General features: G+C 68.6%; 61 protein-coding genes (2 of these 61 running past the window's edge). 24 read left to right on the forward strand and 37 right to left on the reverse strand.

Annotated features, from left to right (window positions below; translation table 11 throughout):
• A protein-coding gene (locus ASD72_RS14140) for a TonB-dependent receptor (protein ID WP_056880581.1) crosses the window boundary here: on the reverse strand, positions 1 to 400 show its 5' portion. The gene continues 1,802 nt to the left of window position 1, outside the view; 400 of the gene's 2,202 nt are visible here — the first part of the coding sequence; it begins with the start codon at positions 398 to 400; the stop codon falls past the left edge of the window.
• 180 nt (positions 401 to 580) lie between these two features.
• Here ASD72_RS14140 and ASD72_RS21530 point away from each other — a divergent pair, with 180 nt between their 5' ends.
• Positions 581 to 889: a hypothetical protein gene (locus tag ASD72_RS21530; protein ID WP_235578016.1), complete on the forward strand. Its 309-nt coding sequence runs from the start codon at positions 581 to 583 to the stop codon at positions 887 to 889.
• A 46-nt stretch (positions 890 to 935) separates the two neighbouring features.
• On the opposite strand, the gene ASD72_RS14150 is transcribed toward ASD72_RS21530, so the two are convergent.
• The gene (locus ASD72_RS14150) at positions 936 to 2,210 is read right to left on the reverse strand and encodes a sialidase family protein (protein WP_155944652.1); all 1,275 of its coding nucleotides are present in this window, start codon (positions 2,208 to 2,210) and stop codon (positions 936 to 938) included.
• A 118-nt stretch (positions 2,211 to 2,328) separates the two neighbouring features.
• Here ASD72_RS14150 and xseA point away from each other — a divergent pair, with 118 nt between their 5' ends.
• The 3 genes from xseA (at position 2,329) to ASD72_RS14165 (ending at position 5,996) form a co-directional block, all read left to right on the forward strand.
• Positions 2,329 to 3,690 (forward strand): exodeoxyribonuclease VII large subunit, encoded by a 1,362-nt coding sequence (gene xseA / locus ASD72_RS14155; protein WP_056880715.1) that lies wholly within the window; start codon positions 2,329 to 2,331, stop codon positions 3,688 to 3,690.
• Positions 3,691 to 3,777: 87 nt separating this feature from the next.
• Positions 3,778 to 5,559, forward strand: coding sequence for a VWA domain-containing protein (locus ASD72_RS14160; RefSeq protein WP_056880584.1), 1,782 nt, complete (start codon positions 3,778 to 3,780; stop codon positions 5,557 to 5,559).
• A gap of 20 nt (positions 5,560 to 5,579) precedes the next feature.
• Complete coding sequence (locus tag ASD72_RS14165) at positions 5,580 to 5,996, forward strand: hypothetical protein (protein WP_056880585.1); 417 nt, start codon at positions 5,580 to 5,582, stop codon at positions 5,994 to 5,996.
• A gap of 18 nt (positions 5,997 to 6,014) precedes the next feature.
• Here ASD72_RS14165 and ASD72_RS14170 read toward each other — a convergent pair whose 3' ends face one another.
• A complete protein-coding gene (locus ASD72_RS14170; protein ID WP_056880586.1) occupies positions 6,015 to 8,921 on the reverse strand; it encodes an EAL domain-containing protein in 2,907 nt (968 codons plus the stop codon).
• Between the two features lie 260 nt (positions 8,922 to 9,181).
• On the opposite strand from ASD72_RS14170, the gene ASD72_RS14175 reads away from it, so the two are divergent.
• The 5 genes from ASD72_RS14175 (at position 9,182) to ASD72_RS14195 (ending at position 13,747) form a co-directional block, all read left to right on the forward strand.
• Positions 9,182 to 9,736, forward strand: a complete 555-nt coding sequence (locus tag ASD72_RS14175; RefSeq protein ID WP_056880716.1) for an RNA polymerase sigma factor — start codon at positions 9,182 to 9,184, stop codon at positions 9,734 to 9,736.
• Positions 9,733 to 10,848: a hypothetical protein gene (locus ASD72_RS14180; RefSeq protein WP_056880587.1), complete on the forward strand. Its 1,116-nt coding sequence runs from the start codon at positions 9,733 to 9,735 to the stop codon at positions 10,846 to 10,848. Before ASD72_RS14175 ends, ASD72_RS14180 begins: the two co-directional genes overlap by 4 nt.
• Positions 10,845 to 11,435 (forward strand): YigZ family protein, encoded by a 591-nt coding sequence (locus ASD72_RS14185; RefSeq protein WP_056880588.1) that lies wholly within the window; start codon positions 10,845 to 10,847, stop codon positions 11,433 to 11,435. Before ASD72_RS14180 ends, ASD72_RS14185 begins: the two co-directional genes overlap by 4 nt.
• 87 nt (positions 11,436 to 11,522) lie before the next feature.
• Positions 11,523 to 13,298, forward strand: coding sequence for an ABC transporter transmembrane domain-containing protein (locus ASD72_RS14190; protein ID WP_056880589.1), 1,776 nt, complete (start codon positions 11,523 to 11,525; stop codon positions 13,296 to 13,298).
• A gap of 68 nt (positions 13,299 to 13,366) precedes the next feature.
• Complete coding sequence (locus ASD72_RS14195) at positions 13,367 to 13,747, forward strand: hypothetical protein (protein WP_056880590.1); 381 nt, start codon at positions 13,367 to 13,369, stop codon at positions 13,745 to 13,747.
• Positions 13,748 to 13,750: 3 nt separating this feature from the next.
• Here the strand turns inward: ASD72_RS14195 and ASD72_RS14200 are convergent, their stop codons facing one another.
• Positions 13,751 to 14,908: an acyl-CoA desaturase gene (locus tag ASD72_RS14200; RefSeq protein ID WP_056880591.1), complete on the reverse strand. Its 1,158-nt coding sequence runs from the start codon at positions 14,906 to 14,908 to the stop codon at positions 13,751 to 13,753.
• Positions 14,908 to 16,011 carry a ferredoxin reductase gene (locus ASD72_RS14205; RefSeq protein ID WP_056880592.1) on the reverse strand — a complete coding sequence of 368 codons (1,104 nt, stop codon included), beginning with the start codon at positions 16,009 to 16,011 and terminating at the stop codon, positions 14,908 to 14,910. Before ASD72_RS14205 ends, ASD72_RS14200 begins: the two co-directional genes overlap by 1 nt.
• Positions 16,012 to 16,117: 106 nt before the next feature.
• Here ASD72_RS14205 and fabR point away from each other — a divergent pair, with 106 nt between their 5' ends.
• The gene (fabR, locus tag ASD72_RS14210; protein WP_056880593.1) at positions 16,118 to 16,771 is read left to right on the forward strand and encodes an HTH-type transcriptional repressor FabR; all 654 of its coding nucleotides are present in this window, start codon (positions 16,118 to 16,120) and stop codon (positions 16,769 to 16,771) included.
• Positions 16,772 to 16,778: 7 nt separating this feature from the next.
• On the opposite strand, the gene ASD72_RS14215 is transcribed toward fabR, so the two are convergent.
• From ASD72_RS14215 to rlmD, 9 genes are all read right to left on the reverse strand, one after another.
• Positions 16,779 to 17,294 carry a L,D-transpeptidase family protein gene (locus tag ASD72_RS14215; protein ID WP_056880594.1) on the reverse strand — a complete coding sequence of 172 codons (516 nt, stop codon included), beginning with the start codon at positions 17,292 to 17,294 and terminating at the stop codon, positions 16,779 to 16,781.
• Positions 17,291 to 18,919 (reverse strand): acyl-CoA dehydrogenase family protein, encoded by a 1,629-nt coding sequence (locus ASD72_RS14220; RefSeq protein WP_155944653.1) that lies wholly within the window; start codon positions 18,917 to 18,919, stop codon positions 17,291 to 17,293. The genes ASD72_RS14215 and ASD72_RS14220 overlap by 4 nt, the downstream gene beginning before the upstream one ends.
• 55 nt (positions 18,920 to 18,974) lie before the next feature.
• Entirely contained in the window at positions 18,975 to 20,231 is a 1,257-nt protein-coding gene (locus tag ASD72_RS14225; RefSeq protein ID WP_081420351.1) for an NAD(P)/FAD-dependent oxidoreductase, read from the reverse strand.
• A 97-nt stretch (positions 20,232 to 20,328) separates the two neighbouring features.
• The gene (locus ASD72_RS14230) at positions 20,329 to 20,535 is read right to left on the reverse strand and encodes a cold-shock protein (RefSeq protein WP_055942196.1); all 207 of its coding nucleotides are present in this window, start codon (positions 20,533 to 20,535) and stop codon (positions 20,329 to 20,331) included.
• Between the two features lie 91 nt (positions 20,536 to 20,626).
• On the reverse strand, positions 20,627 to 21,373 hold the full coding sequence (locus tag ASD72_RS14235) for an S-methyl-5'-thioinosine phosphorylase (RefSeq protein ID WP_056880595.1): 747 nt from the start codon (positions 21,371 to 21,373) through the stop codon (positions 20,627 to 20,629).
• A 3-nt stretch (positions 21,374 to 21,376) separates the two neighbouring features.
• Complete coding sequence (locus ASD72_RS14240) at positions 21,377 to 21,946, reverse strand: hypoxanthine-guanine phosphoribosyltransferase (RefSeq protein WP_056880596.1); 570 nt, start codon at positions 21,944 to 21,946, stop codon at positions 21,377 to 21,379.
• Positions 21,946 to 22,953, reverse strand: coding sequence for a beta-N-acetylhexosaminidase (nagZ, locus tag ASD72_RS14245; protein ID WP_056880597.1), 1,008 nt, complete (start codon positions 22,951 to 22,953; stop codon positions 21,946 to 21,948). The genes ASD72_RS14240 and nagZ overlap by 1 nt, the downstream gene beginning before the upstream one ends.
• Before the next feature lie 12 nt (positions 22,954 to 22,965).
• Positions 22,966 to 23,484 (reverse strand): CYTH domain-containing protein, encoded by a 519-nt coding sequence (locus ASD72_RS14250; RefSeq protein WP_056880598.1) that lies wholly within the window; start codon positions 23,482 to 23,484, stop codon positions 22,966 to 22,968.
• Complete coding sequence (gene rlmD, locus ASD72_RS14255) at positions 23,484 to 24,827, reverse strand: 23S rRNA (uracil(1939)-C(5))-methyltransferase RlmD (protein WP_056880599.1); 1,344 nt, start codon at positions 24,825 to 24,827, stop codon at positions 23,484 to 23,486. Before rlmD ends, ASD72_RS14250 begins: the two co-directional genes overlap by 1 nt.
• 100 nt (positions 24,828 to 24,927) lie before the next feature.
• Here rlmD and ASD72_RS14260 point away from each other — a divergent pair, with 100 nt between their 5' ends.
• On the forward strand, positions 24,928 to 25,623 hold the full coding sequence (locus ASD72_RS14260) for a response regulator (protein WP_056880600.1): 696 nt from the start codon (positions 24,928 to 24,930) through the stop codon (positions 25,621 to 25,623).
• On the opposite strand, the gene recO is transcribed toward ASD72_RS14260, so the two are convergent.
• The 9 genes from recO to rpoE all read right to left on the reverse strand — a co-directional run bounded on the left by recO (position 25,620) and on the right by rpoE (position 34,472).
• Positions 25,620 to 26,366, reverse strand: a complete 747-nt coding sequence (gene recO / locus ASD72_RS14265) for a DNA repair protein RecO (RefSeq protein ID WP_056880601.1) — start codon at positions 26,364 to 26,366, stop codon at positions 25,620 to 25,622. The genes ASD72_RS14260 and recO overlap by 4 nt on opposite strands.
• A gap of 138 nt (positions 26,367 to 26,504) precedes the next feature.
• Positions 26,505 to 27,443 carry a GTPase Era gene (era, locus tag ASD72_RS14270; protein WP_056880602.1) on the reverse strand — a complete coding sequence of 313 codons (939 nt, stop codon included), beginning with the start codon at positions 27,441 to 27,443 and terminating at the stop codon, positions 26,505 to 26,507.
• A 10-nt stretch (positions 27,444 to 27,453) separates the two neighbouring features.
• Positions 27,454 to 28,116, reverse strand: coding sequence for a ribonuclease III (gene rnc / locus ASD72_RS14275; protein WP_056880603.1), 663 nt, complete (start codon positions 28,114 to 28,116; stop codon positions 27,454 to 27,456).
• 4 nt (positions 28,117 to 28,120) lie between these two features.
• Entirely contained in the window at positions 28,121 to 28,498 is a 378-nt protein-coding gene (locus ASD72_RS14280) for a DUF4845 domain-containing protein (protein WP_056880604.1), read from the reverse strand.
• Positions 28,499 to 28,532: 34 nt separating this feature from the next.
• Positions 28,533 to 29,333, reverse strand: a complete 801-nt coding sequence (gene lepB / locus ASD72_RS14285) for a signal peptidase I (RefSeq protein ID WP_056880605.1) — start codon at positions 29,331 to 29,333, stop codon at positions 28,533 to 28,535.
• Between the two features lie 96 nt (positions 29,334 to 29,429).
• Positions 29,430 to 31,238: a translation elongation factor 4 gene (gene lepA / locus ASD72_RS14290; RefSeq protein WP_155944654.1), complete on the reverse strand. Its 1,809-nt coding sequence runs from the start codon at positions 31,236 to 31,238 to the stop codon at positions 29,430 to 29,432.
• Positions 31,239 to 31,380: 142 nt separating this feature from the next.
• Positions 31,381 to 32,883, reverse strand: a complete 1,503-nt coding sequence (locus ASD72_RS14295; protein WP_056880607.1) for a Do family serine endopeptidase — start codon at positions 32,881 to 32,883, stop codon at positions 31,381 to 31,383.
• A gap of 69 nt (positions 32,884 to 32,952) precedes the next feature.
• Positions 32,953 to 33,855 (reverse strand): sigma-E factor negative regulatory protein, encoded by a 903-nt coding sequence (locus ASD72_RS14300; RefSeq protein ID WP_056880608.1) that lies wholly within the window; start codon positions 33,853 to 33,855, stop codon positions 32,953 to 32,955.
• A complete protein-coding gene (rpoE, locus tag ASD72_RS14305; RefSeq protein WP_056880609.1) occupies positions 33,852 to 34,472 on the reverse strand; it encodes an RNA polymerase sigma factor RpoE in 621 nt (206 codons plus the stop codon). Before rpoE ends, ASD72_RS14300 begins: the two co-directional genes overlap by 4 nt.
• A gap of 238 nt (positions 34,473 to 34,710) precedes the next feature.
• Here rpoE and ASD72_RS14310 point away from each other — a divergent pair, with 238 nt between their 5' ends.
• Together ASD72_RS14310 and ASD72_RS14315 are read left to right on the forward strand one after the other, a co-directional pair.
• Positions 34,711 to 36,774: a 3-hydroxyacyl-CoA dehydrogenase NAD-binding domain-containing protein gene (locus ASD72_RS14310; protein ID WP_056880610.1), complete on the forward strand. Its 2,064-nt coding sequence runs from the start codon at positions 34,711 to 34,713 to the stop codon at positions 36,772 to 36,774.
• A gap of 15 nt (positions 36,775 to 36,789) precedes the next feature.
• Positions 36,790 to 37,188, forward strand: a complete 399-nt coding sequence (locus ASD72_RS14315) for a hypothetical protein (RefSeq protein WP_155944655.1) — start codon at positions 36,790 to 36,792, stop codon at positions 37,186 to 37,188.
• A 22-nt stretch (positions 37,189 to 37,210) separates the two neighbouring features.
• Here ASD72_RS14315 and ASD72_RS14320 read toward each other — a convergent pair whose 3' ends face one another.
• The 3 genes from ASD72_RS14320 to ASD72_RS14330 all read right to left on the reverse strand — a co-directional run bounded on the left by ASD72_RS14320 (position 37,211) and on the right by ASD72_RS14330 (position 39,046).
• Complete coding sequence (locus ASD72_RS14320; protein ID WP_162250393.1) at positions 37,211 to 37,744, reverse strand: GNAT family N-acetyltransferase; 534 nt, start codon at positions 37,742 to 37,744, stop codon at positions 37,211 to 37,213.
• An 84-nt stretch (positions 37,745 to 37,828) separates the two neighbouring features.
• Positions 37,829 to 38,083 (reverse strand): hypothetical protein, encoded by a 255-nt coding sequence (locus ASD72_RS14325; RefSeq protein WP_056880613.1) that lies wholly within the window; start codon positions 38,081 to 38,083, stop codon positions 37,829 to 37,831.
• Positions 38,084 to 38,182: 99 nt separating this feature from the next.
• Positions 38,183 to 39,046, reverse strand: a complete 864-nt coding sequence (locus tag ASD72_RS14330; RefSeq protein WP_056880614.1) for an alpha/beta hydrolase-fold protein — start codon at positions 39,044 to 39,046, stop codon at positions 38,183 to 38,185.
• A 151-nt stretch (positions 39,047 to 39,197) separates the two neighbouring features.
• Between ASD72_RS14330 and ASD72_RS14335 the strand changes: the two genes are divergently transcribed.
• From ASD72_RS14335 to ASD72_RS20995, 3 genes are all read left to right on the forward strand, one after another.
• Entirely contained in the window at positions 39,198 to 39,386 is a 189-nt protein-coding gene (locus ASD72_RS14335) for a hypothetical protein (RefSeq protein ID WP_056880615.1), read from the forward strand.
• A 68-nt stretch (positions 39,387 to 39,454) separates the two neighbouring features.
• Complete coding sequence (locus tag ASD72_RS14340) at positions 39,455 to 39,679, forward strand: hypothetical protein (protein WP_056880616.1); 225 nt, start codon at positions 39,455 to 39,457, stop codon at positions 39,677 to 39,679.
• A 94-nt stretch (positions 39,680 to 39,773) separates the two neighbouring features.
• On the forward strand, positions 39,774 to 40,019 hold the full coding sequence (locus tag ASD72_RS20995) for a hypothetical protein (protein ID WP_155944656.1): 246 nt from the start codon (positions 39,774 to 39,776) through the stop codon (positions 40,017 to 40,019).
• 31 nt (positions 40,020 to 40,050) lie between these two features.
• Here ASD72_RS20995 and ASD72_RS21535 read toward each other — a convergent pair whose 3' ends face one another.
• Positions 40,051 to 40,758, reverse strand: a complete 708-nt coding sequence (locus ASD72_RS21535) for a response regulator transcription factor (protein ID WP_056880617.1) — start codon at positions 40,756 to 40,758, stop codon at positions 40,051 to 40,053.
• Between the two features lie 282 nt (positions 40,759 to 41,040).
• Here ASD72_RS21535 and ASD72_RS14350 point away from each other — a divergent pair, with 282 nt between their 5' ends.
• Positions 41,041 to 41,901, forward strand: a complete 861-nt coding sequence (locus ASD72_RS14350; protein ID WP_056880618.1) for a hypothetical protein — start codon at positions 41,041 to 41,043, stop codon at positions 41,899 to 41,901.
• An 86-nt stretch (positions 41,902 to 41,987) separates the two neighbouring features.
• The gene (locus ASD72_RS14355) at positions 41,988 to 43,361 is read left to right on the forward strand and encodes a PASTA domain-containing protein (protein ID WP_056880619.1); all 1,374 of its coding nucleotides are present in this window, start codon (positions 41,988 to 41,990) and stop codon (positions 43,359 to 43,361) included.
• A gap of 52 nt (positions 43,362 to 43,413) precedes the next feature.
• Here ASD72_RS14355 and ASD72_RS14360 read toward each other — a convergent pair whose 3' ends face one another.
• Positions 43,414 to 43,632: a hypothetical protein gene (locus tag ASD72_RS14360; protein ID WP_056880620.1), complete on the reverse strand. Its 219-nt coding sequence runs from the start codon at positions 43,630 to 43,632 to the stop codon at positions 43,414 to 43,416.
• Between the two features lie 149 nt (positions 43,633 to 43,781).
• Between ASD72_RS14360 and ASD72_RS14365 the strand changes: the two genes are divergently transcribed.
• The 6 genes from ASD72_RS14365 (at position 43,782) to ASD72_RS14390 (ending at position 46,914) form a co-directional block, all read left to right on the forward strand.
• Complete coding sequence (locus tag ASD72_RS14365; protein ID WP_056880621.1) at positions 43,782 to 44,123, forward strand: metalloregulator ArsR/SmtB family transcription factor; 342 nt, start codon at positions 43,782 to 43,784, stop codon at positions 44,121 to 44,123.
• Positions 44,120 to 44,608, forward strand: coding sequence for an ArsI/CadI family heavy metal resistance metalloenzyme (locus tag ASD72_RS14370; protein WP_056880622.1), 489 nt, complete (start codon positions 44,120 to 44,122; stop codon positions 44,606 to 44,608). The genes ASD72_RS14365 and ASD72_RS14370 overlap by 4 nt, the downstream gene beginning before the upstream one ends.
• A gap of 3 nt (positions 44,609 to 44,611) precedes the next feature.
• A complete protein-coding gene (gene arsN2, locus ASD72_RS14375; RefSeq protein WP_056880623.1) occupies positions 44,612 to 45,052 on the forward strand; it encodes an arsenic resistance N-acetyltransferase ArsN2 in 441 nt (146 codons plus the stop codon).
• A complete protein-coding gene (locus ASD72_RS14380; RefSeq protein ID WP_056880624.1) occupies positions 45,049 to 45,432 on the forward strand; it encodes an arsenate reductase ArsC in 384 nt (127 codons plus the stop codon). Before arsN2 ends, ASD72_RS14380 begins: the two co-directional genes overlap by 4 nt.
• Positions 45,432 to 46,115 (forward strand): MIP/aquaporin family protein, encoded by a 684-nt coding sequence (locus tag ASD72_RS14385; RefSeq protein WP_056880625.1) that lies wholly within the window; start codon positions 45,432 to 45,434, stop codon positions 46,113 to 46,115. Before ASD72_RS14380 ends, ASD72_RS14385 begins: the two co-directional genes overlap by 1 nt.
• Before the next feature lie 148 nt (positions 46,116 to 46,263).
• Positions 46,264 to 46,914, forward strand: coding sequence for a hypothetical protein (locus ASD72_RS14390; protein ID WP_155944657.1), 651 nt, complete (start codon positions 46,264 to 46,266; stop codon positions 46,912 to 46,914).
• A gap of 145 nt (positions 46,915 to 47,059) precedes the next feature.
• Here ASD72_RS14390 and ASD72_RS14395 read toward each other — a convergent pair whose 3' ends face one another.
• From ASD72_RS14395 to fabF, 9 genes are all read right to left on the reverse strand, one after another.
• Positions 47,060 to 47,836, reverse strand: a complete 777-nt coding sequence (locus tag ASD72_RS14395) for a hypothetical protein (protein WP_056880627.1) — start codon at positions 47,834 to 47,836, stop codon at positions 47,060 to 47,062.
• A gap of 81 nt (positions 47,837 to 47,917) precedes the next feature.
• Complete coding sequence (locus tag ASD72_RS14400) at positions 47,918 to 48,214, reverse strand: hypothetical protein (protein WP_155944658.1); 297 nt, start codon at positions 48,212 to 48,214, stop codon at positions 47,918 to 47,920.
• A 72-nt stretch (positions 48,215 to 48,286) separates the two neighbouring features.
• On the reverse strand, positions 48,287 to 48,910 hold the full coding sequence (locus ASD72_RS14405; RefSeq protein WP_056880629.1) for a hypothetical protein: 624 nt from the start codon (positions 48,908 to 48,910) through the stop codon (positions 48,287 to 48,289).
• A 227-nt stretch (positions 48,911 to 49,137) separates the two neighbouring features.
• Positions 49,138 to 49,491: a PilZ domain-containing protein gene (locus ASD72_RS14410; protein WP_056880630.1), complete on the reverse strand. Its 354-nt coding sequence runs from the start codon at positions 49,489 to 49,491 to the stop codon at positions 49,138 to 49,140.
• A 22-nt stretch (positions 49,492 to 49,513) separates the two neighbouring features.
• The gene (locus tag ASD72_RS14415) at positions 49,514 to 50,491 is read right to left on the reverse strand and encodes a DNA polymerase III subunit delta' (protein ID WP_056880631.1); all 978 of its coding nucleotides are present in this window, start codon (positions 50,489 to 50,491) and stop codon (positions 49,514 to 49,516) included.
• A complete protein-coding gene (gene tmk, locus ASD72_RS14420) occupies positions 50,488 to 51,150 on the reverse strand; it encodes a dTMP kinase (protein WP_056880632.1) in 663 nt (220 codons plus the stop codon). The genes ASD72_RS14415 and tmk overlap by 4 nt, the downstream gene beginning before the upstream one ends.
• Positions 51,147 to 52,178, reverse strand: coding sequence for an endolytic transglycosylase MltG (gene mltG / locus ASD72_RS14425; protein ID WP_255357657.1), 1,032 nt, complete (start codon positions 52,176 to 52,178; stop codon positions 51,147 to 51,149). The genes tmk and mltG overlap by 4 nt, the downstream gene beginning before the upstream one ends.
• A 101-nt stretch (positions 52,179 to 52,279) precedes the next feature.
• A complete protein-coding gene (locus ASD72_RS14430; RefSeq protein WP_056880634.1) occupies positions 52,280 to 53,641 on the reverse strand; it encodes an aminodeoxychorismate synthase component I in 1,362 nt (453 codons plus the stop codon).
• A 142-nt stretch (positions 53,642 to 53,783) separates the two neighbouring features.
• A protein-coding gene (gene fabF / locus ASD72_RS14435; protein WP_081420355.1) for a beta-ketoacyl-ACP synthase II crosses the window boundary here: on the reverse strand, positions 53,784 to 54,624 show its 3' portion. Its footprint extends 401 nt past the window's final position; only the last 841 of its 1,242 coding nucleotides appear in the window; its start codon lies beyond the right edge, outside the window; the stop codon is at positions 53,784 to 53,786.

The following is a 54,624-nucleotide window of genomic DNA, read 5'->3' on the forward strand; positions in this document are numbered from 1 at the left end:
CGATACCGTTGAACAGTTGGGTGATCTGGCTGCCGGAAAAGCCGCGATAGGTGACCGCGTTGCCGTTGCCGGGCGGCGATGCCACGGTCAGGCCAGGGATGCCGGCCAGCGCTTCCTGCGTGGTGCGCACGCCGCGCGCCTCCAGCGTGTCGCGGTCGATCACGGTGACCGAGGCGGGCGTCTCCATGACGCTGAGCGACAGTCGCGTGCCGGTACCGGCGGCCTGCTCGAGCCCGGCCTTCCGGCCTTTGACTTCGACGGTATCGAGTTGGGTGGCGCGCGATCCGTCGGGCAGCACGATGCTGTCAGCGGCATGGGCGAGGAAGGGAAACGACAGGGCCGCGGCAACCGCCACGGACAGGCGCGACGCACGCAGCGACGCGCAGGAAGACAGGGACATGGAAACTCCAAAGCACAAGGACGCGGCGCACGGGCCGCACGTTCAACGGAAAGTCTTGTGGTTCAGAGCGAAAGCGGTGGTCCCTGACCACCCAGGCCGCGCAGGCGCGTGGATCGGATGAAGGGAGGTGCGGAGGGAGGCACCCATCTGCCCGCGGGCAGTCGCGGAAGCCGCAGCGCGATGCAGAGCAACAGCAAAGGCAGGGCCGCCGCCAGCGTGCAGTACGCGCAGTCCGCGCCCATCGGCATGCCAGGGGGCGATGGCGCCTTCTCGATCGGCGAACTCCCGGTCGGCGATCCGGCGCGGGTATCGACCCATGTCATGCCGCCGGTGGTGCACAGCTCGGTCCAGCCCGCGAGCACCTGCGTGCCGGCGCTGGCCACCCAGCGCGTGACCGACGGCGCGAACGCCATCAGCAGCGCGGCCAGCATGGCCAACCGCAGCATCGGGCGGAGGAAGGAAGACGAGCGGATCACCGCCGCATGGTAGCCGGTGATCCGGATGGACCCGCTGCGACCCGATGTCGCAGCCATCCTCAGCGCGCGAACACCACGCGCGCACCGCGCACAAGCGGAGCTCCATCGGCCACATCGGTCCAGGCCAGCCAGGCGGCGCCATGAGCCCATTGCAGGCGTGGAATGCCACTCGCCCGCCCGCGCGCCACCAGCGTGGCCACGTCGCTGCGCCTTGGGTCGCCCCACGTCGCGTCGTAGCGCGTCAGCACAAGGCGCTGGCCGGCGTCATCGGCTTCTTCCAGCCAGCTGACCAGCAGATGCCCGTCGCCTCGCGCGAGCCCCAGCCTGCCCAGCACCTGCGGGCCCTTCGCGAGCGTGACGGGCGCGCTGAACGTGTCGCCGGCATCCGGCGAATGCGCGGCGCGTAGTTCGGGCATGCCACCGGCTTCGGTGTACCAGGCCACCCAGACCGACGCGCCGTCGGCCACGACCACGGGGCCGTTCACGGGACAGCCGGCGATCTCCCACCCGTCCGCGTGGACGTCGCGCGGCGATGTCCACGCGCGCCCATCGAAGCGCACGATGCGGGTATCACGGATCTCACCGGGAGTGCGGCCCCGATAGACCACCACCGTGCCGCGATCCGTCACGGCAGACGACGTGGTGCAGCAATCGCAGGTCGATGCGTCCAGCGACCACTCGGCCTGCTGCACCGCTGCGGCGTCGAACAGCGCCGCGCGCAGCATCATCGCGCCCCCTCCGTGGCCATCGTGGTGCGCATGGCTGTCGCCCGGCGTCTTTTGCCGGCTGTCCAGCCAGGCCATGCCCAAGCGATCGCCGCCCTGCGGCCAGAACGTCACGAAGCCGTTGTCGCCCAGCTTCGCGGTGGGCGGCACCAATGTCGGCGCGTTCCAGGTGGTGCCACCATCGGAGGAACGCACCAGGTCGATGCCGTAGTCCATGCGCGACGGCCCCGTGCTGCGCAACCAGTGCGCCCACAGCGATCCGTCCGCCAACGCGAAGACATGCGGCGTGTCGGCCCAGTTGACGAACCAGCCCGATCCTTCGGCGATGGTGCGCGGCGGCGCCCAGGTTCCTTCACGCCCGGCCAGACGACTGAAGCGCAGGCGATGGCCGGCCTCGCCCATCGGCTCCACCCAGCTCAGCAACAGCGAACCGTCGGGCATGGACGCCAGGTCCGGCTGCGCCGCACCGGCGGGCGACGGCATGGTGTGCATGTCCACCACCGGCGCCGGATCGGCGTTCGCCGCAGGCGGCGTGTCGGCGGATTCACACGCGGCGAGCGTGGCAAGGACGATCGCCAACACGGGCAACCACCAGCGCGGTACGGGCATGTGGACGACTCCGGCCATCGGGACCCCGGCATTCCACCACGGAACGTGTCCCGGCGACCGCGACCGCATGTCGCAGGCCTTCGCGGCGCCGGCCGGCGCCACCGTTTATCCTTCCAGCATGACCGACACCGCCCGCGACATCCTCACGCCCAGCCAGCTGAACGCGCTGGCGCGCAACCTGCTGGAGGACACCTTCCCGCTGATCTGGGTGGAAGGCGAGCTGGGCAACGTCACGCGGCCGGCATCGGGGCACCTGTACTTCACCCTCAAGGACGCGCGCGCGCAGGTGAAGTGCGCCATGTTCAAGCCCAAGAGCCAGTGGCTGAAGTTCGCGCCGCGCGAAGGCCTGCGCGTGCTCGCGCGCGGACGGCTGACGCTTTACGAAGCGCGCGGCGACTATCAGTTGGTCGTCGACCACATGGAAGAAGCCGGCGAAGGCGCGCTGCGGCGCGCGTTCGAGGAATTGAAGGCGAAGCTCACCGCCGAGGGCCTGTTCGACGCCGACCGGAAGCGCCCGCTACCCGCGCATGTGCGGCGCCTTGCCGTGCTCACGTCGCCGACCGGCGCCGCCGTGCGTGACGTCCTGAGCGTCCTGCAACGGCGCTACCCGTTGCTGGAGGTCGACGTGCTGCCCGTGCAGGTGCAGGGCGAAACGGCCGCGGCGCAGATCGTCGACATGCTGCAGCGCGCGGGGCGCAGCGGCCGCTATGACGTCCTGCTGGTCACCCGCGGCGGCGGTTCGCTGGAAGATCTCTGGGCGTTCAACGACGAACGCCTGGCGCGCGCGATCGCCGCTTCGCCGGTGCCGGTGGTATCCGCCGTCGGCCACGAAACCGACTTCAGCCTGGCCGACTTCGCCGCCGACCTGCGCGCGCCCACGCCATCGGTCGCCGCGGAACTGCTGGTGCCGGATCGCCGCGACCTGCTCGCACGCGTGGGCATGCTCAACAACCGGCTGGCGGGCACGCACGTCCACCGCCTGCGCAACGCCATGCAACGCGCCGATCGCGCGGCGCTGCGCTTGAACGCACAACGCCCGCAGGCACGCTTGGCCATGCTCGGCCAACGTCAGGACGCCGCCGTGCGACGCCTGCATGCACTGTGGCAGGCGCGCCGGGCCGGTCATCTGGCGAGCCTGCGGCACGCCGAAGCGATCCTGCGTGCGCATGCCCCGCAGCGCCGCCTCGAACAGTTGCGCGCGCGCCTGCTCGCCCTTGCGCCACGCCCGCAGGCGTTGGTGGCCCGCACGCTGCAACGCGACGCCCTGCGCCTGCACGCCCTCGCCCGCTCACTGGAAGCCGTCAGCCCACTGGCCACCGTGGCACGCGGCTACGCACTGGTGACGAAGGAGGATGGGACGCTGGTGCGGTCGGTGGCGCAGGTGCAGGCAGGTGACCGGGTATCGGCGCGCATCGCCGACGGCCATGTGTCGCTCCAGGTCACGTCCACGCACACGACGCCCGCATCGGAAGACACCTGATGAGCCGGGCGGCCGGCGCTCACCCCGCTTAACCCCACTCCCCAACCCCGCGCGTTCGACCTTCCGTCCCACACACGGAGTCACGCCATGTCGCACCGCCGCCTGACCTTCACCCTGCTCGCCGTCGCCATCCTGGCCGGCTGCAAGTCCAGTCCCACCGCCCAACACGGGCCCGCCGAAGAAGCCGCGCTGGCCGCCGCCACCGCAGCGGATGCCGCCGCCGCGAGCGCGGACGCCGAGCGCCGCGAGCGCAGCACACTCGACAGCGTCGTCGTCACCGGCGCGCGGCTTTCGCGGCAGGACAAGGCCGCAGCAGCGGCCCCGCCAGCGTATGCCTACGCACCGCCGCCGCCCGCGCCGGCGTCCGTGGGTTATCTCCGCAGCAATGCCATCGGTGACGCAATCGCCTATCCGCAGGCGCAGCCCGCCGACACCGAGAAATACGCCGAGCGCGACGACAATCCGGTGCGGCGTACGCTGGACGAGCCCGTCTCGACGTTCTCCGTCGACGTGGATACCGGCAGCTACAGCAACGTGCGCCGGATGCTGCGCGACGGCCAGCGGCCGCCGGCCGATGCGGTCCGCGCCGAAGAGTTCATCAACTACTTCCGCTACGGCCATGCCGCGCCCACGGATCGCAGCCGCCCGTTCCGCGTGACCACCGAACTGGCGCCCGCGCCGTGGAACGCCAAGCGCCAGGTGCTGATGGTCGGCATCAAGGGCTACGACGTGCCGAAGGCGACGCTGCCAGCGTCCAATCTGGTCTTCCTGCTCGACACGTCCGGCTCGATGGAATCGCCGGACAAACTGCCGCTGCTGAAGCAGTCCTTCGCCCAGCTGGTGCCGCAGCTGCGCGCGCAGGACCGCGTCAGCATCGTGGTCTATGCAGGCTCCGCCGGCCTGGTGCTGCCGCCCACGCCCGGCGACCGCCACGACGAGATCCTCGCCGCACTGGATCGCCTGCAGGCCGGCGGCAGCACCAACGGCGGCGACGGCATCCGCCTGGCGTATGCGATGGCCAAGCAGGCCTACGTCCCGAATGGCGTCAACCGCGTGATCCTGGCCACCGATGGCGACTTCAACGTGGGCACTGTCAGCCAGGACGCGCTGGAAACGATGGTGGCGGACCAGCGCAAGTCGGGCATCGCGCTGACCACGCTGGGTTTCGGCACCGGCAACTACAACGATGCCCTGGCCGAGAAGCTGGCCGACGTGGGCGATGGCAACCATGCCTACATCGATACGCTGCAGGAAGGCCGCAAGGTGCTGGTGGAGGAAATGCAGTCCACCCTGCTGACCATCGCGCGCGACGTGAAGATCCAGGTGGAGTTCAATCCGGCCGTAGTCGCGGAGTACCGGTTGATCGGGTACGAAAACCGCGTGCTGGCGAACGAGGACTTCGCCAACGACAAGGTGGACGCCGGCGACATCGGTGCCGGGCATGAGGTGACGGCCCTGTACGAAATCACGCCGGTCGGTTCCGGCGTGGATCGCCTGCCGGCGCTGCGTTACGGCGGCAAGACCGCGGTGGCCGACGCGGGCACCGGTGAGGTCGCCCACCTGCGCCTGCGCTACAAACTGCCCGGCCAGGACGCCAGCCGCCTGATCGAAGCACCGATCGCACGCGATTCGCTGACGACGCAACCTACCGACGCGTTCCGCTTCGCTACCGCCGTGGCCGCCTATGCGGACCTGCTGCGCGGTGGACAGCGCATCGACGGCTGGGCATGGAACGACGTAGCGCGCACCGCCCGTGCTTCAACGGGGCGCGATCCCTACGGACTGAAAGCTGAGTTCGTCGGCATGATCGACCAGGCGCATCGCCTGGTCGCCCAGCAGACGGATGCGCCGGCGATTGCGGTGGATTGAGTCTGGCGGGGCGGGGCCGCATGCTCGGCCCCGCCGGAGCGAGCGCCATGCGCGTAGGTCGGATCATGCTGGGGGTACTGCTTGCCCTTCCCGGCACAGCGTTTGCCGAAAGCTGTGGAACGGCCGTCACCCTCGTCAACAACCGGTCCTATTCGGTCACCGTGACGATGAAGACCTTCTACATGGATCGCGACCTCGCTGCTCCCGCGCCCGATGACTTCGCCACGCCTGTCCCGACCTGGGAGGTACCGCCTTATTTCTCCAGGCTCCTCGATGTCGAGGTCGCTGCAGGACAATCCAAATCCGTCTCGCTACGACGTCTGTGTACGGGCGATTTCTGGCTCAACTGGCGCGAGCAGCCGACCGGTGGAAAGCCAGGTTCGTCAGGACAGTTGAGGCGCCCTAGCTACAACACGCCCATCCACATCGGTGGATAAGTCTCCGCAAGCGTAGGCTTATGCGATGTCGGTGGTCGCCACGGCCATCTGTGCCGCCGGACGACCCAGCAGGTAGCCCTGCCCCAGATGGCAGCCCAGCTCCACGAGCGACTGGCGCTGCTCTTCGGTTTCCACGCCTTCGGCGATGGTTTCGATGCCCAGCGTGCCGGCCAGTGCGAGGATCGCGCGCACCAATGCCAGGCTTTCTGGCCGCGCTTCGTTGCCCAGCCCGGAGACGAAACTGCGGTCGATCTTGAGCACCGAGATCGGGAACCGGTGCAGGTAGGACAATGCCGAGAAGCCGGTGCCGAAGTCGTCCAGCTGCGCCAGGATGCCGTGCTGACGCAGCGTGCGCAGGATGCGCAACGTCCGGGGCGCGTCATCCAGCAGCGCGACCTCGGTGATCTCCAGCCGCAGCTGCGACGGGTCGGCCCCCTGGGTCTCGAACATGGCCAACAGGCGATCGGCGAAATCAGGCGAACGGAAGTGCCGCGGCGACACGTTGACCGAGATGTAGCCCTCCACGCCACGCGCGATCTGCCGCACGACCTGTTCGTAAAGCAACCAGTCGACCTGTTCGATCAGCCCGCTGTCCTCGCCCAGCCCGATGAACTCCGCCGGCAGCAGCAGGCCGCGACGCTCGTGCTGCCAGCGCAGCAGCGCTTCGTGTCCGATCACGCGACCGTCGTCCATCCGGCGAATGGGTTGGTAGAACGGCAGGAAGTCGCGGTTGATGATGGCGCGGCGCAGGTCGGCTTCCAGATCCAGGCTCTGCATCGCCGCCTCGCGCATCGCCTCGTCGAACAGCGCGGAGCGGTCGCGCCCCTGCTCCTTCGCCCGATACATCGCCGCGTCGGCGTCGCGCAACAGCTCCTCGCCGTTGCGGTAGCGCGGATGCCAGATGGCGATGCCGAGACTGGCGGACGGAAAAAGCTCGCGCCCCGCCACCCACATCGGCCGTCCCAGCACCGACAGCAGGCGCTGGGCGAAATCGCGCACGTTCTCCACGCCATCGGCGTACTCGACCAGCAGCGCGAACTCGTCGCCGCCAAGCCGCGCGACCACGTCGTCCCCGCGCACGCTCATGGTGATGCGGCGTGCGACTTCCACCAGCAGTTCGTCGCCGGCCGCGTGGCCCATGCTGTCGTTGACCAGCTTGAAGCGGTCCAGGTCGAGGAACAGCACCGCGAATGCCTGGCCGTCGCCGTGGCGCGCGCGTTCGATCGCCGCCGACAGCCGGTCGAGCAGGTGCGGCCGGTTGGGCAGGCCGGTCAACGCATCGTGCGTGGCCTGGTAGGTGAGCTGCTGTTCGGCGCGCAAGCGCTCGCTGATCTGCCCGCGCAGCTGGTGGTTGGCTTCGTTGAGCTCGCGGGTGCGTTCTTCTACCCGACGCTCGAGGTCGGCATGCGCGCTGCGCAGGCGATCCTGCGTGAGCTGGCGATCCAGGCCGTTGCCGATGTGGTGGGCGACGAACGTCAGCAGGTTCTGGTCGTGCGACGTGAACTTCACTTCATCGGAGTAACTCTGGACCACCACCGTGCCGACGACGTCCTCACCACGGAACAGCGGCACGCCCAGCCAACTGTGGGCGGGCGGGCCATGCTGCAGTACCTTGCCCGCCTCGGCGAGTTGCCCGATCACCTCGCGGTCGGCGAGCAGCGGACGCCCGGTGGCGACGACGTACTCCGTCAGGCCGTTGGTCATCCGCCGCGCCTTGCGCATCGGGTCGCGTTCGTCGATCGAGTACGGGAAGTTCAGCTCCTCGCCATCGTCCGAGATCAGCGCGATGTAGAAGTTGCGGGCGTTGATCAGCTCGTCCACCACCACGTGGACGTCGGCGTAGAAGCGCTCCAGGCTCTCGGAGGTGATCGCCAGCTCGGTGATGCGGAACAGCGCGCGCTGCAGCTTTTCGGCGCGCTTGCGCTCCATGATCTCCGCCTGCAACTCGCGGTTGGCGCGCTGCAGTTCGTGGGTGCGCACCGCCACGCGGTGCTCCAGCTCCACGTGGGCGTGCTTGCGGTCCAGCGCGGTCAGGATGTGCTGGGCCACGTAGCCGAGCAACGCGCGGTCTTCGTCGGCATAGCTGGCGGGCGTGTCGTAGCTCTGCACGACGATGGCGCCGCAGACGCGGTCGTCGCGCCGCATCGGCACGCCCAGCCAGTCCAGGCTGTCGGGGCCGTGCGATGGATCGCGGACGACGCCCAGCTTCTGCCGGATCACCGCCGAGGGACCGCGCAGCGGCTGGCCGTGGCGCAGCAGCGCGAAGGTCATGCTGTTGGCCATTTCCTCTTCGCCGAACTCGCGCTCCGGCTCGGCGATGTACGGGTCGCGCTGGTCCGCGAAGTACAGGAAGCGGACCGTGCGTCGCTGGTCGTCGTAGAGGACGATGTAGCAGTTCTCCGCATACATCAGCGAGTTCACCACCGCGTGGATGCGGCGGAGCATTTCCGGCATCTCGAGATCGGCACCCGCCAGGTCGGCGATCTCGTACAGCGCCTGCTGCAGCCGCTTGGATTTCTCCAGCGAGACGATGCGCGCCTGCGCGCGCGACGCATCCAGCGTGGTCACCAGCAGGGTGCGGGCCAGCAGCAGCCAGGATTCTTCTTCGACCGTCGACAGCGGACCGGGCAACGCCACCGCGAGGGCGACCCGCGCGTTGCCGTCGGCGTTGTCCCAGGCATGCACGCGCAGCTCCGGGCCGTCGTGCTCGACGACGGTCTCGGCCAGCGCATGCTCGGCACGGCGTCGCAGCATGGCGGAGGCCCCCGGCGTGGCGCCGGCCCCGTTGCCCAGCGCCCAGTCCCGCCAGCAGACCGCCAGCTCGGCACCCGCCGGCAGCAGCCCACGCAGGATCGACGCGATCCGCTCTGCGGGCGACGCGGGCGTGCTGGCCGGATTGTCTGCGCTGACCGATGGCGTAGGCATGACCGTGTCCCGACAGAGACGGTGCGTGTATCTGGATATCCCCCGGGCGAGCATACCGCCTGCCGACCCCTGAACGGAAACCGCCGGGCAACCCCATCCCGACCCGCTATGCGTTCACCCCTTGCGTGTGCCAGACCTTCGCCAGCGCCATCGCCGTCTTCGCCGACCCCGGAACATCCGCGACCGGATGGCTGAACGCGTCGGCCGTGTCGCCCCGCCCCGGCTTCACGACCGTGCATGGACCGCTTACGCTGGTGGCGGTGAACGACCTTGCCGAACCCGCCGACGAAACCCTGATGCTGGCCTACGCCGCCGGCGACGCGTCGGCCTTCGAACAGCTCTATGCCCGCCATCGCGGGCCGCTGTACCGGTTCCTGTTGCGCCATCTGCGCGATGCGGCGATGGCGGACGAGTTCTTCCAGGACACGTGGCAGCGCGTGATCGCCGCGCGCCAGGGCTGGAAACCGGAAGCGGCGTTCGGGACGTGGCTGTACCGGATCGCGCACAATCGGCTGAACGACCACTGGCGCGCACTGAAGCACCGGCCGGCGACCCCCGAGGATGCGGAAGCCCGCACCGAGCGCGTGCCGGACCCGGATACGCCCGAGCGGCAGCTGTCCGAGTTCGAACAACGCCGCCGGTTGCAGGTCGCGATGGACGAATTGCCGCCCGAGCAGCGCGAAGTGCTGCTGTTGCGGCTGGAGCAGGAACTGACCCTGGAGGAGATCGGCGAGATCACCGGCGTGGGCCGGGAAACCGTGAAATCGCGGTTGCGGTATGCGATGGACCGGTTGCGGTCGAGGTTGAACGAATGAAGACGCCCCACGAACCCCTGACGCCCGAAGAGCGCGCGCTGGCGCAGTCCCTGTCCAGGCTCGGTCCGCATGGCGGCCCGTCGCCCGGCCTGGATGCACGCATCCTCGGCGCGGCCCGTGCAGCCGTGCAGGAATCTCCGGCACCGCGCGGCGGGACGGTGCCGCCGGTACGCCGCCGCTGGCCGCTCGGCCTCGGCGTGGCGGCCTCCGTGCTGCTGGCCGCCGGCATCGCATGGCAGCTGCGGCCCACCCACGAGATGCTGGCCGCCAGCGAGGTGCCGGTGCTGGCCAAGCACGATGCCGCCGTGATGTCCGCACCCGCGGAACAGGCCGCCGATGCAGCGGCAGTACCTGAGATGGACGCAGCCGCTGCGGCCCCCGCCGCCGAGCCCTACGAGCCTCCTCCGCCGATCCGGCAGCTCGCCCCGCCCAAAGTCGAGGCCACGCCGGCGCCCTCCAGCCCGGCCCGCAGGAATGCGGAAGCCGCTGCGCGCCAGGAGGCACCCCCCAAGCGCGGCCCGCTGTCGATGATTCCGGCCGTGCCGGGCCTGCCCGCTCCGGCCGAACCGGCATTTGCCCGCAAGACGACGACACCCCAGGCGTTCCCTGAGGCCGTCGAAGATCGCGCCGCCGCGGCCGCCGATTTCGAGGAACGCGCCCAGCAACAGCAGGCCCGCCAACGCGCATCGGCGGAGCAGCAACGCGAACAGCAGTTGCGCAGCGAAAGCGAGCGACGCGCAAGCGAAGCCAAGGCGGCCGCCGATACCTCCGATTCGCTCGACGCCGTCATGGTCACCGGATCACGGATCTCGCGGCAGGATGGCTTCGTGGCAGCGCCCGCTGCGGCCCCGCCTCCGCCCCCGCCCGCCCCGGCCGCCAGCGCGGGCGCCGCGTCGCCCAGCGTGGCGCGCAATGCACTGCGTCGTACCGACCTGCAGGTGCCGGTGGACGAAGATGCGCGCCTGACGCCGGCCGAGTGGCTGGACCGTATCCGCCTGCGCCGCGACCTGGGCGATAACGCCAATGCGTTGCGCAGCCTGCAGCTGTTCGTGCAGGAGCATCCCTTCCAGCGCGTGCCGGACGACCTGCGACCGCTGCTGGGAACGCCGTGACCGATACGCTTGCGGCGCGCGCCTCCCATCTGCTGGAGGTGAAGCACAGCCGTTTCCTCGCGCTCGCCGCGCCGGTGGCGGCACCGGACGACGCGCTCGCCTTCCTGCACGAGGTCGCGGTCGCCGAGGCCACGCATAACTGCTGGGCCTACCGGATCGGCGGCGAGTACCGCTCCAGCGACGACGGGGAACCCGCCGGCACCGCCGGCCGACCGATCCTGGCCGCCATCGACGGCCAGGGATACGACCGGGTGATGGTGGTGGTGACCCGCTGGTACGGCGGCATCAAGCTCGGCGCGGGCGGCCTGGTTCGCGCCTATGGCGGCGCGGCGGCGGAATGCCTGCGGCAGGCGCCGCGCCTGCCGGTGGTGGCGATGACCTCCCTGGTCCTGGCCTGCCCGTTCGACGATCTGGGCGCCGTGCACGGCGCGCTGGCCTCCCACCAGGCCGTGAAGCAGGAAGCATCGTTCGACGAATCCGGCGCCCGGCTCGTGATCGAGTTGCCTGCCGATCGGGTGGATGCCTTGAAAATCCAGTTGCGCGACGCCACCCGTAATCGTGTGCGCGTGATGCCGGCCACGGCCTGATACCCCGCGCGAGGCGCATGCGGGAGGCGCTGCGGGTCCCAGCAGGACCGCAACGCCTCCCACAGCCGCCTTGATCCGACCTTCCCGATGACCGACAGCGCCGCCGACACCCCCGACCCGTCCAAACCCAAGGCCAAGCTCGGCACGCTGCGCGCGCTGTGGCCCTTCGTGCGCCAGCATGCGGGCCTGTTCGCCGCCTGGCTGTGCGCGCTGGCGCTGGCCTCCGCGGCGACGCTGAGCTTCCCGGTCGCCTTCAAGCAGATGATCGACGGCGGCTTCCATAGCGGCGGCAACATCGACCGGGTATTCCTGGGCGTCTTCATCGTCGTGCTGGTGCTGGCGGTGGCCAGCGCAGCGCGCTTCTATTTCGTCTCGCTGCTCGGCGAACGCGTGGTGGCCGACCTGCGCCGGCAACTGTATGGGCATCTGGTCGGACTGGATGCCGAGTTCCACGACCGCACCCGCAGCGGCGAACTGGTGTCGCGCCTCTCCGCCGACAGCGAACTGCTGCGCAGCGTCGTGGGCAGCAGCATGTCGGTGGCCCTGCGCAGCAGCATCACCGTGATCGGCAGCATCGTCATGCTGTTCGTCACCAGCCCGAAACTGGCGGCCTACGCGCTGGTCGGCATTCCGCTCGCGGTCCTGCCGATCGTGCTGGGCGCCCGCCGGCTGGAGAAAGCGTCGCGCGCCAGCCAGGACCGCGTGGCCGATGCCAATACGCTCGCCAGCGAAACCCTGGGCGCCGTGCGCACCGTGCAGGCGCACGCGCGCGAGCCGTATGAACTCAAGCGCTTCGGCGATGCGGTATCGGTCGCCGTGGAAACCGCGCGCAACCGCATCCGTGCGCAGTCCCTGGTCACCGCCACGGTCATCACCCTGGTATTCGGCGCCGTGGTGCTCGTGCTCTGGTCCGGTGCCCACGACGTGATCGGCGGGCGCATGACGACGGGCGAACTCGGCCAGTTCGTGTTCTACGCGCTGATCGGTGGCGGCTCGGTGGGTGCCTTGGCCGAAGTCTGGAACGAACTGCAGCGCGCCGCCGGCGGCATGGGCCGGATCGCCGAACTGCTCAACGAAACCCCGACGATCCGCGCACCCGCCGCGCCCCGCGCCCTGCCGGCGCCGGTGAAGGGCGAGATCCGCTTCGACAACGTCTCGTTCCACTACCCCTCGCGCCCCGACCTGCCCGCGCTCGACGATTTCGACCTGACCGTCAATCCGGGCGAAACCGTCGCCCTGGTGGGTCCCTCCGGCGCCGGCAAGAGCACCGTGTTCTCGATGCTGCTGCGCTTCCACGACGCGCAGACCGGCAGCGTGCGCATGGACGGCGTGGACCTGCGCGACCTCGACCCCGCCGACCTGCGCGAACACATCGCGCTGGTGCCGCAGCAGCCGACGATCTTCGCGGCCAGCGCCGCCGAGAACATCCGCTACGGCAAGCTCGACGCCACCGATGCACAGTTGCAGGCCGCCGCCGAGGCCGCCGAGGCCGACGATTTCATCCGCGAGCTGCCCGGCGGCTTCGACAGCCCACTGGGCGAGCGCGGCGCACGCCTGTCCGGCGGCCAGCAGCAACGCATCGCGATCGCCCGCGCCCTGCTGAAGGACGCACCGGTGCTGCTGCTGGACGAAGCCACCAGCGCGCTGGATGCGCAGAGCGAGCGCGCCGTGCAACACGCGCTGGAGCGGCTGATGGACGGACGCACCACGCTGGTGATCGCGCACCGCCTGGCCACCGTACTGAAGGCCGACCGCATCGTGGTGATGGACCGCGGCCGCATCGTCGCCCAGGGCACGCACGCGGAACTGCTGGCGCAGGACGGCCTGTACGCGAAGCTGGCGCGCCTGCAATTCCTCGACTGAGGGCCGCGCACGACAGCGCGCGGCACGTGGTCTAGGATGCGGGGCATCGCCCCCGGGAGCCGCGCCCGATGTCCGATTCCTTGCCACCGCTGCTGCGCGGCCTGGGCACGCTGCTGATCCTGCTGACCAGCGCGCTGGTCGTGACCGTGGAGCGTCGCGACAACACCGAGCGTGTCGAGCAGGCGCACATCGCCCGGATCGCATTGAAGGCGGAGGAATCGCTGCCGCAAGGCCGTGCCGACACGAGCACGCTCGCCAAGGAAGTGAAGCTGCTGCGCCTGCAGCTGCAGGACAACGACCTGGCGGACGACGTCTTCGAGAACCCCTGGTTCCAGTGGCTGGGCCTGCTGGGCACCGGCCTGATCGCCGCGTCGTTCTTCGCCGAGTGGCGCCTCAAGCGCGCCATCGCCCGCGCGGCGCGGGCGACCTCGCCGGAAGACGCGTTCTAGCGGTTACGCGACGGCGTCGGCCGGCACCAGCGCCGGCATGCGGCGCGGGCGGCTGGGGAAGGCATGGCGCACGATCCGCCAGCACACCTGGCCGAACTGGGTCAGCAGCGTGCCGGTGTTGTAGTGCTGGCCGTAGCGCGCACAGATGGCGCGCACTTCCTTCGCCATCTCCGCGTAGCGGTTGGCGGGGATGTCCGGATAGAAGTGGTGTTCGATCTGGTGGCTCAGGTTGCCCGACATGACGTTCATCAGGAAGCCGCCACGCAGGTTCGACGAGCCACGCAGCTGGCGCAGGTACCAATGGCCGCGCGATTCGTTCTTGATGGATTCCTTCGGGAACGTCTCCGCATTGGCGGTGAAGTGGCCGCAGAAGATGATCACGTAGGTCCACACGTTGCGCAGGCCGTTGGCGACCATGTTGCCCAGCAGCACCGGCAGGAAGAACGGGCCGGCCAATGCCGGGTAGATCACGTAATCCTTGGCCAACTGGCGCCCCATCTTGCGCACCACCGGCGCGGATTTGCGACGCAGCTGCTTGTTGGTCATCTTGCCGCTCCACCAGCGGCCCAGCTTCAGATCCTGGATGGCGATGCCCCACTGGAACAGCAGCGCGAATACCACGGCCACGAACGGCTGCACCAGGTAGAACGGACGCCACTTCTGTTCGGGAAAGATCCGCAGCAGGCCGTAGCCGATGTCGTCGTCCAGGCCACGCACGTTGGTGTAGGTGTGATGGCGGAAGTTGTGGGTGTGCCGCCAGTTGTCGCTGGTGGCCACGATGTCCCAGTCGTAGGTCTTGCCGTTGAGCTGCGGGTCGCCCATCCAGTCGTACTGGCCGTGGATGACGTTGTGGCCCAACTCCATGTTGTCCAGGATCTTGCCCAGGCCCAGCGAGAACGCGCCCAGCGCCCAGAGCACCCAGAACAGCCAACCCACCGCACTGTCGGCCAGCCACAGGCCACCGGCGATGGCGGCGGCGAACAGCAGCACGCGGCCGGTGAGGTTGCTGAAACGCACCGCCTTCACCACGTTGCGGATATAGCGCGCGTCGCGCGCGCCCAGGGTGGCGACCGTGCGTGCGCGCAGGGCGTCGAGTTCCTCGCCGAAGCGGTCAAGTTCTTCGACGGAAAGCTTGCGGTTGCGGGAAGAGGAAGTAGCCATCAGAGATCGAGCTCGAGATCGGTGGCGGCGCTGTGGATGCACAGCTTCAACGCCTGGGAGGGTTCATGCATCAGGTCGCCACTGGGCAGGTGACGCGTGCTGCCGGCGGACTTGCCGCAGGCGCAGGTGTTGCAGATGCCCATGCGGCAGCCGGACGGCGGTTTCAGGCCGTGCTGCTCCAGCGCGACCAGCAGGGACTCGCCGCGCGCCACCCGCAGCGTGCGCCCGCTGCGTTGCAGGTGGATGTCGACCTCGCCCTCGTCGACCACGGCGACCGGGGGCGACGTGAAGGCCTCGGCCTGGAACGAGGCCGCCTGCGCGGCCAGCAGGCCGCGCGCCGCTTCGACGAAACCGCCCGGACCGCAGGCCAGCACCTGCGAAGTCGCCACATCGCCGGCATGCGCGGCCAGCAAGGCGGCGTCGATGCGGCCCTCGGCCTCGTCGGCGGCGACAGCGGCTTCGCGTGTCAGAAGCAGGTGGAAACGGAAGCGCGGCTGGGCCGCCGCGAGCGCGCGCAGCTCCGGCAGGAAGCAGGCTTCCTCGCGGGCGCGGACCCAATACAGCAGCGTGGCGTCGGCGGGCATCTCCTTCGCCGATAACTCGCGCACCAGCGCGATCATCGGCGTGATGCCACTGCCGGCCGCCAGCAACAGGTAGGCGCCTTGCGGCATCGCCGACAACGTCATCTCGCCGAAGGCCTGGCCCAGCTCGACGATGTCGCCGATGCGGGCGGCCTGGCAGAGATGGCGGCTGACCTTGCCACCCTCGATGGCCTTCACCGTCACCGGCAGTAGACCGTCCGCGCGCGGCGGCGCAGTCAGGCTGTAGCTGCGGGTGACGCGCACGCCGTCGATGTCCACGCCCAGGTTGACGTGCTGCCCGGCGCGGTGGCCGGCCCAATGACGGTTCGGCTTGAACAGCAGGGTGACGGCATCGGCCGAGGCGGCTTCGCGCGCGACCAGGCGCGCCAGCGGGCGCTCCCAGGTCCAGGTGCGGTGGAAACGGGCGGCCCAGAAGTCGAAGACATCCGGCTTCACGAGGGGCCGGATCAGGCGTTTCAGGGGACCGGGCCGGCGGGGGGACGGGCGGAACTGGGCGTTCATGGCCACCACTATACCGATGTGAAGACGTTTGTGTATACAGTTGTATATTAATTTACCCGGCTATGATGCCCCTACCATCCCGTATGCCCGGCCCGCCCGCGTGACATTGCATCCGCACCCGCTGCCCCACGATGACCACGGCCCCGGCCGGAAGGCCACGATTTCGCGCGAGGATCTGCTGGCCGCGGCGCTGAAGCTGGTGGGGCCGCACCGCAGCGTCTCCACGCTGAGCCTGCGTGAAGTGGCCCGCGAGGCCGGCATCGCGCCGAACAGCTTCTACCGCCAGTTCCGCGACATGGATGAACTGGCGGTGGCGCTGATCGACCTGGCCGGCCGCTCGCTGCGCAAGATCATCGGCGAGGCACGCCACCGCGCGGCGAGCACCGACCGCAGCGTCGTGCGCGGCTCGGTGGAAGCCTTCATCGAGCAGCTGCGCGCCGACGACAAGCTGCTGCACGTGCTGCTGCGCGAGGGCAACGTGGGCTCGGACGCCTTCAAGCATGCGGTCGAGCGCGAGTTGCAGTTCTTCGAAGAGGAGTTGCACGTGGACCTGGTCCGCCTGGCCACGCGCGACAAAGCGCCGTTGCACGAACCCGCGCTGGTATCGCGCGCCATCACCCGCCTGGTGTTCGCGATGGGCGCCACGGCGATGGACCTGCCGCCCGAGCGCGACGGCGAACTGATCGACGAGCTGTCGGAGATGGTGCGCCTGATCCTCACCGGCTCGCGCGCCCTCGCCTCCCGATCCGCACCGCGCTGACGCGGCGTCAGGGATCGATGCGGATCGGCGTTCCGACGGGAACGCGCTGCCAGATCGCATCCATCTCCGCATCGGTGACCGCGATGCACCCTTCCGTCCAGTCCGTGCGCGATCCAGGCGGCGTCGCACCGTGGATCATGATCTCGCCACCGGGATCCACGCCGCGCGCGATGGCCTGCCGGCGATCGGCTTCGCCCGGATAGGAAATGCGCAACGACAGGTGGAAGCGGCTGCGGTCGTTGCGGTACGTGATGCGGTAGTCGCCTTCCGGCGTGCGCTGGTCGCCCTGTTGCCGCTTGTGCCCCACCGGATCGCCGCCCAGCACGACGCGGTAGGTGGCGATGACACGGCCGTCGCGCAGCAGGTCCAGCCGACGCTGCGCCTTGTAGACCCGGATGGCATCGGCCTGCTGGGCGACGGGCAACAACGCGGGCGCGGGACGGCCCGCCTCGTGCGCGTGGACGGGCGCCAGCCCGCACGCGACCAGCAGGGCGGTAAGCCTGCGCGTGAAGCGGGCCCTCATGCCGGCAGCGTCCGCGCGATCATGCCGGCAAGATCGGCATCGGTCGCCAGCGTACCGAATACGCGCCCTTGCTCGCCCCCGAGACGATTGCGGACGAACACGTTCGCCACCGGGCTGCCTGCACGCATCAGCACCGCGGCCTGCAGCGCCAGCGCGAGCCTCTCGACCAACCGGCGTGCGCCGCTCTCGTCGGCCTGTGCCATGTCTTCCTGCAGGCGCGCGACGAAAGCATCGAAGGTCGCGTCGCGCCCCATGCTCGCGTGGAGTTCGGCCAGCACTGCCTGCGCGCTGGACGGCTCGCGCGACAGCGCGCGCAGTACGTCCAGGCACTGCACGTTCCCGCTGCCTTCCCAGATGGAGTTCAGCGGTGCCTGCCGGTACAGCCGTGGCAGGATCGATTCCTCGACATAGCCCGCACCGCCCAGGCACTCCTGCGCTTCGTTGACGAAGACCGGCGCGCGCTTGCAGACCCAGAACTTGCCCACGGCGGTGGCGACGCGCGCGAAGGCCGCTTCCGCGCCATCCCGGGGCGCGGCATCCACCGCGCGCGCCACCCGCAGCGCAAAGGCGGTGGCGGCCTCCGACTCCAGTGCGAGGTCAGCCAGCACGTTCTGCATGAGGGCGTGGTCGACCAGTCGCTGGCCGAACGCGCGACGATGGCGTGCGTGGTGCACGGCCTGCGCGAGCGCCATCCGCATCTCGGCGGCGGAACCGAGCATGCAGTCCAGGCGCGTGAACATGACCATCTCGATGATGGTCGCCACACCCCGCCCCTCCTCGCCCACGCGCCATGCCTGCGCACCGGTGAATTCGACCTCGCTCGACGCATTGGCCCAGTCACCGAGCTTGTCCTTCAGCCGCATCAGCCGGAAGGCGTTCTTCGCCCCGTCCTCGCGCCGGCGCGGCATCAGCAGGCAGGTGAGCCCGCCAGGCGCCTGCGCGAGTACCAGGAAGCCGTCGCACATCGGTGCGGAGAAGAACCACTTGTGGCCGACCAGCGCATACGTGCCATCGGCCTGCGGCGTGGCGACAGTGGCATTCGCGCGCACATCGGAGCCGCCCTGCTTCTCCGTCATCCCCATGCCGAGCGTGATCCCGGCCTTGCCGGCGATGGGCACATCGCGCGGATCGTAGTGCGGGGCCGCGGCCTTCGTCGCCCATTCGCGCAGCGCCGGGACGCGTTGCAGCACGGGCACCGCGGCATGCGTCATCGTCAACGGACAACTGGTACCCGCTTCCGCCTGATGGTGCAGATAACTCAGCGCCGCCCGCGCCACGTGCGCACCCGGCACCGGCTCGTGCCACGAAAGACCGGCCACGCCATGGGTCTTCGCCACCTCCATCAGCCGGTGGTAGGCGGGATGGAACTCGACGGTGTCGATGCGATGCCCGTAGCGATCATGCGTGCGCAGGCGCGGCCGATCGCGATTGGCGTCGAAACCGATCCGGTACAACTCATCGCCGGCCAGCGCGCCGTAGGCCGCAAGCCGGCTAGCGAACGCATCGCCGCCCTCGCGCTGCACGGCCTCGCGCAGCACGGCATCGTCGGCCCACAGATCGCGCGGCTCGAATGCCGGCGGCTGGTTGTCGACGCTATGGGTTTCGAAGGGCGGCAGGTCTGGCATCGTCGACTCCCGGTATCGCCGCGATTCTCGCGCAGTTCGATGCCCCGCGGTCGTGTCACATGGATGGCGCGGGAAACGGCTGCGTCGATGCGATCCCGTCGATCGTGCGCAGGAAGCCAGGCTCCAACCTCAGCGTGCCCAACAGACCATGCTGGGTACCGCTGAGCACACGCAGCATGTGGCCGCGACCACCCGGCAACCGGCCCAGCGGCAGGAAGGCGACATCGCGCGCCCAGGCGACGGCGTCGCGATCGGACTGGAAGATCGGGGTCAGCCAACGACTCCAGAACTGGTAGATGCCCACGTGCGCCTGGCGCGTGCGCTGGTAGTCGGAAAGCGCCGTTTCCACGTCGCGCTGCGCGCGCAAACGGTCGCGCAGCGCCATCGCGTCCATCAACGCCATGTTGACGCCCTGCCCCAATTGCGGACTCATCCCGTGCGCCGCGTCGCCCAGCACGACCAGGCGCCCGCGATGCCAGCGCCGCAACGCCACATCGCGGTAACTGGCGCGTGCGAGCTGGTCGGGCTCGTGGGTATCGGCCAGGCAGGCCTCCGCTTCGGGCCACAGGCGGGCCACTTCCTCGCGCCATGCCGGCAGCCCACGCGCGCGCCACGCGTCGAAATCGGCGACCGGCAGGCTCCAGAAGAAACTCAGGCGCGGCACCGGATCGCCCGGCCGGGTGCCTACCGGCAGCAACCCGATCATCTTGCGCGCGGCCAGGTAGCGCTGGCGCAGTTCGTCGGGCCAGGCCCAGGCCTGCTGCGGCACCAGCCGCCACAACGCACCCCACGGATACAGCGCCTCCCGCTTCACCGCGCCGGTCGCCGCGCGCAGCGCCGAGGCGGAGCCGTCTGCCGCCACCACCAGATCGAACGGACCATGCCAGCGTCCGTGCTGGTCGCGGATGCGGCGCGTGTCGTCGCTGACGGCGTCGATGGCGTGGTCGCGATGCAGCGTGCCCTGCCCCTGCCAGGCCGCGTCCAGCAACGAGAACAACGCGCCCCGCTGCATGCCCAGCCCGAAGAGACGGGCGTCGAGCCCGTCGTAACGCATGTCCATCACGGCGCGTCCGCACGGCGTCTCGCCATACAGGCGGTTCACCCGGCGCCCGTGCGCCATCGCATCCGCGAGCAGACCCAGTTCCCACAACACCTGCAATCCGGTGGGTTGGAGCAGGAATCCGGCACCGACCGGTCCCGGCTCCGCCGCGCGCTCGAACACTTCGACGCGATGCCCGTCGCGCGACAGCAGCAGCGCAGCCGCCTGGCCGGCGGTGCCATAACCGATGATCGCGACATGCAGAGGGGTCATGGATGCGGGTGGTCGGTCCACCGGGCGCGAGCCGGTCCGGAGGAAACGCGGCGATAAAAAACCCCGCCGGAGCGGGGTTCAAGAAAATCGTCTTGGATCAGGCTGCTGGCGTGATGTTGGACGCCTGTGCACCCTTCGGGCCCTGGGTCAGCTCGTAGCTGACACGCTGACCTTCCTGCAGGCTGCGGAAGCCCTTGGAGTTGATGGCAGTGTGGTGCGCAAAGACATCGGCGCTGCCATCTTCTGGCGCGATGAATCCGAAGCCCTTGGCATCGTTGAACCATTTCACGGTACCGTACGGCATAGCGCTTGCGTTTCCTTTTCTGGATGCGGGTGGTGGTGTGTGACTGGACGTCACACGCGCCGAGTATGCAAATCCCGGCGCGCGTTGACAATCACCTGCGTGCCAGCGCCTCGACCAGGGCCGGGATGCCTGCGGACGCCGCGGCGACATTCGCCAGCACCTCGTCCATGGTGATTTCCTCGTCGGTCCCGCACCCCGCGGCCCAGTTGGCGACGATGGCCAGGCATGCGTATTCCAGGCCCATTTCACGGGCCAGACCGGCTTCCGGCATGCCGGTCATGCCGACCAGATCGCAGCCATCGCGCCGCAGGCGGCGGATCTCCGCGCGGGTCTCCAGACGGGGGCCCTGGGTGGCGCCGTAGCAGCCGCCCTCCACCAGCGCCACGCCGGTCGCACGCGCCGCCGCGAGGATCTGTTGGCGAAGTAAATGCGTGTAGGGATCACCGAAGTCGACGTGCAGGACGTCGCTGCCCGGCTCTTCGCAGATCGTCGAGATGCGGCCCCAGGTGTAGTCGATCACCTGGTCGGGGCACGCCAGCACGCGGGGTCCGTACGCATCGGTGATGCCGCCCACGGTGTTCAACGCCAGCACGCGTGTCGCGCCGAGGTCCTTCAGCGCCTGCAGGTTGGCGCGGTAGTTGATCCTGTGCGGCGGCACCGAATGGCCCTCGCCATGGCGCGCGAGGAACGCCACCCGCTGGCCGCCGAGCAGGCCGACGCGGACCGGGCCGGACGGCGCGCCGAAGCGCGTGTCGAGCTCCCGCGCCTGCACGTCCTGCAGGTCCGCCAACTTGTAGACGCCGGTGCCACCGATGACGGCAAGCGCGATGTCGCCCATGGTTCAGTCCTTCAACGCGTAGATGCCCGGCAGGTTGCGGCCCTGCTCGTGGTAGTCCATGCCGAAGCCGAACACGTAGCGGTCCGCCACCTCCAGGCCCACGTAGTCGGCGCAGATGCCCGCCACGCAGCGGTCGTGCTGCTTGGTGGTCAGCGCGGCGATACGGACGTCGGTGGCGCCCTGCTCCAGGCACCACTGCTTCACGGCGAGCAGCGTGTGGCCCTCGTCGAGGATGTCGTCCACCAGCAGCACGCGGCGGCCGTACAGGGCCGTGGCCGGGCGGTGCTTCCACACCAGTTCGCCCCCGGTGGTCTCACCGCGGTAGCGGGTGGCATGCAGGTAGTCGAACTCCAGGTCCAGCCCCAGCGCGCCCAGCTCCAGCGACAGCTGGCCGGCGAACGGCAGCGCGCCATGCATGATGGTCAGGTACACCGGCACCTCGCCGGCATAGTCGCGCGCGATCGGTGCGGCCATCTGTGCGATGGCACGGTCGATCGTCGCGCGATCGACCAACAGGTCGGCGTTGGCCAGCGCATCGGCCAGCCTCGGCCGCGGATTGCCCAGCGATTCCATCAAGCCACTCCTTTCAGACTGTCGATGACGCGCGATTGCGTCTGGCCGTAGCGGTCGTCCGCGATCAGCCCATCCCATCCCAGCGCGCCGCGACCCAGCACGCCGAGCACGGCCGCGGTGTTCAGCACGCGGCCTTCCACCGCCTTCAGCGATTCGTCGACCAACTTCGGCGAGCAGACCAGCACCACGTCGCAGCCGGCGTCCAGATGGTCGTGGATGCGTTGCTTCACGCCACCGGCCGAGAACGCCGCGGCCATGCCGATGTCGTCGGAGAAAACGACCCCGCGGAAGCCCATCTCCTCGCGCAGCACCTTCTGGATCCAGAACGGCGAATAGCCGGCCGGTTCCGGAGCGACGGCCGGATACTTCACGTGCCCCATCATCACCGCGTCGGCCTTGGCCTCGATGCCGGCCACGAAGGGCACCAGGTCCTCGGCACGCAGCACGTCCAGCGAACGCGGGTCCACGGCATCGTCGAAATGGGTGTCTTCCAGCACCGTGCCGTGGCCCGGAAAATGCTTCAGCGTGGCGGCCATGCCGGCGCTGTGCATGCCGCGCACGTAGGCACGGGTGAACTCGGCGACCACGTGCGGATCGGCGTCGAACGCCCGGTTGCCGATGGCGCGATTGCCACGGGCCAGGTCCACGACCGGCGCGAAACTCAGGTCGACGCCACTGGCGATGATCTCGCTGGCCATCAGCCAGGCGTGTTCCTCGGCGCGCTGCAGGGCCAGCGACGGGTCCTGTGCATAGAGCTTGCCGAAGCCCTCCAGCGCGGGCAGGTCGCTGTAACCCTCGCGGAAGCGCTGCACGCGTCCGCCTTCCTGGTCCACGCAGACCAGTTGCGGACGCGGCGCGGCGGCGCGGATGGCCTGCGAGAGCTCCGCCACCTGCGCGCGCGAGGCGAAGTTGCGGGTGAACAGGATGACGCCGGCGACGGCGTCGTGCTGCAGCCAGTCGCGCTCCTGCGCGGTGAGTTCGGTGCCGGCGATGCCGATGACGAGCATTTCGGGGGATCCTCAGGAAAGGTCGTTGGCGCTGCGTTCGTCGTCGGACCAGGCCGAGAACGGGCGCGACGCCAAGGCCAGATTGTAATAGCGCGCCGCGTCGGTGACCTGCTTGCCGATCCAGGCGGGTTTCACGAACGCTTCATCGGCATGGTCCAGCTCGATTTCCGCCACGACCAGGCCGGCGTTGTCGCCCAGGAACTCGTCCACCTCCCACAGGTGGCCTTCGTGCTCCACGTAATGCCGGCGTTTGTCGATCACACCGCCCACGCACAGCGCCAGCAACGCGCGCGCGTCCGCGACGGGGATCGGATAGTCGAACTCCTGGCGCGTATGGCCTAGCTCACGCGACTTCAGGTTGAGGAAGGCGGCATCGCCCTGGATGCGCACGCGCACCGACGCCTTCTGTTCGCCGCGATCCATCGCGCCCATGTCGTTGATGTAGCCCTGGGCCATCGGCACGGCCTCGCGTGCGGCCGCGCGCCAGCCATCGCCCTCCACCAGGAACTTGCGCTCGATCTCGATGCCCATCAGCGCTTCTCGAACAAGGCAATGGACTCGACGTGTGCCGTGTGCGGGAACATATCCATGGCCCCCGCCGAAACGAGCGAATAACCCTGCTCATTGACCAGATAGCCGGCATCGCGCGCCAGCGAGCCCGGGTGGCAGCTGACGTAGACGATGCGGCCGAACTGTTTGAGCGGCAGTTGCTGCAGGACGTCGATCGCGCCGGAGCGCGGCGGGTCCAGCAGCAGCTTGTCGAAGCCCTGGCGCATCCACGGCGCATCGCGCTGGTCCCGGGTCAGGTCGGCCGCGTGGAACTGCGCGTTGGGCAACCCGTTGCGCTCCGCGTTTTCGCGGGCGCGCGCCACGAGCCCGGCATCGCCTTCCACGCCCACCACCTCGCGCACCAGGCGCGCCATCGGCAGGGTGAAGTTGCCCAGGCCGCAGAACAGGTCGAGCACGCGATCGTCCGCCTGCAGGTCGAGCAGGCCGAAGGTGTGCGCGATCATCTTCTCGTTGAGCGCGGCGTTGACCTGGATGAAGTCCAGCGGACGGAACGCGAGCGAGATATCCCATGGCGCCAGCCCGAACGCCAGCTGCGGCGCCTCGGGCCATAGCGGATGGACGCTCTCCAATCCGCCGGGCTGCAGGTAGATGGCGAAACGATGCGCCTGCCCGAACGCGACGAGCGCGCTCCGGTCTGCATCGCTGAGCGCCATCAGGTTGCGGAAGACCAGCGCCACGCCGTCGAAGTCGGCCGTGGCGTCGCCGGCGATGAACTCGATCTGCGGGATGTGCTCGCGCGCCTCGAGGCCTTCCACCAGTTGGGCGAACGCCGCGATCTTGCCGCCGATCTCCGGGATGACGGTATGGCACTCGGCCAGGTCGGCGACGAAGCGCGGATCCTGCTCGCGGAAGCCGACCAGCGTCTTGTCCTTCTTGTTGACGCGACGCACCGAGAAGCGGCCCTTGCGGCGGTAACCCCAGGCGGCGCCCGTCAGCGACGGCAGCACCGTGCCCGGCGTGACGTGGCCGATGCGCTCCAGGTTCTCCATCAGCACGCGCTGCTTGGCCTCGATCTGGCGATGTTCGTCCAGGTGCTGCAGCACGCAGCCACCGCAGGTGCCGAAATGCGGGCAGCGCGGCGTCACACGATCCGGCGATGCTTCCAGGACCTCCAGTGCTCTCGCCTCATCGAAATGGCGGTTCTTGGCGGTCTGTTCGGCCATCACCCGCTCGCCTGGCAATGCACCGGCGACGAAGACGGCCTTGCCGTCGCGGCGCGCGACGCCGCGCCCGTCGTGGGTCAGGTCGGTGATCTGGGCTTCAAACGGGGTCTTGTCGATGCGGGGGGGACGGGAACGTGCCACGTGGCGTCAGGCTGCGTGTTTCTGCGGGGCCGCATTGTCGCATGGCCGACGGCCCACCCCGCCGGCGCTAAGATGGCGAAAAACCCGCAGGAAGCCCCCCATGTCCGCGAATCGCGGCGCCCCGCCCCGCCTGTTGCTGGTGGAGGACGACCCCATCAGCGCCACCTTCATGCGCGCCGCGCTCGCGTCGCTGCCGGCCGAGGTCGAACTGGCGATCGACGGCACGCAGGCCCTGGCCGCGAGCGGAACCTTCGACCTGTGGCTGATCGACGCCAACCTGCCGGACGGCAGCGGCGGCGTCCTGCTTCAGCACCTGGGTGCACGCCATGCGCATCCGGTCGCGCTGGCGCACACGGCGGATGCCACGCCGGGCATGCGCTCCACGCTGCTGCAGGCCGGCTTCGCGGATGTGCTGGTCAAGCCCATGGGGGTGCAGGCCCTGCAGGACGCCGTGCGGCGCGCGCTTGGTGACGCCTTGCGCGACGACGCAGGCGACTGGGACGACGCCGCTGCGCTCGCGGCGCTGGGCGGCCATCGCGAACACGCGGCGCTCCTGCGGCAACTCTTCCTCACCGAATTGCCCGCGACGCGCGCGGCCTGCCTCGCCAGCTTCGAGCGGAACGACGACGACGCACTGCGCGCGCAACTCCATCGTTTGCAGGCGAGCTGCGGCTTCGCCGGTGCACGGGCGCTAGGCGGCATCGCTTCCCGGTGGCACGCATCGCCCAGCGACACCGCGGAGCGCGACGCCTTCACGGCCGCGACCGATCGCTTGCTGGTGACCCGACAGGATTAATCCACCGGGGATTTCGTGGCGCGGCGAAGCCGTCCAAGATCGCCGATCATTTCCCATGATTTCAGGCCGCGCGGCCCCAGGTGGTGCGCGAGCACCGTGCGCAGCGGCAGGCGCAGGCTGACCAGATCGTCGGGCGAGGGCCGGGTGTCGCCAGCGAGCGCCAGCAACGCCCGCCCGGTCGCCGCGCGGCTGCGCTCCTCATGACCGCGATCGCTGAGCAGACGACGCGGCCCCTGCTCGGGATCGAGCCGGTAACGCGCGGCGGGATCGATCGCTTCGCCGTCGGCATCCTCGTCGAGCGCAAAACCCACGCCCAGCGCTTCCAGCAGGTCTCGCTCGAAGCGGCGCAGCGTCCAGGCCAGGCCCTCGCGCTGGCGCAGGCCCTCGCGGGCGTCAGCGTAGGCCTCGAACAAGGCAGGCAACGGGTCATGGCGGGGCGCCAGCCGCAGCACCAGTTCGTTGAGATAGAACGCCGCCAGCATCGCGTCGCCGGCCGGCTGAGGGGCGGCATCCAGCGCTTCGGCGGCGACCAATCGCCCCAGTTCTCCACGCAGGTCGACATCCAGGCGGATGCACTGCAGGGGCTGCAGCGCCGCGCGCAACACGTGTTTCTTTGGCCCTTGCACGCCCCGTGCGACCAGGCCGATGCGTCCATGCTCGTTGCCCAGCACCTCGACCAGCAGGCTGGTCTCGCGCCAGGGCCGCGCGTGCAGGACGAAGGCGGTTTCGCCCGTGATGCGCATGGCGGTCAGGGAAACGGGGAGCCGGGAACGGGGAATGCCTTCTTCCGTGTCGCCGGTGCTCCGGGACCTTCGTTGAGCGGGAGTACCGGAGCCGACGGGAAAGCCACACTCCCCGTTCCCGGCTCCCCGTTCCCCGCTTCACTCATACCCGAACGCCTTGAGCGCGGTCTCGTCGTCGGACCAGCCCTCGCGCACCCGCACCCAGGTTTCCAGGAAGACCTTGCGCCCGAACAGGTGCTCCATCTGCTGGCGCGACTTGCTGCCGATCTCTTTCAACCGGGCGCCGCCCTTGCCGATGACGATGGCCTTCTGGCTCTCGCGTTCCACCCAGATCACCGCACCGATCCTTGCCAGCTCGCCCTTGGGCGATTCCTCGGTGGTGAAATGCTCGATCTCCACCGTGGTCGCGTAGGGCAATTCCGCACCGAGTTGGCGCATCAGCTGCTCGCGCACCAGTTCTGCGGCGAGGAAGCGTTCGCTGCGATCGGTGATCTCGTCCTCGCCGAACATCGGCGGCTGTTCCGGCAGCAATGCCAGGACGTCTTTGACCAGTGCTTCCAGGCCGTTGCGCTTCAGCGCGGACACCGGATGCACGGCCGCGAATTCACGGTCCTGCCCGACCTCGGCCAGGAACGGCAGCATCGCCGCCTTTTCCTTGATGCGGTCCACTTTGTTGACCACCAGTACCACCGGGATGCCGGCATCGCGCAGGACGTTGTAGGCCAGCGTGTCCTCGTCTTCCCAACGACCCGCCTCCACGACCATCAGCGCCGCATCGACGTCTTCGAGCGCGCCACGCGCGGCGCGGTTCATCACCCGGCTCATCGCGGAGGCCGAGAACTTGCCTTGCTGCTTGTGCAGCCCGGGCGTGTCCACCAGCACGATCTGCCCGGCCGGCCGGTCCTTCGCCGCGGCGAACGTCGCGATGCCGAGCAAGCGGTGCCGCGTGGTTTGCGGACGATTGGAGGTGATGCTGACCTTGGCGCCCACCAGGGCGTTGGTCAGGGTGGATTTGCCGACGTTGGGTCGACCGATGACCGCAACGCTGCCGCTGCGGTGGGTGGGGGAGCTGCTCACCGGGGTGTACTCACTTCGAAATGTCGAGCTTGTCGAGCAAGGCGGCCGCGGCCACCTGCTCGGCGTTGCGGCGGGAGGTGCCCTCGCCTTCCGCCATCAGCGGCGGATCCAGCGTGGTGCACCGGGCCAGGAAGAGCTTGGCGTGGTCGTCGCCGCTTTCCGAAACCAGATCGTAGACCGGCAGCGGGCGCTGCCGCCCCTGCAACCACTCCTGCAGGCGCGTCTTGGCGTCCTTTTCCGGCCGGCCGACCGGCAGGGCCGCCAGCGAGGCCTCGAACCAGGGCAGCACCACGCGGCGACACCCCTCGTAGCCGGCGTCCAGATAGATGGCGGCGACCACGGCTTCCAGCGCATCCGCGAGGATCGAATCGCGGCGGTGCCCACCGGACTTCATTTCGCCCGGGCCCATCGTCAGCCGCTCGCCCAGCTGCAGCTCACGGGAGATGACGGCCAGCGCCGCCTCGCGCACCAGCTCGGCGCGCGCGCGCGTCAGCGCGCCTTCGTCGGCCTTGGGCCAGCGCTGGAAGAGGGCTTCCGCGACCAGCAGGTTGACCACGCCGTCGCCGAGGAACTCCAGCCGTTCGTTGTGGGGAGCGCCGGCGCTGCGATGCGTCAGGGCCTGTGCGAGCAGGCCCTGGTCAGCGAAAGCATGGCCGATGCGGTCAACCGCCAAACCCTTATTCCGGCGACTGGCGCGTCAGAGGCTGGGAGGCATCGAACTTGCCCACCACGTCGAGGTTGCCCAGCAACGGACGACGCACTTCGTAGTTGACGCTCATCTTCCAGCCCCCGTCCATCCGCTCGATCTTGACGTTGGCCGGCTTCACGTTCTCGGAGTAGTTGATGTACAGCCTGCGGAAGAACAGGTCCTGGATCTTGGCCGGATCCATGTCGGACACTCCCGCTTCATTGGACAGTCCCTTGAGTGCGGACTTGACCGAGTAGAACTCCTGGTACATGGGGAACAGCCGCATGGCGATGAAGGCTGCGAAGCCGACCACCACCAGCACCATCAGGAACCCCAACAACGTCATGCCACCCTGGTTGCGCTTCATTGCCATTCCCCCATGCCCCGTTGATGTCGGATTGCTATTCGATACCGTTGCCGATGCGCGAAGCATCGAAGCCATTCTTGCAGACCCAGCCCTCGCAGTTCAGCCAGATCAGGAAGGCCTTGCCCCGGAGATTCTCCTCCGGCAGGAAATGGTAGTCCCAGAACCGGCCATCCAGACTGTTGTCGCGGTTGTCGCCCATCACGAAATAGCGGCCCGGCGGCACGATCCAGTCGCCCTCGCCGCCGCCCGGTGGCGGTACGCCGACGTTCTCCAGGACCGTATGGGGGCGGCCCGGCAGATCCTCGCGCAGCAGGGTTGCCCCCGGCGCCTCGGTGTTGCCGCCGGTGCCTTCGTAGGCCCCGAGGGTCTGGTACTTCAACGGCTGGCCGTTCAGGTAGACGGTATCGCCATGGAAACCGACCTTGTCGCCGGGTAGGCCGATCACGCGCTTGATCCAGTTGTTCTGCGGGTCGTGCGGCGGCTTGAACACCACCACGTCGCCACGAGCCGGCTCACCCAGGGCCAGGAACTTCTGGTTGGTGATCGGCAGGCGCAGGCCATAGGAGAACTTGTTGACCAGGATGAAATCGCCGATCAGCAGGTTCGGCATCATCGAGCTGGACGGGATCTTGTAAGGCTCGGCGATGAAACTGCGCAGCACGAGCACCACCGCGAGCACCGGGAAGAAGGCGCGCGAGTAATCGACCAGCACCGGCTCCTCGTCGAGCAGGCCACCCTTGGCCTTGCGACGCTTGGCAAGGAACAGCTTGTCCGCCAGCCAGACCACGCCGGTCAGCAGCGTCAGTACCACGAGGATCGTTTCAAACCAGACCATCTTTATTCCCTTGGAACGGAATTCGTCTTTGGAAAGCGACAAGCCGACCGGAACCGTCCGGGCACGCCCGGTGCTTCCACTTGCCGCTGTCGCCTGTTACTTGCTGTCCACCTGCAGCACCGCCAGGAAGGCTTCCTGCGGAATTTCCACGCGGCCCACCTGCTTCATCCGCTTCTTGCCCTCTTTCTGCTTCTCGAGGAGCTTCTTCTTGCGGGTGATGTCGCCACCATAGCACTTGGCCAGCACGTTCTTCCGCATCGCCTTGACCGTGCTGCGCGCGATGATCTGCGAGCCGACCGCGGCCTGGATCGCCACGTCGAACATCTGCCGCGGGATCAGCTCCTTCATCTTCTCGCACAGTTCGCGGCCGCGCCGGTCGGCGTGGCTGCGGTGCACGATCAGGCTGAGCGCATCGACCTTGTCGCCGTTGATCAGCGTGTCCAGGCGCACGAACGGGCCGGGCTGGAAACGCAGGAACGAGTAGTCGAGCGACGCGTATCCGCGGCTGACCGACTTCAGCTTGTCGAAGAAGTCCAGCACCACCTCGGCCATGGGCAGCTCATAACTGATCTGCACCTGGCTGGCGAGGTACTGGATGCCGATCTGCACGCCGCGCTTCTCTTCGCACAGCTTGATGATGGCGCCGATGTAGGTCTCGGGGGTGAGGATGTTGGCGCGGATGATGGGCTCGCGCACCTCTTCGATCAGGTTGGTTTGCGGCAGTTTGGCCGGGTTGTCCAGCGAAAGTACCGTGCCATCGGTCTTGAGGACTTCATACACGACCGTCGGGGCCGTGCTGATGAGGTCGAGGTCGTACTCGCGCTCCAGGCGCTCCTGCACGATCTCCATGTGCAGCATGCCGAGGAAGCCGCAACGGAAGCCGAAGCCCATGGCTTCGGAGCTTTCCGGTTCGAAGCGAAGCGCGGCGTCGTTCAGGCGCAACTTCTCCAGCGCCTCGCGCAACGCCGGGTAGTCCTCGGCGTTCACCGGGAACAGGCCGGCGAACACGCGCGGCTGCATTTCCTGGAAACCGGGCAGCGGACCCGGCGCGGGATCGCCCGCCAGGGTGAGGGTGTCGCCGACCGGCGCACCATGCACGTCCTTGATCGACGCGGTGATCCAGCCCACCTCGCCGGCGCCGAGCTTCTTCAGCTCCTTGCGCTTGGGGGTGAACACGCCGACTTTGTCCACTTCGTGGGTGCGGCCGGTGGACATCACCAGGATCTTGCTCTTCGGGCCGATCTCGCCCTGCATCACGCGCACCAGCGAGACCACACCCAGGTAGTTGTCGAACCAGGAGTCGATGATCAGCGCCTGCAGCTTGTCGGTGTCCCGTGGCTGCGGCGGCGGAATGCGCTGGACGATGGCTTCCAGCACCAGGTCCACGTTGAGGCCGGTCTTGGCGCTGACGGCGACCGCATCGTCGGCGTCGATGCCGATGACGGCTTCGATCTCGGCCTTGGCCCGCTCGGTATCGGCGGTCGGCAGGTCGATCTTGTTCAGCACCGGCACCACTTCCAGGCCCTGCTCCACCGCGGTGTAGCAGTTGGCGACGGACTGGGCTTCCACGCCCTGGGCCGCATCGACCACCAGCAGCGCGCCTTCGCAGGCGGCCAGCGAGCGGCTGACTTCGTAAGAGAAGTCGACGTGGCCAGGCGTGTCGATGAAATTGAGCTGGTAGACCTGCCCGTCCTTCGCCTTGTACGGCAGGGACACGGACTGGGCCTTGATGGTGATGCCGCGCTCGCGCTCGATCGGATTGGAGTCGAGCACCTGCGCTTCCATCTCGCGGGCCTCGAGGCCGCCGCAGAGCTGGATGATGCGGTCGGCCAGGGTCGATTTGCCGTGGTCGACGTGCGCGATGATCGAGAAGTTGCGGATATTCCGCATGGAATCAGAAGACATGGGGGGCGGCGGCCTGTGCCGTCGTCAGGAATAACGGGACATTATCGCACGCCCGCCGGCCCATCTCGCCGTTCCGGCGAGCGGGCCACTGCCACGGACAGGGGCGCCCCGCAGGGACGGGGCACCCCGCAGCGGATCCGGGTCAGGATTTCTCGATGGTGACGGCGAGGAAACGCGTGCCGAAACTGGGGTGCCGGACGAGCAGCATGACCGTGTCGCCCACCTTCGCACGGGCCAGTTCGCGGTCCAGCGCCGCGGGGCTGTCCACCTTGGTCCTGCCCACCTGGAGAATGGCCATGCCCGGCGCGAGGCCGGCCTCGCGCGCGGAGGCGCTCTCGACGCGGGTCACCAGTACGCCGTCTCCGGTCTCGATGCCGAGCCGCTTTCGCGCCGCGGCGTCCAGCGCCTGGGTCTGGAGGCCCAGGGGGTTGCTTCCCGCCGGTGCCGCCGACGGCGCGGGCGTGGCGCGGGGCGTGCCGGCCACGTCCTCGGGCTCTTCGAGCGCGCTCAAGGTCACCTGCACATCCCGCGGCTTGCCGTCGCGGATCACCGTCACCTTCGCCTTGCTCCCGGCGGGCAGCGGGCCCACCAGCGGCGGGAGGTCCTCGCGGGTGCCGATCTTGCGGCCATTGAAGGCCGTGATGACGTCACCCGGCACGATGCCCGCCTTCTCCGCGCCACTGCCCGGCTGCACCGTGGCCACCAGCGCGCCATTGGCGTCGGGCAGGTCCAGGCCCTTCACTTCGTCCGGCCCGATGTTCTGCATGCTGACGCCCAGCATCGCCCGGCTGACCTTGCCGCCGGACTTCAGCTGCTCCACGGCGCTCATCGCCAGGTCGATGGGGATCGCGAAACTGATGCCCATGTAGCCGCCCGACACCGAGAAGATCTGCGAGTTGATGCCGACCACTTCGCCGCGGGTATTGAGGAGCGGCCCGCCCGAATTGCCCTGGTTGATCGCCACGTCGGTCTGGATGAAGGGCACGTAGCGCTGTTCCGGCGAGGCGTTGCGGCCGACGGCGCTGACGATGCCGGCGGTGACCGAGTGGTCCAGGCCCAGCGGCGAACCGATCGCGACCACCCACTGGCCAGGCTTCAGCACCGCGGAGTTGCCGATGCGCACCGTCGGCAGGCCCTTGGCGTCGACCTTCAGCAGGGCGACGTCGTACTGCTGGTCGCTGCCCACCACCTTGGCGGTGAGCTCGCGGCGGTCGGGCAGCGTGACTTTCACTTCATCGGCGCCGTCCACCACGTGGTGGTTGGTCAGCACATAGCCGTCGGCCGAAATGATGAAGCCCGAACCGATCGACGTGCCGCCACGACGCTGCGGCCCCTGCCCGGGGCCGGGCATTTCGAAGCCCGGCGGCAGCATGCGGCGGAAGATTTCCGGGATATCGCCCTCGTCGGCCTGCGCGCTGGCGCGGGTGCCGATCTTGGCTTCCACGTTCACCACGCCAGGCCCCACCTGCTCGACCAGCTGGGTGAAGTCCGGCAGCCCGGTCACCAGTTGCGGGGCGGGCGACGGGGGGACGGCCGGCGCGGTAGTCACGGCCGGCGCGGGCGCATCGGCCTGTTGTGCGCAAGCGGCCAGTGGCGTGGTCAACATCAGCAGGGTCAACAGGCCATGACGGGCGTGGGGAGTCATCGAACGCAAGCCTCGATAGGAAGAAGGAACACGGGGAGGGACGCCGGCGACGGCCGACGCCCGGGGGATTTACTCGCGCGGCGCGTCGGCAGGCAGCTCGACCGGCGGCACCTGTTGCAGGCGCGGTTCGAACGGATAGAACGTCCGGCCCGCGGACTCACTGCTGTAGCCGGTCGTCAGGGCGCCCGTCGCAGACGGATAGGACGACAGCGCGGAGCGCGGCCACGGGCGTGCCGGCACGGCGGACGCATCCTGGGACGGATGGGAGAACGGGTTGGCCGAGGCATGCACGGGTGTTGCTGCCAGCGCGCTCGTGGCATTGCCCGCGGCGGGCAGCGTGCCGGTCGCGCGACGGGGCGCGTCCGCACTGGCCACGCGTTGCGCGGACCGGCCGGCCTGCTGGCTACGGGTGGCGCTGCGACGGGTTGCGTTGTCCTGGCGGCGCGGCAGGCTGGCGGCGGCGACCACGGCGGCAGCGGCGTAGGCCTCTGCATCAGGTGCCGGAGCCGACGGATTCTGAGTGGGGACCACGGACGGCGTGGCCTGCGCCGACGCGACCTGGGCCTCCTCACCGGCCGGGGCCGGCTGCGGTCCCTGCTGGCGGGCCATGAACAGCGCGACCAACGCGACGGACGCCGCGAGCGCACCACCACCCCAGCGGGCCAGCAGGTTGCGCGACCGGCTGGCGGCGGCTTGCGCGGCGACCGGCGCCGCGGCGGATTCGGCTGCGACGGCCTTTGCCACGCGCTCGGCGAACCCGGTGGGCGCCGGTGCACGGCCTTGGCCACGCAGCACATCGCCGCACAGCTGCCAGCGTTCCCAGCAGCTGGCCAGGTCCTGGTCGTGCTGCAGGCGACGCAGCAGGAAGCGGGCTTCGTCCGCCACCAGTTCGCCGTCCATCAGGGCGGACAGCTGCTGGCGGTGGTGGATGTCGAGCTTGTCGATGGTCGGAGTCTCGTTGCGGGCAGTCATGAGCGGGCACGCTCCCGGGTTGCGCTGTCGGTATCCAGCAGGGGACGCAATTGTTCGTCGATGGCCTCGCGCGCCCGGAAGATGCGCGAACGCACCGTGCCGATCGGGCAATCCATCTTCTGCGCGATTTCCTCGTAACTCAGCCCTTCCACCTCGCGCAGGGTGATGGCGGTACGCAGCTCTTCCGGCAAACCATCCACGGCCTTCATCACCGTGGTCTCCAGTTCCTGGCGCATCAGCTCGCGCTCGGGCGTGTCGGTGTCGCGCAACCGGGCGCCGATGTCGTACTGCTCGGCGTCGGCGGCATCCACGTCGCCCATGGGAGGGCGGCGGTTGTGCGCGACCAGGTGGTTCTTGGCGGTATTCACGGCGATACGGTGCAGCCACGTATAGAACTGGGAATCGCCCCGGAAGTTGCCCAGCGCGCGATATGCACGCAGGAACGTCTCCTGGGCCACGTCCTGGCACTCGCTCCAGTCATGGACGTACCGCCCGATCAGCGCCACCACACGATGCTGGTACTTGCGCACCAACAGGTCGAAGGCCGCGCTGTCGCCGCGTTGCACGCGTCTGACCAGCTCGAGGTCCAGCTCCTGGGTTGGATCTGTTTCGGCCATGCCGGGCCGCACTCCTGTCGGCTCGGCGGTGGCCGTGCCCTGTGACCGCGCTAGCGGAGGAAAGTTCAACGCCTTGTCCAAACCGTTGTCCTATCAAGAATTTAACCAAGGCAGCAGGAACATCCCCCTGCCGCCGGTCACGCCCATGACGACGTTTCAACGGATATGTGGATTTGACGTGGGTTAAACAACCTCGGGATGATAGCGGCCTTATCCATACGTCAACGGATGGTCCTGCATGGCCGCGAACTTCGATGGGCTGCGATTCAGTCACTGGCAGACCGAGCTGCGCGATGACGGCATCGTGGTGCTGGCCTTCGATCGCCAGGGCGCGAGCGTCAACGCATTCTCGCAGGATGTACTGATCGAACTGGCCGACATCATCGAGCGCCTGGCCATCGATCCGCCCAAGGGCGTGGTGCTGCGCTCGGCGAAAGCGTCCGGCTTCATCGCCGGTGCGGACCTGAAGGAATTCCAGGCATTCGACCGCAAGGGCACCGTCAACGACGCGATCCGCCGTGGCCAGGCCGTGTTCCAGAAACTCGCCGAACTGCCCTGCCCCACGGTCTCCGCGATCCATGGCTTCTGCATGGGCGGTGGCACCGAAATTTCGCTGGCCTGCGATTACCGCGTGGCCAGCAGCGATCCGTCCACGCGCATCGGCCTGCCCGAAGTGAAGCTCGGCATCTTCCCCGGTTGGGGTGGCAGCGCGCGCCTGCCGCGCCTGGTCGGCGCGCCGAAGGCGATGGACATGATGCTCACCGGCCGCACGCTGTCGGCCGGTTCGGCCAAGGCGATGGGCCTGGTCGACAAGATCGTCGAACCAGCCGTGCTGATCGACGCCGCCGTGGCCCTGATCGCCTCGCGCCCGCAGCGCCCGTTCAAGCAGCGCTTCACCGGCTGGATCAGCAATAGCTGGCTGGCGCGCCAGCTGCTGGCGCCGCAGATGCTCAAGCAGGTCGCGCGCAAGGCACCGAAGGCGCACTACCCCGCGCCGTATGCCCTGATCAATGTCTGGAAGACCGCCGGCGGCAAGAGTATCCAGGCGCGCCTGGATGCCGAGCGCAAAGCGGTGGTGAAGCTCGCCGGCACGCCGACCGCGCGCAACCTGATCCGCATCTTCTTCCTCACTGAACGCCTCAAGGGCCTCGGTGGAAAAGACCACGGCATCGCGAACGTGCATGTCGTCGGTGCCGGCGTGATGGGCGGCGACATTGCGGCGTGGTCCGCGTACAAGGGCTTCAACGTCACCCTGCAGGACCGCGAGCAACGCTTCATCGATGGCGCGCTCTCGCGTGCGCAGGAGCTGTTCGCCAAGAAGGTGAAGGACGAGAGCAAGCGCCCCGCCGTGGCCGCCCGGCTGAAGGGCGACCTGGCAGGCGATGGCGTGCCGCAGGCCGACCTGGTGATCGAAGCGATCATCGAGAACCCCGAGGCCAAGCGCGATCTCTACCAGACCGTCGAGCCGCGCCTGAAAGCCGACGCGCTGCTGACCACGAATACCTCGTCGATTCCGCTGACTGAACTGCGCGAGCACATCCAGCGCCCGGCGCAGTTCGCCGGCCTGCACTACTTCAATCCGGTGGCGCTGATGCCGCTCGTGGAGATCGTGCAGCACGATGCGCTGCACGAAGCCAACGTCAAACGCCTGGCCGCGTTCTGCAAGGCGCTGGACAAGTTCCCGGTGCCGGTCGCCGGCACGCCGGGCTTCCTGGTCAACCGCGTGCTGTTCCCGTACATGCTGGAAGCAGCGACCGCCTACGCCGAAGGCATTCCCGGCCCGGTGATCGACAAGGCCGCGGTGAAGTTCGGCATGCCGATGGGCCCGATCGAACTGATCGACACCGTCGGCCTGGACGTCGCGCAGGGCGTGGGCGCGGAACTGTCGCCGTTCCTCGGCCTGCAACTGCCCGCGGCACTGGCGACGGTCGAACCGGGCAAGCGTGGCAAGAAGGACGGCCAGGGCCTCTACAAGTGGGAGAACGGCAAAGCCGTGAAGCCGCAGGTGCCGTCCGACTACAAGGCGCCGGACGACCTGGAAGACCGCCTGATCCTGCCGCTGCTCAACGAAGCGGTCGCCTGCCTGCACGACGGCGTGGTCGCCGATGCCGACCTGCTCGATGCCGGCGTGATCTTCGGCACCGGCTTCGCCCCGTTCCGCGGCGGCCCGATCGAGCACGTCAAGGCGGTCGGCCCCGACGCATTGCTGGAGAAGCTCAAGGCGCTGCAGGCGCGCCACGGCGACCGCTTCGCGCCGCGTCTGGGCTGGGACAACCCGGCGTTGCGCACGCCCACCGTCTGATCCGGCACCACGATCATGACCCTCGCGTCTCTACTGCTTGCACTCATGCTGGGCACCTCGCCCACGGCCGCCACGCCGGAAACCGCCACGCTGTCCGGCCTGTTGGAAGTGCACGAACGCGACGGCGGTTGCAGCGGCGACGCGAACACCGACCTGCGCACGCAGGTCGACGGCACGCGTACCACCTTCGAACAGGATGTCTGGCTGTCCGCGCGCGAATCGCTGGACCCGATGGACGTCCTGGAGGTCAAGCGCGAAGGCAGCGTGCTGAGTGCGACGGTAAACGTCCACGTCGCCCCGATCGAACCCGGCCGCCCCGTGCCCGCCTGCATCCGGCCGGTCAACGTACGCCTGCACATCGACGGCCTGCCGCCGGGCGACTACACGTTGCAGCTGAAACGCGCGGACTCCTGATACCGGCGCACTGGGTGGCCGATCAGCCGCCCGGCAGCGACTGGGTCATCACCCAGTCTTCCTTGGGATCGTCGCCCACGTAGAAGATCGAACGGCCCACGATCTGGAAGCCGTGCTTGCGGTAGAAGCGGATGGCCTGCGCCGATTCCTGCCAGACGTTGAGCCACACCGAACGCGACTTGCGCAGCTGGGCCGCTGCCAGCAGGTGCGAGACCAGCACCGCCGCGATGCCCTGCCCATGGAAGGCTTCGTCCAGGTAGATGCGGCCCAGTTCCACCGTCGGGCGCAACATCACCTCGGCCGGCGGCACCGTGCCCCAACGCAGTTGGGCGAAGCCGGCCCACACGCCGTCGTGCTCGACGATCAGGGTGAGCGTGTCGGGGTCGCGGATTTCCTGCGCCTGCCGTTCCGGCGAGTACACCGCATCGAGGAAGGCGGCGACGTTCTCCGGCGCGCTGCAATGGCCGTTGGCGGCCACGAAGGTGCGCCGCATCATCGCCGAGAGTTCGGCGGCTTCATTCGCCCGCGCGGGGCGGACCACGGTACCGGCCTTCATGCCGCGAGCGATGTCCCTGTTGCCATCCATGCCGATGACAACGCGCGCCGCATGCAGGAAAGGCCACGCATCGATGCCGCACGTTCAGCGCCGCGCATGCACCTCGGGCGGCGCGCGCAGCGGTCGACGGTCGGTGGCGGGGTCGTCCAGCGTGCCCAGTTGCGCAGCGAAGTCGGCCAAGCGAGCCCAGACATAGGGCTGGAGATCGTCCGGCGCAGCGTCGTAGACCTGGCGCCAGAGCTGATCCATGAACACGCGCGGGTCCTCCCGCATCGCACCGCGTTCGATGCGCTCGCCTGCAAGGGCCAGGACGGCCCGGATGTCGGCCAACGTGTCCATGGCCGCAGGGTAAGGGCCACACATGCCGCTTGTGTTACACGAGACTCGTTCATCCGACGACCGGTCCGGTTCCGCGAACGCCGTTACGGTTCAGCTCCGTCAACGCGGCGGCGCGTCCGCTTCCCGGAACAACCACAGCATCGCGCGCCGGTAGCCCTCGCCGATGCTGGCCGCGTGGGTGCCGCCTTCGATCTCCAACAAAGTCGTCTGCCACGGCGCCTGCGCGCGCGCCGACCAGTCCGCCACCCACGCGCGGGCGAGTTGCCGGCGCCCCTCGTTCTCGCGCGTACCGCTGACCACGACCACGTTCAGATCGGTCCGCGCGTGCGCCGCTGCGGGCGCGAACAATTGCTCGCGCGCGGGCCCCTGCGCCGGGTTGCTGGCGATCCGGCCCCAGAACAGATCCGGCGCCTCGCGCGCCGACCACAGCACGAAGTAACCCCCGCGCGACTGCCCCAGCAGGATCCTGCGTGAGGGATCGGCGGCATGCCGGCGCTCCACCTCGGGGATCACCTGGTCGCGCAGGAACGCCAGGAAACCCGGCGCACCGCCCTGCCCGGCCGTGGCATCGGCGCCGGGCGCGGTGAAGTCGGTGTCGCGCTTGTTGATGGCCGGCTCGAAGCCGCCGTAGGCGATGCCCACCACGATGGCCTCGGGCAGCTTCTCGTCGTAGTGCAGGAACAGATGCGTCGGTGCCAGCAACGGAAACAGGCTGTCGCCATCCAGCAGGTAGACCACCGGATAACGCGTCGACGCGGCGGGGTCGTACCCCTCGGGGAGTCGCACGTAGACGTGGTGCACGCGACCGGAGCCACGATCCGTCAGCGGAAAGTAATCGCCCTTCAACGCCGGCAGATGCTCCAGCGGTACGTGCGCCGTCGCCTCCTCGCCCGTGGGCGCGGGCGACGCTGCCCACGCGGATGGCATCGCGGCCATGAAAAGCCACGCAAGCAGGGCCGCCATGCAGCGGATCATCGGCGCATCTCCATCGCGCCCGCGTCCTGCGGGCCTCCCCATTCTCGCAGCATCGCCTGCCGCGCACGCGACGCCTCACGATGCGTTTACGCGCCGCCGCCCAGGGTGCAGGGCACCACCCCGCTCCGAGGACCCGAGCATGACACCCCTGGACAAAGCCCTGCGCCGCGAAGTCACCGTCGATGACAAGGCCTACACCCTGACCATCGATCCGTTCGGTCTGAAACTGGTGGAAAAAGGGCGCCGCAACGGCGTCGAGCTGCTGTGGAAGGACCTGCTCTCCGGCGATGCCGGGCTGGCGGCGGCGCAGGCGTCCACCCAGGCCTGAGCGCCTCACGGCTATCGCCGCCCCTCGCGATGGGCGTAGTCTCATGCGACGGCGGGGACGGCAGACCGATGGGCGTCAGGACGATCACCGACAACGGGCATTCGCTGACCGTGCAGACGGTCGAGAAGACCGACACCCTGGGCGCGACCTACTGGCAGGGTCGTGCGATGTTCCGTGTCGCGGACGCGCGTGCGCGCGTCGACGTGGTCACCACCGCGCGCCACGCCACCCGCGAGAGCGCCGAAGAGGCGGCCCTCGCCCTGGCCCGCAGGAATGGCTGGGGCGCCAGCTGAACGATTCAGACAGGCCGTGTCACGTGCGTGCTAGTGTCCGGGCCTCTGCTGCAGTCTGCAGCCCTTCGCGGTCGGAACCGCACAGGTCCCGCCCATGAGACTTCACCTCTATCGCGTAGACGGGGGGTACTTCGTCTGCCCTGCCGGCACGGCCGTACCCGCTTCGCACGCCGCCGACCTGAAGGGTCGCAACCCGGACATGCAGTTCCTGTCGCGCGACACGGCGGGCCGCACGTTCATCGAAGACCACATGCGCAACAACGGTGCCGTCCTCATGGACGAGCACGTGGCCGGCATCATGCTCGCCGGCTATCCGGCCTGGGAAAACCGCGCGTTCTGATCAGACGCGCGCGATGCCGTGAGCGCTAAGGTCAGGCCGCCTTGCGCGGCGGGTTGATCTCCGCGATCCGGTAGCCCGCGCTCTGCACGGTGTGCAGCAGCGGCGTATCGAAACCCTTGTCGATCGCCTTGCGCAGGTTGTAGAGATGGCTGCGCAGCGTGTCGGATTCGGGCAGCTCATCGCCCCAGATCTCGCGCTCGATCTCCCGGCGCGACACCACGCGCGGGGATTCGCGCATCAGGATGTTCAGCAGCTTGGTCGACACCGGCGAGAGTTCCAGTTCCTTGTCGCCACGGCGCACGCGATGGCACGCCGGATCGAACGACAGTTCGCCCACCGTCAGCACCTCGCGCCCCACTTCTTTCCGGTTCCGGCGGATCACCGCGTTCAGGCGCGCCTCCAGTTCCTGCGTGGCGAAGGGCTTGGTCAGGTAATCGTCGACGCCGCGGTCGAGGCCTGCCAGCTTGTCCTCCAGCGCATCGCGCCCGGTGACCATGATGATCGGCGTCGCCACGCGGGCCACGCCACGCAGCGCGGTCACTACGTCCAGTCCGTCCATGCGGGGTAGATGGCCGTCGAGGATGATGGCGTCGTAGCGGTTTTCCGCCGCCAGCCGATACCCCTCTTCGCCGTCGGCGGCGTAGTCCACCTCCATCCCGCGCGTTTCGAGATAGGTGCCGACGGTTTCCGCCAGCCCACGGTTGTCTTCGATGATCAGAACACTGGCCGAAATGGACACGAGTCCCCCTGGATGCGAGTCAGTGGAGTGAACGTGCCTCACGCCATGTCGTCGGCGTGTGAACGCCGTTGCGCGGGCGTCCTGCAGCCCTTCCGACGACACGCCTGACGGATCGCTTTCAGACGAGCGGCAGGGAAATGCAGCGCGATCATGGCCGTACGGGCAAGGAGCGCCCGTTCCGTAGGTGTTGTCCACGCGCCGGCAAGACCCGCCAAGTGGACCCACGCCCTGCGCACGGCCCCTGCCGCAGGCCCATCGTCGAACCGAACACGGCGAGGATTCATGAGCACATTGACCTCTCCTCTCTTCTCGGGCGCTGACGCGACAACGCGCGAGAAGCTGGAAAACTGCGCCAACGGCGTGCCGAACGAGATGGTCAGCCATTTCACGATCGGCGCACACGGTGCCCACATCCGATTGCTGCAGCTTGCACTGCAAGCCGTGGTCCACCAGGAACCCGCGATCGGCGCCGCGCCCTTCAAGGTCAATGGCACTTACGACGTCGCGTTCGCAGCGGCCGTCGCGAAGTACAAGTCGGCCAGGGGGCTGCTCAACTATGCGGGCGCGATAGACGACATCATCGGACGGAAGACGATGGCACGCCTGGACAAGGACGTCATGAACATCGGACTCCCAACCGATGGCGTGCCCAGCCACCCTCCCCTGTGCCAGCAGGCCTCCGGCTGCCCCGTCGCCCGTTCCTTCACCCTGCAGCTCTTCGCCGAACTTTCGAACGGCTACATGGTGGAACCCGCGCATTTCATCGTCGTGATCCGCGACGAAACGCACGGCATCTTCACCCGCTACCTCGCCCTGGTCCGTGGCGTGGATCGCGCAGAGCCCGTGTCGGGCTTGCCGCTTGGCGCACCCTCACCGTTCACCACGCACGACCCCTGCAAGGTCGCCAACTTCTTCGCGTTCTCGATGGGATACGTCAGCGTGCAGAATCCTCTGCAACATCCGGGCCTCGCGCTCCAGATGACGCTCGATTACGAGAACGAGAGCGGCGTCCATACCACCGCGCCTTTCCACGTCGAGTCCGGCCAGATCGTATTGCCCGGCCATGGCGGAACCCACGGCGAGGGCGATCTGCGTGTCCTCACCTGGTGCCGCGGCCTACCGGGCGGCCATTACGGTCCCTAGGTTGGCTCACCGCAACGCAGCGGCCGCTGGCCGCCGGCGGCAGCCGTGCTCCCCATCCGGGATAACCCACTGAACAAGGAAGCATCATGGCCATCAAGCAATTCAGCCGTCCCTATCTGCACGGATATGACCTGGGTGTCGGCGTGGACCGCATGTCGGGAAGCCCCATGGGCCAGGTGGTGCGCAACACGGCCTCGCCCGTCGAGAACGCGAGCGGCGGCGTGGTGGACATCCGGATCGAAAGGATCCAATCCACCGAAGAGCTCGAATCCATCCTCGGCATCGATGTGGAAGCCAGCTTCGGACTCGCCTCCTTCGGTGCGGGCGCCAGCGCACGCTTCAACTATGCGAAGAAGACGGCGATACAGGCGAGCTCGCTTTTTCTTTCCGTGTCGGTCAATGTCGAGCTCGGATTCCTGAGCATCGATGACCCCGTGCTCACGGAGCACGCCGACGGCACGCTGGGCAATCCGACGCGATTCCAGGAAAGGTATGGGGACGCCTTCATCCGCGGGATGGCGCGCGGCGGCCTCTTCGTCGGCGTCCTCCGCGTGGATACCCGCAACGAAACGGAGAGCGAGCAGATCTCTTCCTCGCTCAACGGCGCCTACAAGCTGTTTTCACTGGATGCCAAGGCCAAGTTCGAAGAGCTGTCCTCAGCCCACCAGACACAATGCTTCATCCAGATGTACCACGAAGGCGGGCCCATCGACCTCAAGATCGTGGACCCCACCGATCCGCGCGAGCTGCTGAACAACGCGAACCTCTTCCTCGAGAGTTTCCGCACCCACCCGGACGCATCGTCCCGGCCCTATTTCGTGACGGTCGCACCCACCACGATCGCGCGTGGCGAGGCCGAGCCACCAAACGCGGCCGACCTCGAGAAAGCGACCGACGTGCTGATCTACTGCGCCAAGCGACGCAGTGCGATCCTGGATCAACTCAACCTCATGGATTTCATCCGCGACAACCCCGCGCGCTTCAACATCCCCGAGGGCGGCTCCATGAGCCAGGTGATCACTGCGGCGCACCACTTCCAGAGCGACCTGGACCTGATCGCGAAATGCGCCTCCCGTGCCATCAACGACTCCAGGGACGCGCAGTTCCCGAATACGTTCGCCCAGGCCGAAGGAACCGTCTTTCCCCTCGGTCAGCTGCCCATCCCCATGCCAGTCCAGATCAGCGAAGAGGGCGATGTCCTGGTCCCCAATTTCAGAGAGTGCCGCACATGGGCCGCTTGCGTGCAGTTGGCCAAGGATTCGGGGCTGAAGCTGGCATACGAGTACCAGGGGGAAGTCTTCGCGCCCTTCGAGGTGCTGGACTTCCGGCCCGCCGGCGGGTCCCGCGTCGCCAAAGGCTCGACGGTCACGGTGGTATGCCCACCGGAAAGAAACGTGTTCCGCCTAAGGGATCGACCGGTCCTTGCGCCATGGGTGCTGAGGCAGCAGATCGGCAGGTGAGAAACCCGGCGAGTCCGGGAACCTTGCGAGCCGCCCGGCGGGGTGCTGCACCCTACTTCTTCAGGCCTGCGACGACTTCCCGCACGCTCAGGCCCAGCTCCAGTTGCAGGCGCACGTACTCGCGCTCCTTGCGCGACAGCGCGCGACCCATCTCGATCCGCACGTCCTCGGCCTCCAGGAGGCGCAGGATCCGCGGCATCGCCGAGCCGATGGCGTCCTGCCCGTAACCGGCTTCGCGCAGCGCCGCCGTCAGTAGGGTTTCAACATCCATGGTGTCTCCGGCGCTCGTCAGGGGGTCGCATTGTGGACGAACGTCCCCGGCAGGGCGAACAACGCGTCGCCCGCACCCTCGCACGGCACGGGCACCGCTGCGGATCGGCGGCTGTTGACAATATTCCATATTTCCAGAATATTGGAATTATGGAAACCAAGACCGCCCTGTCCACGCTCAGCGCCCTCAGCCACGAATCCCGCCTGTCGGCCTTCCGCGCCCTCGTCCAGGCCGGTCCCGGCGGCATGGCCGTCGGCGAACTGCGCGCGCACCTGGACCTGCCGCCCGCCACCCTGAGCGCCCACCTCAACGTGCTGCGTGCCGCCGCGCTCGTCCACGACGAGCGCGAAGGACGGGTCATCCGCGTACGCGCCAACTACCTGCAGATGAACGCCCTGCTCGCCTACCTCACCGAGAACTGCTGCGCCGGCGTCGCGGAATGCGGCCCTGCCGTGGCGTGCACCCCCAAGACCACCGGAGCCTGCGCATGAACCGCTTCCACGTCCATCTCAACGTCACCGATCTCGATACCAGCATCCGCTTCTACTCCGCGCTGTTCGCCACCCAGCCCGCCGTGGTGAAGCCCGATTACGCCAAATGGATGCTCGACGACCCGCGGGTGAACTTCGCCATCTCCACCACCGGGCGCGCGGCCGGTATCGATCACCTGGGCTTCCAGGTGGAGAGCGCCGACGGCCTGGCCGCGATCGGCCGGCGACTCGACGCGGCGGGCGGCACCGTCGTGCCCGAGGACGCCACGATCTGCTGCTATGCGCAGTCGGACAAGCTGTGGACGGAAGATCCGCAGGGCACCCGCTGGGAGAGCTTCCACACCACGGGCGAAGCGACCACCTACTACGCAGGCGAGGCCGCCTGCGCCACCGATGGCGCCGCCTGCAGTCCTGACGTGGCGTCGGTCGCGCCGCGCCCGGCGGCCGTCGCATCGTGCTGCCCGCCGGCATCGGGCTGCTGCTGAGCCATGGCGCTGCGCAACGCAACTCGAGACGACCACGCCGCGATCCGTGGCCTGCTGCAGGACAGCCGCTTGCCCGTCGCCGACCTCGATGCATCGGCCATCGACTTCATCGTCGCGGTCGATGCCGACGCGCTGGCGGGCGTGGTCGGCGTGGAATCGTTCGGCGATGTCGGCCTGCTGCGTTCGCTCGCGGTGCGCATCGATCAGCGCGGCCTCGGTATCGGCGACCGGTTGGTCGCCGCGATCGAGGCGCGCGCGGCGACGCAGGGACTGCGCCGGCTCGTGTTGCTGACCGAGACGGCCGCGCCCTTCTTCGCCCGGCGCGGCTATGCCGCCATTGCGCGCGACCAAGCGCCGGCGGCGGTGCACGCGAGCGCCGAATTCCGCGCGCTTTGCCCCGCCTCCGCCACCTGCATGATCAAATCCCTGGAATCCGCATCGTGAAGCGCGTCCTGTTCGTCTGCGTCGAGAATGCCAACCGCAGCCAGATGGCCGAGGCCTTCGCCCACCTCCATGGCGGCGATCAGGTCGAGGCACTGAGCGCCGGATCCCGGCCGTCGGGCCAGATCAATCCGAAAGCGGTCCGCTTCATGGCCGAACTCGGCTACGACCTCACGACCCACGCCTCGACATCGCTGGACGACATCTCCGGCGCGTTCGATGCCGTCATCACCATGGGCTGCGGCGACAACTGTCCGTGGGTACCGGCCAGGCGGCGCGAGGACTGGGCATTGCCCGATCCGAAGCACATGGACGACGACGCGTATCGCGCGGTGCGCGACGAGATCGGCCGGCGCGTCCACGCCCTGCTGGCGACGCTCTGATGTCGCTGGGCCGGAAGCTGCTGGCCGAGTTCGTCGGCACCGCGCTGCTGCTCGCCTGCGTGGTGGGCTCCGGGATCATGGGCGTGCGCCTCGCCGCCGGAAACGATGCGATCGCACTGCTCGCGAATGCGGGCGCTACGGCGGGCATTCTCTATGGGTTGATCGCGGTGTTCGGCCCCGTTTCCGGCGCGCACTTCAACCCGGCCGTGACGCTGGTGATGCGGCTGAAGAACGAACTGCGCACGCATGAAGCACTGGGCTACATGGGCGTGCAGATCGTGGCCGCCATCGCGGGCGTCCTGCTCGCGCACGCGATGTTCGACCTGCCCCTGCTGCAGCCGGGCACGCGCATCCGGACCGGCCATGCCCAATGGGTGAGCGAAGGGGTCGCCACGTTCGGGCTGGTGCTGACGATCCTGCTGGGCGTAAAGCAGCGACCACATGCCGTGCCGGCCCTGGTCGCCTGCTACATCTTCGCCGCGTACTGGTTCACGGCCAGCACCTCGTTCGCCAATCCCGCGGTGACGCTCGCCCGTGCGCTGACGCAGACGTTCGCGGGCATTCGGCCGGATGACGTGGCGGGCTTCGTGCTCGCGCAACTGGTGGGGGCCGCCACGGCGATGGCGGTGGCGCACGCCCTCAGCGAGAACCCGCGACTGCCCGGGCGGGAGGAAACGGGATAAAGCTCAATACTGCGCCAGCCTGGTAGATACGTTTACCTCGCATCGTCCGATGTGCGGTTGCCTGGAATCGGCCCGCGCGGCGTCATGACGAGTAATGTCGGTGACACATTCGATGGATCGGAGGCGAGGAATGTCCGGAGCCAGGCGGTTGGACGGCCAGCAGGCGCGACGGCTGGAGGTATTGAGCGGCATTGCAGACGATCTGCTCGCTGCCGCCACGTACGTGGATCGGATAAAGGAAGCCGGGGCGACGGGCGACATCGACGCCTGGTGGATCGCGGCCCTGGTCTGTTACGGGCGATGCTTCGGCAAAGGCGTCGCGCCGTGGGGGGCCGGCGACGTGGTCGGGAGCCTCCCGGACCTGCTCCAGGTGCGCCACCGGCACTTCAGGCGGCTGCGCGACACGCTGGTCTCGCACCCGGGTGGCGTTGATCATACGTACGCCACGGAAGCCATGCTGGATCGGGACGACCGGGTCCGCATCGGCTGCGAGCGCGTCCCGATGTTCTCGCTGGGCCGCCTTGAGGCCATGGATTTTTCGGAACTCCTGGATGCCTTGCAGACCCACGTCGACCGGCGAAGGGGGGAGGTGGAGAACGACCTTCGCATGCTGCTCTCCGACATGACGCAGGAGGAGTTCCGCCAACTGCCACCGTCCGAGCAGGGTGATCGGGAGCACCGCAGCGAGACGCGCGTCGTACGCCATGCGCCAGGTGGGCGAACGAACTGCCGGCATCCGATCACCAGGGCGGCGCCACTTCAGGATCAGCGCGCCGACCAGTTGCCTAAATGGGGTTGAACGGAGCAGGGGCGGCCGGGCCGCCCTTCAAGCACCCCGATGCTGCGGCGCGCAGGCGCGCCCCACCCCGTTGCGCCGGTCCGGGGAGACCGATGCAGGAGGCGCACCGCAGGACGGCTTGAGCCGAAAGTGGTTCACCCCCGTTCTACGTACTGGTCCTGTGCCCTTCCGCATACCTCGTGGTACCCACCACCGTGTTGCAGATATCCCGGTACAGCCGCGCCTTGTCGCGTGCATAACCGCACCGCACCTGCAGCGTCAGTCGACCGTGGACGTACAGCACGACTTCTTCATGCGGGATACCGTCGAAGTCCACCCGACATGCCTTCAAGGGGGCCACGCCCGTCGGCTCCGGACCGGCCGACCCTGCCTGGACATTCCTGAGGAACGCGCATTTGACGTCGGCGTTGGCCTCGTAGTCCTCGGCAGCGACCGGGCTGACGGTGATGTACACATCCTCGTCCTCCGGGTTCTCGACCGCGTAGGTGGGACTCTCGCCATCGTTGACCAAGAACCAGTTGACCGGCTTCTTCACGTGCAGGCCGGGATAGGTGCTCACCGATTCGTACGTCACGGCCGGTGCCGCCGGCACTCGATTGATCAGCGCCAACGACACCAGCACGGCACATAGCAGGAAGAAGACGACGATCGCGCTCAAGCCAATGATGCGAAAGCGCCGCTCGCGCTGCGCCAGTGTCCGCAGCACGATCTGGTACTGCTGCGCCTTGGTGAGATTGGCGGTGTCGACGGTCTTGAAGTCGCGCAATGCGCCCTCGACCAGCGCCGGCCGTGCCGCTTCGGGCGCACTGTCGATAAGCGCCTTGATCTTGTGCGCGCGCAGCCGATAGACGTACGCGCCCACCGCCACCACGAACGCCAGCAATGTCAGCGGCGTGGTGACGTACTGAATCGCTTGCCACATGCATTCATCCCCCGTGTTGGACCGCCCCCTGGATACGCATCGACCGCTGTCGTCCCCACGACAAAGGCCGCACCTGCGGCATCACCACTTCCCGAAGAAGGCCGAGATGTCGAAGTAGACATCCACCTTCTCGCCCGACGGCAATTGGATCGTGATGAGATCCATCGGAACCTTTCCCATCAGCAGGGCCTGGGATTCCACTTCCGCTCCCGGATAGTGCTTCTGGATCCACTGCCGCTCGGCCTGCACGCTGCTGACGCGCACGGCGGATTCCGCCGTCAATCCATCCGCATCCGCCGACGTGCCACGCGGGTTCGACGTGGTCTGGCATGCCGCCAGCAGCAGCGTAAGTACGGCCATGACGAGAACGCGATGCATATGATCTCCTGCAGGTTCCAGTGCCTGAGCGAGGCCGACCCCTCGGGCTCGACCTTCGCGAAGAAGTACCCCTCAACACCCCATCAACGGCTGGAAGGCCAGCGTCGTGACCTCCACCCACTTGCCCTTGCGCAACACCTCCACGCGTACGCGCACCGTGCTGATCGCCACGTACGGCGATGCCGCGCCCGGCGCGTCGCCCTTGTCGATGTTGGGGATCCAGCCATCGGCGATCGTCGGGTCGCCCTGCGCGGCCGCATGCGCGCGCACCGCAGCGTCCAGTTCCGCGCGCGTGTACGTCGGGAAACAGCTTTGCTGTTCCGGCGTCGGTTTCGGCAAGACGAACGTCACCGCATCCACCGCGTCCGCCGGTTCCCAGTCCGATACGCAATGCTTCCAGTCGATGAGGTCCAGGTGCGGGCCTTCCGCGCCCAGGGCGAGGCTGGTTTCGAACTGCATCCGTACGCGGTATTTCCCGCCGGCATGCGCAGGCTGCAATTGCAGGGTCGCGCCGTAGACCTCGTCGCCCAGTTCCAGCGGCACCGTCAGCGACGCGGGGACCGGACCCTCGTGCTTCCACCCCGGGAACGGATAGTCCCGATCCACGGACGGCAACACCCGGATTCCGGACAACGCCTGCGCCTGCACGAGCAGCGGCGTGCACAGCAGCGCGATTGCGAACAGCGCGCGCGCCATGCGCGACCGCCGGCCTCCCTGTATCCCGTTCATCCCTGTACCCCATCGGGACCCCGACGTCCCTGCGCGGATGGTAGCGCGCGGACTTCCCCGTGACGATGGTCGGGCGGCGGGCCATCGGGGCGCGCACCGGCGTCGATGCGCGGCTGGCGGCGCCAACGGGCGTGGACGACGTCGAGGAACCGGCGGACCTGATGCCGCCACCCCGCGCAGCGCGCGGACGGGCCTCACATGGTGTGGGTGGGCTTCTCGCCGTTGAGGCTGCCGGCCAGCATCGTCTCGATGCGGTTCTTGATGGCTTCGCCTTCACCGGTCTCGGCGAACTGCACGCCGATGCCGGCCGCGCGGTTGCCCTGCGCGCCCGCGGGCGTCACCCAGACCACCTTGCCGGCCACCGGCAGGCGGTCGCTGGATTCGGGCAGCGTGAGCAGCAGGAAGACTTCGTCGCCGAGGAAGTAGCGCTTGGGCGTGGGCACGAAGATGCCACCGCCCTTCACGAACGGCATGTAGGCGTTGTACAGCGCGGCCTTGTCCTTCACTGCCAGCGACAGGATGCCCTGCCGTCCACCTGCTGCATTCATTCCCCGTCTCCGTGCGTGTCGGTCAGCCGCGCCGCGCGCCGACAGCGCGGGTACGGTCGTTGCCGGCCCAGGCCAGCAAGAGTTCCACCATGGTCAGATCGCCGCGCACCGTGGTCCGCAACAGGTCGCGGGTGCGGTTGGCGGCGTCGAACCACGTGGCCAGCTTGGTCAATCGGGCCGGATCGGTCAAGCCGGCGGCACCGGCCTGCTCCAGCGCAAGGTCCGCTGCGTGGCGCAGGCGCGCGTCGGCGAGTTCGTCGTTGGCCCAGCGTTGCGCGGTTTCCACCACGCCGATCTCGCCCTGTTCCAGCCGCGCGAGGTCGCGGGCGACGGCCTGCCGCAGTGCGAGGCCGTCGTTGCGCAGCCAGTCGTCCGCCAGGCCCGGATGACCGCGGGCGGCGTCCAGCGCGCGCTCGGCATCGGCCATGGCGTGGCCCTGCGCCTTCAGCCATGCGAGCGCTTCGTCGCGCGGCGGCAGCCGGAACTCGATGCGCTGGCAGCGGCTGCGGATCGTCGCCGGCAGCCGCGCGGGCTGCGCGCTGATCAGCCACAGGTAGCGACCGGGAGACGGTTCTTCCAGCGTCTTCAGCAGGGCATTGCAGGCGGCGCGGTTGATCGCGTCGGCAGGATCGAGGATGGCCACTTGCGCCTGCCCGTACTGCGGCGTCAGCGCGAGCTTCTGCGAGATCTCGCGGACCTGGTCGATGACGATCTCGGTGCGCAGCTTGCTGCCGTCCTTGGTGGGCGCGAACGAGACCACCATCAGATCGGGATGGGTGCCGGCGTGGATCAGGTGCGCGCTACGGTCGGTCGGCGCGGGTTCGCCCTGCGCATCGCGCTGTTGCGCCAGCACGCGCCGCGCCAGGCGGTCCACCACCGCGCGCTTGCCGAGCCCGGCGGGGCCGCAGACGAGCAGACCGTGCCCGAGGCGACCGGCCTCCAGTGCCGCGACCGCATGGTCGTACGCACGCTGCTGCCAGGGAGAGAACGGTGCACTCATGCCAGGTCGCTGTCCGTCAGCGTGCGCAGGTAGGCAGTGATCGCCGTGTCGACCGACGACGCCACCCCCGCAGGCGGCTGGCTGGCATCGATCACGCGGAAGCGCTGCGGCTCCGCGGCCGCGCGGGCGCGGAACCCGGCGCGCACGCGTTCGAAGAAATCATCCTGCTCGCTTTCGATGCGATCCGGCCACAGGTCGCGGCCGGCGGTGCGCGCACGGCCTTCGCGCACATCCAGGTCGAGCAGCAGGGTCAGCCCGGGCATCACGCCGACGGCGCGTCGCTCGAGGGCGGCGATCCATTCCGGATCCAGCCCGCGACCCGCGCCCTGGTAGGCGTAGCTTGAATCGGTGAAGCGATCGCTGACGACGAACGCGCCGCGACGCAGCGCCGGACGCACCACCGCGCGCACGTGCTGTGCGCGCGAGGCGAACATCAGCAGCAGTTCGGTTTCCGGCGCCAGTGTTTCGTCCTGCGGGTTCAGCAGCAGCTCGCGGATGCGCTCGGCCAGCGGCGTGCCGCCCGGTTCGCGCGTCAGCACCACCTCATGGCCCTCGGCCTGCAAGCGATCGCGGATGGCCGCGATGGCGCTGGTCTTGCCGGCGCCCTCGCCGCCTTCCAGCGTGATCAGGCGCGGCTGCGACAGCAGGGCTTCGCTCATGGCGCCGCCGCCTTGCGCAGCGTTTCGCGGCGGGTCACCAGGTAACGCGCCACTGCCGCGTTGTGCTCGGCCAGCGTGGCCGAAAAGAGGTGGCGCCCGCTACCGTCGCCCACGGCGACGAAGTACAGCGCCTGGCCATCGGCCGGATTCACCGCCGCACGCAGTGCGTCGGCACCCGGCATGGCGATCGGCGTGGGCGTCAGGCCCTTGCGGGTGTAGGTGTTGTAAGGCGTATCGGTGGTCAGGTCGCGGCGGCGGATGTTGCCGTCGTAGCTGCTGCCGATGCCATAGATGACGGTCGGATCGGTCTGCAGCGGCATGCCGATCTTCAACCGGCGCGCGAATACGCCGGCGATCGCGGGACGCTCCTCGGCGATGCCGGTTTCCTTCTCGATGATCGACGCCAGGATCAGCGCCTCTTCGGCAGACTGCAGCGGGATGCCCTGCGCACGCGCGTCCCATGCCGCGGCCAGCGCCTTCTCCATCGCCGCGTAGGCGCGCTTGAGCACGTCGAGGTCGGATTCGCTGCGGCTGTAGACGTAGGTTTCGGGCAGGAAGCGACCTTCCGGATGCTGGCCGGCATGGCCCAGCGCCGCCATCAGTTCGGCATCGCTCATCTGCGCGGTCTTCTGCTGCAGCGGCGTGGCGTTGCGCAATGCGGCGCGAAGCTGGCGGATGTTCCAGCCTTCCACCAGCGTGATGCGGTACTGCAGGGTGCGGCCCTCGCGCATGCGCTGCAGGAGCTCACGCGGCGTCAACGTGGGTTCGAGCGCGTACTCGCCCACCTTGAGCTGGCTGGCCGTGTTGGTCTCGCGCGCCAGCAGGCGCCACTGCAGGTCGGAGCCGAGCGTCACCCCGTGTTCGCGCAACTTGCGCAGCACGGTGGGGAACGCGTCGCCGCGTGCGACTTCGACCGCGGCCTCCGGCGGAGCGCCGATGGGGCTGTCGGCGAAGCCCCGGTGCCCCTGCCACAGCCACAGGCCCGCTGCGACCGCCAGGGCGAGCAGCAGGAAGAACACGATGACGATGAAGCGGTAACCACGCTTGAGAGCTGACGCCACGCGATCCTCGGCGATGGGAGCAGGCCGTGCAGGATACCCGGTCGCCGTCTCAGGCTGTAGGCGCGGAGTCAGCTTTCCAGCGCCCGCAGCACGCCACGGGCCTTGGCGCGGGTTTCGTCCAGCTCCTTGTCCGGGACCGAATCGGCCACGATGCCGGCACCGGTACGGAAGCGGGCCACGCTGCCGGCACCGTCGGCGACGATCTCGGCGCTGCGGATCAGGATGTTCAGGTCGAGGTCGCCATCCCGATTGAGCCAGCCGAATGCGCCCGTGTAGGCGCCGCGCGGTACCTGCTCCAGTTCCGCGATGATCTGCATGCAGCGCACCTTCGGGCAGCCGGTGATGGTGCCGCCGGGGAACGTGGCGCGGATGACGTCGCCGGGCGTGGCATCGTCGCGCAGGTGGCCGCGCACGTTGCTGACGATGTGGTGCACGTGCGCGTAGCTCTCCACCGTCATCAGCTCGTCCACCTGCACGCTGCCGGGCGTGCAGACGCGACCCAGGTCGTTGCGCTCCAGGTCGATCAGCATGACGTGCTCGGCGCGCTCCTTCGGATGGCCGACGAGTTCCCGGATGCGCGCGGCATCGTCATCGCCTTCGAAACGCGGGCGCGTGCCCGCGATGGGCCGGGTTTCGACCACGTCGCCCCGCACGGACACCAGTCGCTCGGGCGAGGAGCTGACGACGGTCCAGTGCGGCGTGGCGAACAGGCCGGCGAAGGGTGCGGGGTTCGCGGTACGCAACCGCGCGTAGAGCACGGCCGGGTCCAGTGGCGCGTCGAAACGCGCCTGCCACGCCCGCGAGAGATTGACCTGGAAGATGTCGCCGGCGCGCAGGTACTCGAGGATCCGCTGCACGCCGTCGGTGAAGGCGGAAGGCGCGTCTTCGTCGATACGGGACGGCGGCTGCCACGCGGGCAGCGTGGGCAAACCGGTGGCGGCGCTGATGTCCTCCAGCGTGCGGGCGATCAACGCGCCCTGCCCCGCTTCGGCCACCACCACGCAATCGCCGGTGCTGCGGTCTCGCAGGACGGCAGCGGGACAGCGCAGCGCAAGCGCGACGGGCTGCGTCGCCGGCGCCTGCGGCAGGTGCAGGACCGGTTCGACCTGCTGCGCGAGTTCATAGGCCAACAGCAGCGCCCATCCGCCGCGGAACGGCCAACGCGGCTCCTCGCGCGGCGTGCGCTGCGCCTGCCAGTGGCGATCGAGCACGGCGAGGAAATCGCCGGCCTCCACGTCGCCTTGCAGCGTGCGGGTGACGCCATCGGTCGCCAGTTGCAGTCCGCTGCCATCCGCGACCAGCAGGAAGTCCCACCGCCCCTGCGCGGTGCCCGAGGCCACGGATTCCAGCAGCGCCGGATAACGCTGCGGATCCAGGCGATGCAGGGCCAACAGGTCGGTGCTGGCGGGAAGTGCGCACGTTTCGATCATGATGGTCCTGGCCCCTCTCCCGCCGGGAGAGGGGTTGGGGTGAAGGTGCGGAGAAGATGCGACGGTTCAGTGGTCGGCGACTCCGCCGCACCCTCATCCGGCGCTGCGCGCCACCTTCTCCCCAAGGGAGAAGGAAGCATCGTCAGATCCGCTTGAACACCAGCGTGCCGTTGGTGCCGCCGAAGCCGAAGCCGTTCGACACGGCGACGTCGATCTTCTTCTCGCGCGCCGTGTGCGGCACGTAATCCAGGTCGCAGCCTTCGCCCGGCTCGTCCAGGTTGATGGTCGGCGGGATGATGCCGTGGTGGATGGCCAGCACGGAGAAGATGGCTTCCGCACCGCCCGCGGCACCCAGCAGGTGGCCGGTCATCGACTTGGTGGAGCTGACCATGATCTTGTACGCGTGGTCGCCCAGCGCGCGCTTCATCGCCAGCGTTTCGGCGAGGTCGCCCAACGGCGTGGAAGTGCCGTGCGCGTTGAGGTATTCCACCTGGTCGGCATTCAGTCCGGCGTCCTTCAACGCCGACAGCATGCAGCGCGACGGGCCTTCGCCGTTCTCGCTGGGCGCGGTCATGTGGTACGCGTCCTGCGAGGCGCCGAAGCCGGCCAGCTCGCAATAGATGCGTGCGCCACGCGCCTTGGCGTGCTCGTATTCCTCCAGCACCAGGATGCCGGCACCGTCGCCCAGCACGAAGCCGTCGCGGTCCTTGTCCCACGGGCGCGAGGCCCGGGCCGGATCGTCGTTGCGGGTGGACATGGCCTTCATCGCGCAGAAGCCGCCCACCGACGTCGGCGACGAGCCGCGCTCGGCGCCGCCGGCGACCATCACGTCGGCGTCGCCGTACTGGATGGTGCGCATGGCGATGCCGATCGAATGGTTCGACGTGGCGCAGGCCGATACGGCCGAATAGCCCGGCCCCTTCAGCCCCTTCATGATGCTCAGGTGGCCCGGCAGCATGTTGATGATGGTGCTGGGGATGTAG

Origin of the sequence: Pseudoxanthomonas sp. Root630 (genome assembly GCF_001427585.1) — a bacterium.
Lineage (GTDB): Bacteria > Pseudomonadota > Gammaproteobacteria > Xanthomonadales > Xanthomonadaceae > Pseudoxanthomonas_A.

Coding starts and splice junctions, on each gene's coding strand:
- ASD72_RS14310 (WP_056880610.1), top strand. CDS start 34,711: ATGGCCGCGAACTTCGATGGGCTGCGATTCAGTCACTGGCAGACCGAG.
- ASD72_RS14200 (WP_056880591.1), bottom strand. CDS start 14,908: ATGGCTACTTCCTCTTCCCGCAACCGCAAGCTTTCCGTCGAAGAACTT.
- ASD72_RS14340 (WP_056880616.1), top strand. CDS start 39,455: ATGGGCGTCAGGACGATCACCGACAACGGGCATTCGCTGACCGTGCAG.
- ASD72_RS14230 (WP_055942196.1), bottom strand. CDS start 20,535: ATGCCGTACGGTACCGTGAAATGGTTCAACGATGCCAAGGGCTTCGGA.
- ASD72_RS14360 (WP_056880620.1), bottom strand. CDS start 43,632: ATGGATGTTGAAACCCTACTGACGGCGGCGCTGCGCGAAGCCGGTTAC.
- ASD72_RS14250 (WP_056880598.1), bottom strand. CDS start 23,484: ATGGGCATCGAGATCGAGCGCAAGTTCCTGGTGGAGGGCGATGGCTGG.
- ASD72_RS14225 (WP_081420351.1), bottom strand. CDS start 20,231: ATGACCCCTCTGCATGTCGCGATCATCGGTTATGGCACCGCCGGCCAG.
- ASD72_RS14195 (WP_056880590.1), top strand. CDS start 13,367: ATGTCCGATTCCTTGCCACCGCTGCTGCGCGGCCTGGGCACGCTGCTG.
- ASD72_RS14335 (WP_056880615.1), top strand. CDS start 39,198: ATGACACCCCTGGACAAAGCCCTGCGCCGCGAAGTCACCGTCGATGAC.
- lepA (WP_155944654.1), bottom strand. CDS start 31,238: ATGTCTTCTGATTCCATGCGGAATATCCGCAACTTCTCGATCATCGCG.
- ASD72_RS14190 (WP_056880589.1), top strand. CDS start 11,523: ATGACCGACAGCGCCGCCGACACCCCCGACCCGTCCAAACCCAAGGCC.
- ASD72_RS14320 (WP_162250393.1), bottom strand. CDS start 37,744: ATGAAGGCCGGTACCGTGGTCCGCCCCGCGCGGGCGAATGAAGCCGCC.
- rpoE (WP_056880609.1), bottom strand. CDS start 34,472: ATGGCCGAAACAGATCCAACCCAGGAGCTGGACCTCGAGCTGGTCAGA.
- ASD72_RS14415 (WP_056880631.1), bottom strand. CDS start 50,491: ATGAGTGCACCGTTCTCTCCCTGGCAGCAGCGTGCGTACGACCATGCG.
- ASD72_RS14410 (WP_056880630.1), bottom strand. CDS start 49,491: ATGAATGCAGCAGGTGGACGGCAGGGCATCCTGTCGCTGGCAGTGAAG.
- nagZ (WP_056880597.1), bottom strand. CDS start 22,953: ATGCTCGTCATCGGCATCGCCGGCACCGAACTCACCGCGCAGGAGCGC.
- ASD72_RS14365 (WP_056880621.1), top strand. CDS start 43,782: ATGGAAACCAAGACCGCCCTGTCCACGCTCAGCGCCCTCAGCCACGAA.
- ASD72_RS14300 (WP_056880608.1), bottom strand. CDS start 33,855: ATGACTGCCCGCAACGAGACTCCGACCATCGACAAGCTCGACATCCAC.
- ASD72_RS14405 (WP_056880629.1), bottom strand. CDS start 48,910: ATGGCGCGCGCGCTGTTCGCAATCGCGCTGCTGTGCACGCCGCTGCTC.
- ASD72_RS14315 (WP_155944655.1), top strand. CDS start 36,790: ATGACCCTCGCGTCTCTACTGCTTGCACTCATGCTGGGCACCTCGCCC.
- ASD72_RS14180 (WP_056880587.1), top strand. CDS start 9,733: ATGAAGACGCCCCACGAACCCCTGACGCCCGAAGAGCGCGCGCTGGCG.
- ASD72_RS14160 (WP_056880584.1), top strand. CDS start 3,778: ATGTCGCACCGCCGCCTGACCTTCACCCTGCTCGCCGTCGCCATCCTG.
- ASD72_RS14220 (WP_155944653.1), bottom strand. CDS start 18,919: ATGCCAGACCTGCCGCCCTTCGAAACCCATAGCGTCGACAACCAGCCG.
- ASD72_RS14165 (WP_056880585.1), top strand. CDS start 5,580: ATGCTCGGCCCCGCCGGAGCGAGCGCCATGCGCGTAGGTCGGATCATG.
- ASD72_RS14400 (WP_155944658.1), bottom strand. CDS start 48,214: ATGCATCGCGTTCTCGTCATGGCCGTACTTACGCTGCTGCTGGCGGCA.
- ASD72_RS14150 (WP_155944652.1), bottom strand. CDS start 2,210: ATGCCCGTACCGCGCTGGTGGTTGCCCGTGTTGGCGATCGTCCTTGCC.
- recO (WP_056880601.1), bottom strand. CDS start 26,366: ATGCGCATCACGGGCGAAACCGCCTTCGTCCTGCACGCGCGGCCCTGG.
- ASD72_RS14205 (WP_056880592.1), bottom strand. CDS start 16,011: ATGAACGCCCAGTTCCGCCCGTCCCCCCGCCGGCCCGGTCCCCTGAAA.
- ASD72_RS14385 (WP_056880625.1), top strand. CDS start 45,432: ATGTCGCTGGGCCGGAAGCTGCTGGCCGAGTTCGTCGGCACCGCGCTG.
- ASD72_RS14370 (WP_056880622.1), top strand. CDS start 44,120: ATGAACCGCTTCCACGTCCATCTCAACGTCACCGATCTCGATACCAGC.
- ASD72_RS14355 (WP_056880619.1), top strand. CDS start 41,988: ATGGCCATCAAGCAATTCAGCCGTCCCTATCTGCACGGATATGACCTG.
- ASD72_RS14295 (WP_056880607.1), bottom strand. CDS start 32,883: ATGACTCCCCACGCCCGTCATGGCCTGTTGACCCTGCTGATGTTGACC.
- ASD72_RS20995 (WP_155944656.1), top strand. CDS start 39,774: ATGAGACTTCACCTCTATCGCGTAGACGGGGGGTACTTCGTCTGCCCT.
- arsN2 (WP_056880623.1), top strand. CDS start 44,612: ATGGCGCTGCGCAACGCAACTCGAGACGACCACGCCGCGATCCGTGGC.
- ASD72_RS14430 (WP_056880634.1), bottom strand. CDS start 53,641: ATGATCGAAACGTGCGCACTTCCCGCCAGCACCGACCTGTTGGCCCTG.
- ASD72_RS14215 (WP_056880594.1), bottom strand. CDS start 17,294: ATGAGGGCCCGCTTCACGCGCAGGCTTACCGCCCTGCTGGTCGCGTGC.
- ASD72_RS14330 (WP_056880614.1), bottom strand. CDS start 39,046: ATGGCGGCCCTGCTTGCGTGGCTTTTCATGGCCGCGATGCCATCCGCG.
- ASD72_RS14170 (WP_056880586.1), bottom strand. CDS start 8,921: ATGCCTACGCCATCGGTCAGCGCAGACAATCCGGCCAGCACGCCCGCG.
- ASD72_RS14235 (WP_056880595.1), bottom strand. CDS start 21,373: ATGGGCGACATCGCGCTTGCCGTCATCGGTGGCACCGGCGTCTACAAG.
- ASD72_RS14325 (WP_056880613.1), bottom strand. CDS start 38,083: ATGGACACGTTGGCCGACATCCGGGCCGTCCTGGCCCTTGCAGGCGAG.
- ASD72_RS14395 (WP_056880627.1), bottom strand. CDS start 47,836: ATGTGGCAAGCGATTCAGTACGTCACCACGCCGCTGACATTGCTGGCG.
- ASD72_RS14260 (WP_056880600.1), top strand. CDS start 24,928: ATGTCCGCGAATCGCGGCGCCCCGCCCCGCCTGTTGCTGGTGGAGGAC.
- ASD72_RS14280 (WP_056880604.1), bottom strand. CDS start 28,498: ATGAAGCGCAACCAGGGTGGCATGACGTTGTTGGGGTTCCTGATGGTG.
- ASD72_RS14240 (WP_056880596.1), bottom strand. CDS start 21,946: ATGGAATCGCTGGGCAATCCGCGGCCGAGGCTGGCCGATGCGCTGGCC.
- lepB (WP_056880605.1), bottom strand. CDS start 29,333: ATGGTCTGGTTTGAAACGATCCTCGTGGTACTGACGCTGCTGACCGGC.
- xseA (WP_056880715.1), top strand. CDS start 2,329: ATGACCGACACCGCCCGCGACATCCTCACGCCCAGCCAGCTGAACGCG.
- tmk (WP_056880632.1), bottom strand. CDS start 51,150: ATGAGCGAAGCCCTGCTGTCGCAGCCGCGCCTGATCACGCTGGAAGGC.
- ASD72_RS14350 (WP_056880618.1), top strand. CDS start 41,041: ATGAGCACATTGACCTCTCCTCTCTTCTCGGGCGCTGACGCGACAACG.
- ASD72_RS21530 (WP_235578016.1), top strand. CDS start 581: ATGCAGAGCAACAGCAAAGGCAGGGCCGCCGCCAGCGTGCAGTACGCG.